General features: G+C 27.5%; 58 protein-coding genes and 2 pseudogenes (1 of these 60 running past the window's edge). 38 read left to right on the top strand and 22 right to left on the bottom strand.

Translation table 11 applies throughout. The features are described from left to right. The 4 genes from C4S77_RS06140 to C4S77_RS06155 form a co-directional block, all read left to right on the top strand. Positions 1–1,195: T9SS type A sorting domain-containing protein (locus C4S77_RS06140; RefSeq protein WP_146106059.1), on the top strand; the 1,195-nt coding region annotated here is incomplete at its 5' end. Between the two features lie 91 nt (positions 1,196–1,286). Further along, complete coding sequence (locus C4S77_RS06145; protein WP_105245974.1) at positions 1,287–2,069, top strand: alpha/beta fold hydrolase; 783 nt, start codon at positions 1,287–1,289, stop codon at positions 2,067–2,069. A gap of 10 nt (positions 2,070–2,079) precedes the next feature. Next, positions 2,080–3,192, top strand: coding sequence for a lipid-A-disaccharide synthase (gene lpxB, locus C4S77_RS06150; protein WP_105246818.1), 1,113 nt, complete (start codon positions 2,080–2,082; stop codon positions 3,190–3,192). A gap of 105 nt (positions 3,193–3,297) precedes the next feature. Further along, positions 3,298–3,627 carry a HesB/IscA family protein gene (locus C4S77_RS06155; protein WP_105246819.1) on the top strand — a complete coding sequence of 110 codons (330 nt, stop codon included), beginning with the start codon at positions 3,298–3,300 and terminating at the stop codon, positions 3,625–3,627. Positions 3,628–3,663: 36 nt separating this feature from the next. Here the strand turns inward: C4S77_RS06155 and C4S77_RS06160 are convergent, their stop codons facing one another. Further along, complete coding sequence (locus tag C4S77_RS06160) at positions 3,664–4,089, bottom strand: hypothetical protein (RefSeq protein WP_146106060.1); 426 nt, start codon at positions 4,087–4,089, stop codon at positions 3,664–3,666. A gap of 415 nt (positions 4,090–4,504) precedes the next feature. On the opposite strand from C4S77_RS06160, the gene sufB reads away from it, so the two are divergent. Next, complete coding sequence (sufB, locus tag C4S77_RS06165) at positions 4,505–5,959, top strand: Fe-S cluster assembly protein SufB (protein WP_105194557.1); 1,455 nt, start codon at positions 4,505–4,507, stop codon at positions 5,957–5,959. A 10-nt stretch (positions 5,960–5,969) separates the two neighbouring features. Here sufB and C4S77_RS06170 read toward each other — a convergent pair whose 3' ends face one another. From C4S77_RS06170 to C4S77_RS06185, 4 genes are all read right to left on the bottom strand, one after another. Beyond that, positions 5,970–6,845, bottom strand: a complete 876-nt coding sequence (locus C4S77_RS06170) for a hypothetical protein (RefSeq protein ID WP_105246821.1) — start codon at positions 6,843–6,845, stop codon at positions 5,970–5,972. A gap of 7 nt (positions 6,846–6,852) precedes the next feature. Beyond that, positions 6,853–7,254: an ExbD/TolR family protein gene (locus C4S77_RS06175; protein ID WP_105246822.1), complete on the bottom strand. Its 402-nt coding sequence runs from the start codon at positions 7,252–7,254 to the stop codon at positions 6,853–6,855. Between the two features lie 10 nt (positions 7,255–7,264). After that, positions 7,265–7,960 (bottom strand): MotA/TolQ/ExbB proton channel family protein, encoded by a 696-nt coding sequence (locus tag C4S77_RS06180; RefSeq protein ID WP_105246823.1) that lies wholly within the window; start codon positions 7,958–7,960, stop codon positions 7,265–7,267. A gap of 172 nt (positions 7,961–8,132) precedes the next feature. Further along, positions 8,133–8,555: a deoxycytidylate deaminase gene (locus C4S77_RS06185; protein ID WP_105246824.1), complete on the bottom strand. Its 423-nt coding sequence runs from the start codon at positions 8,553–8,555 to the stop codon at positions 8,133–8,135. 212 nt (positions 8,556–8,767) lie between these two features. Between C4S77_RS06185 and C4S77_RS06190 the strand changes: the two genes are divergently transcribed. Further along, a complete protein-coding gene (locus tag C4S77_RS06190) occupies positions 8,768–10,072 on the top strand; it encodes an OmpA family protein (protein ID WP_105246825.1) in 1,305 nt (434 codons plus the stop codon). 145 nt (positions 10,073–10,217) lie between these two features. On the opposite strand, the pseudogene C4S77_RS13370 reads toward C4S77_RS06190, so the two are convergent. From C4S77_RS13370 to C4S77_RS13540, 3 genes and pseudogenes are all read right to left on the bottom strand, one after another. Then, positions 10,218–10,786: pseudogene (locus tag C4S77_RS13370) on the bottom strand (aminomethyl-transferring glycine dehydrogenase); the annotation flags it as partial. Continuing rightward, positions 10,755–10,880, bottom strand: coding sequence for a hypothetical protein (locus tag C4S77_RS13535; RefSeq protein ID WP_395856160.1), 126 nt, complete (start codon positions 10,878–10,880; stop codon positions 10,755–10,757). The gene C4S77_RS13535 and the pseudogene C4S77_RS13370, both read right to left, overlap by 32 nt. Further along, positions 10,828–11,106, bottom strand: a pseudogene (locus tag C4S77_RS13540) (hypothetical protein); the annotation flags it as partial. The pseudogene C4S77_RS13540 and the gene C4S77_RS13535, both read right to left, overlap by 53 nt. 553 nt (positions 11,107–11,659) lie before the next feature. On the opposite strand from C4S77_RS13540, the gene trpB reads away from it, so the two are divergent. The 9 genes from trpB to C4S77_RS06245 all read left to right on the top strand — a co-directional run bounded on the left by trpB (position 11,660) and on the right by C4S77_RS06245 (position 21,609). Further along, a complete protein-coding gene (gene trpB, locus C4S77_RS06205; RefSeq protein WP_105246828.1) occupies positions 11,660–12,847 on the top strand; it encodes a tryptophan synthase subunit beta in 1,188 nt (395 codons plus the stop codon). Between the two features lie 10 nt (positions 12,848–12,857). Continuing rightward, a complete protein-coding gene (locus tag C4S77_RS06210) occupies positions 12,858–14,249 on the top strand; it encodes an anthranilate synthase component I family protein (protein ID WP_105246829.1) in 1,392 nt (463 codons plus the stop codon). 13 nt (positions 14,250–14,262) lie between these two features. Beyond that, the gene (locus C4S77_RS06215) at positions 14,263–14,808 is read left to right on the top strand and encodes a cysteine hydrolase family protein (RefSeq protein WP_105246830.1); all 546 of its coding nucleotides are present in this window, start codon (positions 14,263–14,265) and stop codon (positions 14,806–14,808) included. Positions 14,809–14,812: 4 nt separating this feature from the next. Continuing rightward, positions 14,813–15,382, top strand: a complete 570-nt coding sequence (locus tag C4S77_RS06220; protein ID WP_105246831.1) for an anthranilate synthase component II — start codon at positions 14,813–14,815, stop codon at positions 15,380–15,382. A gap of 20 nt (positions 15,383–15,402) precedes the next feature. After that, complete coding sequence (trpD, locus tag C4S77_RS06225; RefSeq protein ID WP_105246832.1) at positions 15,403–16,401, top strand: anthranilate phosphoribosyltransferase; 999 nt, start codon at positions 15,403–15,405, stop codon at positions 16,399–16,401. A 223-nt stretch (positions 16,402–16,624) separates the two neighbouring features. After that, positions 16,625–17,413 carry an indole-3-glycerol phosphate synthase TrpC gene (gene trpC, locus C4S77_RS06230; protein ID WP_105246833.1) on the top strand — a complete coding sequence of 263 codons (789 nt, stop codon included), beginning with the start codon at positions 16,625–16,627 and terminating at the stop codon, positions 17,411–17,413. A gap of 11 nt (positions 17,414–17,424) precedes the next feature. After that, positions 17,425–18,057 (top strand): phosphoribosylanthranilate isomerase, encoded by a 633-nt coding sequence (locus tag C4S77_RS06235; RefSeq protein ID WP_105246834.1) that lies wholly within the window; start codon positions 17,425–17,427, stop codon positions 18,055–18,057. A gap of 140 nt (positions 18,058–18,197) precedes the next feature. Then, positions 18,198–18,971, top strand: a complete 774-nt coding sequence (trpA, locus tag C4S77_RS06240; RefSeq protein WP_105246835.1) for a tryptophan synthase subunit alpha — start codon at positions 18,198–18,200, stop codon at positions 18,969–18,971. A 448-nt stretch (positions 18,972–19,419) separates the two neighbouring features. Further along, positions 19,420–21,609 carry a thiol protease/hemagglutinin PrtT gene (locus tag C4S77_RS06245; RefSeq protein ID WP_181042836.1) on the top strand — a complete coding sequence of 730 codons (2,190 nt, stop codon included), beginning with the start codon at positions 19,420–19,422 and terminating at the stop codon, positions 21,607–21,609. Between the two features lie 143 nt (positions 21,610–21,752). Here the strand turns inward: C4S77_RS06245 and rnr are convergent, their stop codons facing one another. The 8 genes from rnr to C4S77_RS06285 form a co-directional block, all read right to left on the bottom strand. Beyond that, the gene (gene rnr, locus C4S77_RS06250; protein ID WP_105246837.1) at positions 21,753–23,903 is read right to left on the bottom strand and encodes a ribonuclease R; all 2,151 of its coding nucleotides are present in this window, start codon (positions 23,901–23,903) and stop codon (positions 21,753–21,755) included. Between the two features lie 398 nt (positions 23,904–24,301). After that, positions 24,302–25,975 (bottom strand): DUF6909 family protein, encoded by a 1,674-nt coding sequence (locus C4S77_RS06255; RefSeq protein ID WP_105246838.1) that lies wholly within the window; start codon positions 25,973–25,975, stop codon positions 24,302–24,304. 375 nt (positions 25,976–26,350) lie between these two features. Then, the gene (locus C4S77_RS06260) at positions 26,351–28,501 is read right to left on the bottom strand and encodes a S9 family peptidase (RefSeq protein ID WP_105246839.1); all 2,151 of its coding nucleotides are present in this window, start codon (positions 28,499–28,501) and stop codon (positions 26,351–26,353) included. An 88-nt stretch (positions 28,502–28,589) separates the two neighbouring features. Next, a complete protein-coding gene (locus C4S77_RS06265) occupies positions 28,590–29,075 on the bottom strand; it encodes a thioredoxin family protein (RefSeq protein WP_105246897.1) in 486 nt (161 codons plus the stop codon). Between the two features lie 4 nt (positions 29,076–29,079). Continuing rightward, complete coding sequence (locus C4S77_RS06270) at positions 29,080–29,451, bottom strand: DUF4296 domain-containing protein (protein ID WP_105246840.1); 372 nt, start codon at positions 29,449–29,451, stop codon at positions 29,080–29,082. Further along, positions 29,448–30,173, bottom strand: a complete 726-nt coding sequence (locus C4S77_RS06275) for a polyprenol monophosphomannose synthase (protein WP_105246841.1) — start codon at positions 30,171–30,173, stop codon at positions 29,448–29,450. The genes C4S77_RS06270 and C4S77_RS06275 overlap by 4 nt, the downstream gene beginning before the upstream one ends. A 52-nt stretch (positions 30,174–30,225) precedes the next feature. Continuing rightward, a complete protein-coding gene (locus tag C4S77_RS06280) occupies positions 30,226–30,501 on the bottom strand; it encodes a barstar family protein (RefSeq protein ID WP_105246842.1) in 276 nt (91 codons plus the stop codon). Next, on the bottom strand, positions 30,498–30,947 hold the full coding sequence (locus C4S77_RS06285) for a ribonuclease domain-containing protein (protein ID WP_105246843.1): 450 nt from the start codon (positions 30,945–30,947) through the stop codon (positions 30,498–30,500). The genes C4S77_RS06280 and C4S77_RS06285 overlap by 4 nt, the downstream gene beginning before the upstream one ends. A gap of 74 nt (positions 30,948–31,021) precedes the next feature. Between C4S77_RS06285 and C4S77_RS06290 the strand changes: the two genes are divergently transcribed. Next, positions 31,022–31,813 (top strand): TrmH family RNA methyltransferase, encoded by a 792-nt coding sequence (locus C4S77_RS06290; protein WP_105246844.1) that lies wholly within the window; start codon positions 31,022–31,024, stop codon positions 31,811–31,813. A gap of 183 nt (positions 31,814–31,996) precedes the next feature. Continuing rightward, the gene (locus tag C4S77_RS06295; RefSeq protein ID WP_105194582.1) at positions 31,997–32,323 is read left to right on the top strand and encodes a YegP family protein; all 327 of its coding nucleotides are present in this window, start codon (positions 31,997–31,999) and stop codon (positions 32,321–32,323) included. Between the two features lie 98 nt (positions 32,324–32,421). Here C4S77_RS06295 and C4S77_RS06300 read toward each other — a convergent pair whose 3' ends face one another. Continuing rightward, positions 32,422–33,606, bottom strand: a complete 1,185-nt coding sequence (locus C4S77_RS06300) for a pyridoxal phosphate-dependent aminotransferase (RefSeq protein WP_105246845.1) — start codon at positions 33,604–33,606, stop codon at positions 32,422–32,424. A gap of 180 nt (positions 33,607–33,786) precedes the next feature. Between C4S77_RS06300 and rlmD the strand changes: the two genes are divergently transcribed. Genes rlmD through C4S77_RS06390 form a run of 18 tightly spaced genes read left to right on the top strand, consistent with a single transcriptional unit; the run spans position 33,787 to position 49,843 of the window. Then, positions 33,787–35,193, top strand: a complete 1,407-nt coding sequence (gene rlmD, locus C4S77_RS06305; RefSeq protein WP_105246898.1) for a 23S rRNA (uracil(1939)-C(5))-methyltransferase RlmD — start codon at positions 33,787–33,789, stop codon at positions 35,191–35,193. A gap of 7 nt (positions 35,194–35,200) precedes the next feature. Beyond that, a complete protein-coding gene (locus tag C4S77_RS06310; RefSeq protein ID WP_105246846.1) occupies positions 35,201–35,680 on the top strand; it encodes a DUF6452 family protein in 480 nt (159 codons plus the stop codon). Further along, a complete protein-coding gene (locus tag C4S77_RS06315) occupies positions 35,646–36,323 on the top strand; it encodes a DUF6048 family protein (RefSeq protein WP_146106061.1) in 678 nt (225 codons plus the stop codon). The genes C4S77_RS06310 and C4S77_RS06315 overlap by 35 nt, the downstream gene beginning before the upstream one ends. A 49-nt stretch (positions 36,324–36,372) precedes the next feature. Next, complete coding sequence (locus tag C4S77_RS06320) at positions 36,373–37,683, top strand: UDP-glucose dehydrogenase family protein (RefSeq protein WP_105246848.1); 1,311 nt, start codon at positions 36,373–36,375, stop codon at positions 37,681–37,683. A gap of 11 nt (positions 37,684–37,694) precedes the next feature. Beyond that, entirely contained in the window at positions 37,695–38,747 is a 1,053-nt protein-coding gene (rfbB, locus tag C4S77_RS06325; RefSeq protein WP_105194587.1) for a dTDP-glucose 4,6-dehydratase, read from the top strand. A 6-nt stretch (positions 38,748–38,753) separates the two neighbouring features. Then, on the top strand, positions 38,754–39,281 hold the full coding sequence (locus C4S77_RS06330; RefSeq protein WP_105246849.1) for a hypothetical protein: 528 nt from the start codon (positions 38,754–38,756) through the stop codon (positions 39,279–39,281). Then, positions 39,278–40,138 carry a glucose-1-phosphate thymidylyltransferase RfbA gene (rfbA, locus tag C4S77_RS06335; RefSeq protein WP_105246850.1) on the top strand — a complete coding sequence of 287 codons (861 nt, stop codon included), beginning with the start codon at positions 39,278–39,280 and terminating at the stop codon, positions 40,136–40,138. The genes C4S77_RS06330 and rfbA overlap by 4 nt, the downstream gene beginning before the upstream one ends. A 20-nt stretch (positions 40,139–40,158) precedes the next feature. Further along, on the top strand, positions 40,159–41,019 hold the full coding sequence (locus C4S77_RS06340) for an ABC transporter permease (RefSeq protein WP_105194590.1): 861 nt from the start codon (positions 40,159–40,161) through the stop codon (positions 41,017–41,019). Positions 41,020–41,062: 43 nt separating this feature from the next. Further along, on the top strand, positions 41,063–42,337 hold the full coding sequence (locus C4S77_RS06345) for an ABC transporter ATP-binding protein (RefSeq protein WP_105246851.1): 1,275 nt from the start codon (positions 41,063–41,065) through the stop codon (positions 42,335–42,337). After that, entirely contained in the window at positions 42,334–42,732 is a 399-nt protein-coding gene (locus C4S77_RS06350) for a sugar 3,4-ketoisomerase (protein ID WP_105246852.1), read from the top strand. The genes C4S77_RS06345 and C4S77_RS06350 overlap by 4 nt, the downstream gene beginning before the upstream one ends. Beyond that, the gene (locus C4S77_RS06355) at positions 42,719–43,126 is read left to right on the top strand and encodes a sugar 3,4-ketoisomerase (RefSeq protein ID WP_105246853.1); all 408 of its coding nucleotides are present in this window, start codon (positions 42,719–42,721) and stop codon (positions 43,124–43,126) included. The genes C4S77_RS06350 and C4S77_RS06355 overlap by 14 nt, the downstream gene beginning before the upstream one ends. Beyond that, positions 43,119–43,604 carry an acyltransferase gene (locus C4S77_RS06360; RefSeq protein WP_105246854.1) on the top strand — a complete coding sequence of 162 codons (486 nt, stop codon included), beginning with the start codon at positions 43,119–43,121 and terminating at the stop codon, positions 43,602–43,604. Before C4S77_RS06355 ends, C4S77_RS06360 begins: the two co-directional genes overlap by 8 nt. Next, positions 43,601–44,869 carry a hypothetical protein gene (locus C4S77_RS06365; protein ID WP_105246855.1) on the top strand — a complete coding sequence of 423 codons (1,269 nt, stop codon included), beginning with the start codon at positions 43,601–43,603 and terminating at the stop codon, positions 44,867–44,869. Before C4S77_RS06360 ends, C4S77_RS06365 begins: the two co-directional genes overlap by 4 nt. Continuing rightward, entirely contained in the window at positions 44,820–45,926 is a 1,107-nt protein-coding gene (locus tag C4S77_RS06370) for a DegT/DnrJ/EryC1/StrS family aminotransferase (protein WP_105246856.1), read from the top strand. The genes C4S77_RS06365 and C4S77_RS06370 overlap by 50 nt, the downstream gene beginning before the upstream one ends. Positions 45,927–45,932: 6 nt before the next feature. Then, a complete protein-coding gene (locus tag C4S77_RS06375) occupies positions 45,933–46,856 on the top strand; it encodes a glycosyltransferase (RefSeq protein WP_105246857.1) in 924 nt (307 codons plus the stop codon). A gap of 55 nt (positions 46,857–46,911) precedes the next feature. Beyond that, a complete protein-coding gene (locus C4S77_RS06380; protein ID WP_105246858.1) occupies positions 46,912–47,766 on the top strand; it encodes a glycosyltransferase in 855 nt (284 codons plus the stop codon). A 47-nt stretch (positions 47,767–47,813) separates the two neighbouring features. After that, positions 47,814–48,710: a glycosyltransferase gene (locus C4S77_RS06385; protein WP_105246859.1), complete on the top strand. Its 897-nt coding sequence runs from the start codon at positions 47,814–47,816 to the stop codon at positions 48,708–48,710. Beyond that, entirely contained in the window at positions 48,707–49,843 is a 1,137-nt protein-coding gene (locus C4S77_RS06390) for a glycosyltransferase family 4 protein (RefSeq protein ID WP_105246860.1), read from the top strand. The genes C4S77_RS06385 and C4S77_RS06390 overlap by 4 nt, the downstream gene beginning before the upstream one ends. Positions 49,844–49,869: 26 nt before the next feature. On the opposite strand, the gene C4S77_RS06395 is transcribed toward C4S77_RS06390, so the two are convergent. Further along, positions 49,870–50,769 carry a glycosyltransferase family 2 protein gene (locus C4S77_RS06395; protein ID WP_105246861.1) on the bottom strand — a complete coding sequence of 300 codons (900 nt, stop codon included), beginning with the start codon at positions 50,767–50,769 and terminating at the stop codon, positions 49,870–49,872. Between the two features lie 175 nt (positions 50,770–50,944). Between C4S77_RS06395 and C4S77_RS06400 the strand changes: the two genes are divergently transcribed. Genes C4S77_RS06400 through C4S77_RS06410 form a run of 3 tightly spaced genes read left to right on the top strand, consistent with a single transcriptional unit; the run spans position 50,945 to position 53,710 of the window. Beyond that, positions 50,945–51,853: a hypothetical protein gene (locus C4S77_RS06400; RefSeq protein WP_260209529.1), complete on the top strand. Its 909-nt coding sequence runs from the start codon at positions 50,945–50,947 to the stop codon at positions 51,851–51,853. Between the two features lie 15 nt (positions 51,854–51,868). Continuing rightward, positions 51,869–52,993 carry a glycosyltransferase gene (locus C4S77_RS06405; protein WP_105246862.1) on the top strand — a complete coding sequence of 375 codons (1,125 nt, stop codon included), beginning with the start codon at positions 51,869–51,871 and terminating at the stop codon, positions 52,991–52,993. Positions 52,994–53,029: 36 nt separating this feature from the next. Then, the gene (locus C4S77_RS06410) at positions 53,030–53,710 is read left to right on the top strand and encodes an NAD-dependent epimerase/dehydratase family protein (protein ID WP_105246863.1); all 681 of its coding nucleotides are present in this window, start codon (positions 53,030–53,032) and stop codon (positions 53,708–53,710) included. A 796-nt stretch (positions 53,711–54,506) separates the two neighbouring features. Here the strand turns inward: C4S77_RS06410 and C4S77_RS06420 are convergent. The 4 genes in view from C4S77_RS06420 to C4S77_RS06435 are tightly spaced (at most 40 nt apart) and all read right to left on the bottom strand, a layout consistent with a single transcriptional unit that may run on beyond the window. Next, on the bottom strand, positions 54,507–54,953 hold the full coding sequence (locus C4S77_RS06420; protein WP_105246865.1) for a hypothetical protein: 447 nt from the start codon (positions 54,951–54,953) through the stop codon (positions 54,507–54,509). A 40-nt stretch (positions 54,954–54,993) separates the two neighbouring features. Further along, positions 54,994–55,989, bottom strand: coding sequence for a glycosyltransferase family 2 protein (locus C4S77_RS06425; RefSeq protein ID WP_105246866.1), 996 nt, complete (start codon positions 55,987–55,989; stop codon positions 54,994–54,996). 8 nt (positions 55,990–55,997) lie between these two features. Then, entirely contained in the window at positions 55,998–57,305 is a 1,308-nt protein-coding gene (locus tag C4S77_RS06430; RefSeq protein WP_105246867.1) for a nucleotide sugar dehydrogenase, read from the bottom strand. 10 nt (positions 57,306–57,315) lie between these two features. Beyond that, a protein-coding gene (locus C4S77_RS06435; RefSeq protein ID WP_105246868.1) for an NAD-dependent epimerase crosses the window boundary here: on the bottom strand, positions 57,316–57,671 show its 3' portion. Its footprint extends 697 nt past the window's final position; 356 of the gene's 1,053 nt are visible here — the last part of the coding sequence; its start codon lies off the right edge, out of view; the stop codon is at positions 57,316–57,318.

A 57,671-nucleotide genomic window follows, 5' to 3' on the forward strand; every position in this document is an offset into this window, starting at 1 on the left:
AATTCAGGATAAAACGTTACCACAACCCGGCAAACTAACCTTGGATTGTAATAGTATAAATGGATCCACCTTAGAAGTAGGAAGTTCTTTTAATAAAACATTACAATTAAAATACACAGTAATCGGAAATCCTATAAACTTTACAGGTTATAAGAAAACGGAAAAAGGGATGACAATAGAAGTAGGCACAGAAGGGCAACAGATAAGTTTATCCGGAAGTGGAGTAATAGCTGTGACTATAAGTGGAACTCCGACACAAATCGGTATAATACCAATAGAAGTAGAAACAAAAAGTTGTAACATAACAATTCAGGATAAAACGTTACCACAACCCGGCAAACTAACCTTGGATTGTAATAGTATAAATGGATCCACCTTAGAAGTAGGAAGTTCTTTTAATAAAACATTACAATTAAAATACACAGTAATCGGAAATCCTATAAACTTTACAGGTTATAAGAAAACGGAAAAAGGGATGACAATAGAAGTAGGCACAGAAGGGCAACAGATAAGTTTATCCGGAAGTGGAGTAATAGCTGTGACTATAAGTGGAACTCCGACACAAATCGGTATAATACCAATAGAAGTAGAAACAAAAAGTTGTAACATAACAATTCAGGATAAAACGTTACCACAACCCGGCAAACTAACCTTGGATTGTAATAGTATAAATGGATCCACCTTAGAAGTAGGAAGTTCTTCCAATAAAACATTACAATTAAAATACACAGTAATCGGAAATCCTATAAACTTTACAGGCTATAAGAAAACGGAAAAAGGGATAACAATAGAAGTAGGCACAGAAGGGCAACAGATAAGTTTATCCGGAAGTGGAGTAATAGCTGTGACCATAAGTGGAACTCCGACACAATCAGGTTCTTTATCACTAGAAATAAATAATAGATCATGTAATTTATCTATTGAAAATAAACAAATTAAGAAAAATGAGTTAAAATTAGTCCCTAACCCATTGAATACTTCAGTAGGTAGCATATATATTAATTCAGATTTTGAAGATAATCATGCAACAATTACTATTTTTGATGTAAGTGGTAAAATTATATATATAAATAATTATATTGTTAAAAAAGGAGAACAAAAATTAGAATTTAAGTCTCCTGTGTTGAGTGGGATATATATAGTACAATTTAAAAGTAGTAAAATAACCAAAACCCTTAAGTTGATTGTAGAGTAGAAGATAAAAGAACTTTAATCAATAAACCCTATTATTTAAATAATGGGGTTTATTGATTTATAATTAATTTTGTAAAAATAGATTTAAAAATATGGAGAATCAGATATTGCATTCTAAAATATTTGCTAAGCCAGGAACAATTCCAATTTTAATTTTTCACGGATTATTTGGTATGTTAGATAATTGGGGAACTTTAGGGAAAAAATTTTCAGAAAATCAGGAAGTACATCTAATAGACTTGCGAAATCATGGAAAAAGTTTTCATACAGTAAGTATGAATTATACAGAAATGTCAGAAGATATTGTAAACTATATGAAACATTATTCAATTGAAAAAGCAATATTATTAGGGCACTCTTTAGGAGGAAAGGCGGTAATGGAGTGTGCAATAAAACATTCGGATTTAGTGGAAAAGTTATTAGTTGTAGATATAGCCCCAAAAGCTTATCCACCTCATCATCAGGAAATAATAAAAGCTCTTAAAAGTGTAGATTTTTCTAAAATAAAAGAAAGAAAAGAAGTAGAAAATATTTTATCACAATATATTCATGAAACAGAAGTGATTCAGTTTCTTATGAAAAACGTGTATAGGACAGATAAAAATCATTTTGATTTTAGATTTAACTTAAACACGCTTTCCAAAGACTATAATCAGTTAATTAACAAACCTATTTCTTTTGGAAAGTATGAAGGTCCTACTTTATTTATTTCAGGAGAAAAATCAAATTATATTCTTCCCGAAGACGAATTTTATATTCGTCAACAGTTTCCTAAAGAAAAATTAGTTATAGTTTCCAAGGCATCACATTGGGTGCAAGCAGATAATCCAAACGAATTTTTTGATGTTGTAAACGACTTTTTATTAAACTCTTAGCTATTAATTTATGAGATATTACATAATTGCAGGTGAAGCCTCAGGAGATTTACATGCATCCAATTTAATGAAAGAAATAAAAAAAATAGATAGTCAGGCAGAGTTTAGATTTTGGGGAGGAGATTTAATGCAGCATGAAGGAGGACATATGGTAAAACATTATCAAGAATTGGCTTTTATGGGTTTCTCAGAAGTAGTTTCTAATTTAGGAACTATTCTAGGAAATATTAAATACTGTAAACAAGATATAAAAACATATAAGCCGGATTGCGTTATATTTATTGATTATCCCGGATTTAATCTTAGAATTTGTAAATACGTAAAAAAAATTGGAATTAAAACATTTTACTACATATCTCCTCAAGTCTGGGCATGGAAATCCGGAAGAGTAAAAACCATAAAAAAATATGTAGATAAGATGTTTGTTATTCTTCCATTTGAAAAAGATTTTTACTCAAAATATAAATATAATGTTGATTTTGTAGGACATCCTTTATTAGATGCACTCAATAGCTTACCAGAGTTAAATGAAAAAATTTTTAGAGAAAAAAACAATCTTTCTGATAAACCTCTTATTGCTTTATTACCTGGAAGTAGAAAACAGGAAATAAAAAAAATGTTATCGGAAATGTTATCAATAGAAAAAGATTTTCCTGACTATGAATTTGTAATAGCTGGAGCCCCTTCTATAGATATTCAATTTTATCAACAATTTTTAAATTCACATGTAAAAATTGTTTCAAATCAAACCTATAATTTATTAAGAATATCAAAAGCAGCTTTAGTAACTTCAGGAACAGCGACTTTAGAGACAGCTTTATTAAATGTTCCTGAAGTAGTTTGTTATAAAGGGAGCCGGGTTTCTTATGAAATTGCAAGAAGATTAATCAAACATATTAGATATATATCTTTAGTAAATCTGATAATGGATAGTTTAGTAGTGACTGAACTAATACAGAATGATTTAAATTATAAAAATTTAAAGTCAGAGTTGAATAAAATTTTAGAGGAAAAGAATGAACAAAAATTAAAAATAAAATATAAAGAACTCCGTCATAAATTAGGAGATTCTGGAGCTTCAGAAAAAACAGCTCAATTGATTATAAAGCTATTAAACAATTAACAATAATTTGTATTTATATATCTATTACTTTAATAGAATTAATAATTAAATTCATGTAAAAAAACTTAATATATTTGTAAACAAGTAAAATTAAAATAAAAGAATATGATTAAAGTTTCCCCAGAAGCACAAAAAAAAGTTATAGAGCTTATGAAAGAAGAAGGCTTTGATTATTTAACTGATTTTATAAGGGTAGGAGTTGAAAGTGGAGGTTGCTCAGGTTTATCATATAAATTATGTTTTGACCGAAATCATAAACCCGAAGATAAGATATTTGAAGATAATGGAATTAAAATATTAGTTGATAAAAAATCATTTCTTTATTTGGTTGGAACAACACTAGAATATTCAGGCGGATTAAATGGAAAAGGCTTTGTTTTTAATAATCCTAATGCGCAAAGAACATGCGGATGTGGAGAGAGCTTTGCAGTTTAAATATTATTCATATAAATTTTTAAATAAAAATAGATATTATTTTTCATTGATTGCAGCTTCTAAATCGTTAGTTAAACCTAGAATGTAATTATTGTATTTTTTTAGTTCATTTGAATCCGTAACTAATTTTTTTGAGATGAATTGTTCTTTTTTAGTCCATTCCTTAGCTTTTAAACCTAAAGATGTTAGTCTTGGAATATCTTTGGATTTTATAGCTTTTATATATTCTTTGACATAAGCATCATAATCTATTACATATTGTTGAACTTCTTTGTCTTTAAAAATTGGAATTTGAATTAATGTTGATCTTTCATTTGTAAGCCCATTAATGGTTTCTAAAGAGGAAGAATCTTTTTTAATTATATTATTAGTAAGTTCAGAAATCTTTTTGGATTCTTTACAGGAAGTAAAATAGCTTAAACAAATAATAAAAGATAATGTAAAAGATAATAATTTGTTCATGAAAATAATAATTTTTTCTATTTTAGAAAAACAAATAATATTAGTATTATAATTAAAATTTATTGCACAAAATAGAATAATAATTTCGCAAAAATACATTAATTATTTTTACCACATAAAATCAAATATAATTAATAAAAAAAGATAACAATAATAATTATAATATTAAATAGATATAAATATTAATTATTTACATACAATACAAACAAAAAACAACATATAATATAAAATTTATAAGAGTATTTTTAAAATATTTACGAATAAATAAAATAAAAAATGCAGAAGATCAAATATTTTAAAGATAAAATCATATTATTAATAAAATCTATTAGTTACATATTATATAAAAAATAATCTTACTATTTTTGTGTTTAAAACTAATCTAAATTAGATTTTATCAATATAGTTTAGCAAAATGAGTAAAACAAAATATACAGAAGAAGAGTTAAGGATAGATCTTGAAAATCAAGAGTACGAATATGGTTGGGCAAGCAACTTGGAATATGAAGATTTTCCTATGGGATTAAGTGAGGAAATAGTGAGAGAAATTTCTGAAAGAAAAAATGAGCCTGAATGGATGTTAAATTGGAGATTAGAATCATTTCATATTTGGGAAAAGATGATGCCTCCCCATTGGGCTAATGTGTCTTTTAATGAACCAGATTTTCAGGCAATAAAATATTATGCAGTTCCTAAAAAGAAAAAAGAGTTAAGTGGTTTAGATGAGGTAGATCCCGATTTATTAAAAACTTTTGAGAAACTAGGCATATCTTTAGAAGAACAGAAAAGATTAACAGGTGTAGCAGTAGATGCTGTTATAGATAGCGTTTCTGTAAAAACAACTTTTTCAGAAACGCTAGCAGAAAAAGGAATTATATTTTGTTCAATTAGTGAGGCGATACAAAAACATCCTGAAATAGTAAAAAAATATTTAGGGAAAGTGGTGCCTAGAGGAGATAACTTTTATGCCGCATTAAATTCTGCTGTTTTTTCGGATGGATCATTTTGCTATGTTCCCAAAGGAGTAAAATGCCCTATGGAATTGTCTACTTATTTTAGAATAAACCAATCTGGAATTGGGCAATTTGAAAGGACTTTATTAATAGCGGATGAAGGAAGTTATGCTTCTTACTTAGAGGGATGCACAGCGCCACAACGAGATGAAAACCAGCTTCATGCTGCTGTAGTAGAAATAATAGTCTTAAATGATGCAGAAATAAAATACTCTACAGTCCAAAATTGGTATCCCGGAGATAAAAAAGGGAAAGGAGGGGTTTATAACTTTGTAACTAAACGAGCATTATGTGAAAAGAATGCAAAAGTTTCGTGGACTCAAGTAGAAACAGGTTCAGCAGTTACTTGGAAATATCCTTCCTGTATTTTAAAAGGAGATAACTCTATAGGAGAATTTTACTCCATTGCTGTAACCAACAATTTTCAACAAGCCGATACAGGAACAAAAATGATACATATAGGAAAAAATACTCGATCAACAATTATCTCAAAAGGAATTTCGGCAGGAAAATCACAAAACAGTTATAGAGGATTAGTTAAAGTACTTTCTGGAGCAGATAATGCCAGAAATTTTTCTCAATGTGATTCCTTATTAATGGGGAATAATTGTGGAGCACATACCTTTCCCTATATAGAAATAAAAAATAAAACAGCTCAGTTAGAACATGAAGCGACAACATCTAAGATTGGAGAAGACCAGATTTTTTATTGTAATCAGCGAGGAATAGATACTGAAACAGCTATAGCTTTAATAGTCAATGGATTTAGCCGTGAAGTACTAGATAAATTGCCTATGGAGTTTGCTATTGAAGCAAAGAAGCTTTTAGAAATTTCCTTAGAAGGCAGTGTAGGATAGAATTAAAAATTTAATTAAAATTGATTCGATAAGTTCCAGTAGCAGAACTTTTCCCTTTATCGGCTTTAACATATTGTTTTATCCACTTTATACCTGTATTAACCAGACATGTATTACTAATTCCTGATTTTCGGTTTACAGAAGTCACATTTCCTGTTTTATCAACAGTAAAATTGAATATAACAGTTCCTGTGCCTGAGCAATTATAAGGTGGTACACTCCCTCCTCTTCCCATGGTTCCCGGTATAAATCCAATTAAATTACGGCCATTTCCAAATCCTTCTCCACCTCCACTACCACTTCCCATTGGATCTCCTTGATTTTGCCCGGGTTTACCATTACTTCCATGACCAGTAGAGGAATTGCTATTTCCTTTTCCTTTTAATAAAGCACCAATAGCCTCTGTTCCTTTAATATTTCCGCTCTCTTTTCCATTTCCTGTTCCTTTAGAAGATTTAGATTTAGTATTATATTTTTCAGCGGAGTTTTGTTTTGTATTATCTTTTGAGGATTTTTTTGTATTAGAAGTAGAGGTAACCGTCTCTTTAGAAGAAGTATTGGTAAGGTAAGAATTTTCTTCTTTCTCTATTTCATTTGAAGAAGCTAGGGCATCATCCTTTCCTAAAGGATCTCCTCCGTTTCCTTTTTGTAAATCTTGTTCGGCAGGCTCTTCATCTCCTAAACCAAATGCACTTGTTCCATAATCTGAACCTAAATCAGAATCAAAATTTATATCTATATAAGTAGTGGGGGGTGTAGTGAAAAAAGTAGTATGGAAAGTTAGTATTAAAAATAAAATAATTCCTGAAATAAAAAGTGTAATAAGAGCACTGATTATTTTTTCCTTTTTATTATTTTCGTATGATGTTTTATTACAAGTCGGCATTCTAGGCTTATTCTTTTTGGATTTGCGGATTTGTAGCAATTAAAACACGATATTTATTTCTATTAGCAATATCCATAAGGAAAATAACATCCTTATGTAAAGCATCTGCATCTGCTGCTATTACGAAAGAAGGAGCTGGATTTGAAATGAACATTGATTTTAAAGTGGGTTCAATCTGTTCCTTAGCAATTTCTTTTTTATTTAAAAAATATTTTCCATCTATAGATACAGCTATATATAATCTTTCAGCCGGCATTTCCTGACCTTTGGCATTTGGTAATTTTACATTAAGGGCGGATTGACTAGCAGACGCCGTAAGCATAAAAAAGGTTAATAACAAAAAAATTACATCGGTAATAGATGCCATACTAAATTCTGCAGATATTTTATTTCTACTTCTTAGTTTCATGTTTAAATATCTATATTTGGGTAATAGGTTTATTTAATATATCTAGAAAATCTATAGCAGTTACTTGTAGAGAATATACTAATTTGTCAATTTTAATAACTAAAATGTTATAAAAAAGATAAGCCAAAAGTCCTACAATAAGCCCGGCGGCAGTATTAGCCATAGCGGTATAAATACCACCGGCAAGCATTTGAGCACTTGCTTGATCTTCCGAACTAGTAGCAAAAAAAGCGATAATCATTCCTATTACTGTTCCTAAGAAACCCAACATAGGAGCTGCTCCGGATATTGTTCCTAAGACTCCTACATTTTTTTCTAAGTCAAAAATTTCCAGTTGAGCAGTATTTTCTATAGCATCGCTAATATCACGAGTGGGTTTACCAATTCTCATAATTCCCTTATATAAAATACGACTTTCAGGGGTATGTGTTCTTTTGCATAAATCTAATGCTACGTTTATTTTTCCGTCATGAATTAGATCCCGAACATCATTTAATAATGTTGAGTTATTATTTGAAAATTTTTTAATTGTAAAATACCTTTCAAAAAATATATACAGTGTAATCATAAATAACAAGAATAAACATATCATTACAAATATACCTATAGGTCCACCATGTGTAATCATATCAATTAAAGAAAAAGATTTTTCCTTAATTTCTCCTTGTATTGCTACTGCCTGAATCTTTTGCAAAGAATCGTTCATAAATAAATTTTTTTGATTAAAATAAATTAAAAATAGAAATAGAGTTATTTTACCCTAATAAAGTGCACAAAGTTAGGAATTATTATTTTTAATAGGCATAATATAATGAAATAAGTATATGGCTATATAATATAAAAATGAGAAATAAACAGAAAATATATGCAATCATTAATTAATACAATTCTTCAATTGGAATATTTTCTATTTCCACACCCGCATTTTTCAAAAATTCAATTCCGGTGATATCTGAGTATTCATGAATATAAACTATTCTTTTTATACCTGATTGATGTATTAATTTGCTACACTCCCTACATGGAGAAAGGGTTACATATAAAGTGGCACCTTTACATGATTGAGTAGATGCGGCTACTTTTAAAATGGCATTGGCTTCAGCATGAAGAACATACCACTTTGTGTAGCCTTCATTATCTTCACAAATATTTTCAAATCCGGTGGGTGTCCCATTGTAACCATCAGAAATAATCATTCGGTCTTTCACAATTAGAGCTCCTACTTTTTTCCTTTCACAATAAGATAGATTTCCCCATTCTAAAGCCATTTTTAAGTAAGCTATATCATATTTTGTTTTCATAAAATAAAAATACTGTTTTTTTAATAAATATATCTTTTTCGTTAGTTAATAAATTAAAAACTGGTTAAATATGATATATTGTTATATTTTATATTAAAACAATATTTATTTGTTTAAATTTTAATAAATAAAATATATGGAATAATATTTGTTATAAAATAATTTGATTTTACATTAATATAAAAAACAAATATTATATAAAAAACATTATAATGGAAAAACAATTATTTAGTTCGTTAAATAAATTAATCACTCCGGAAATTATTTCTAAAGTTTCTTCAGATTTGGGAGAAAATTCTGGAAAAGTGACTTCTGCAATTGGAGCAATCATTCCCAGTATTTTTGGGTCTTTGGTAAATAGAGGTGAAGATAGTAATGTAGAAAATGTTTTAAAACAAGCAGGCAACTCATCTATTTTGTCAAATATTACAGAATTATTTTCAGGAAAAACAAATCCTGAAATACAAAATATAGGTTCAAGCTTTTTAAATACTCTTTTTGGGGATAAAATAAATTCTTTTTCTGGTATTATATCATCCTTTTCAGGTTTAACCAGTGATAGTGCCAACAAAATTATAGGAATGGTTTCTCCTTTAGTAGCAGGTTTTTTAGGTAAAAAAATGCTTTCTGGAGTAAGTCTTAAAAGTATATTAGAACAAATTTCATCAGAAAAAGATAATTTTTTATCCTCAATACCCTCTGGATTAACCAGTGTATTAGGAATATCATCTCTAGCGGGTTTAGGGAGTTCTTTTTTAAATAAAACAGAATCCCAAACAAAAGAAGCAGTAGATCATATGAAAAATAAAGTTGAAGACACTTATGAGGATTACAAAGCTAAGTTAAACAAAAAATCTGGAAGTGGTTGGATTAAGTGGTTAATAGGTATATTAGTACTTCTTCTTTTGCTATTTTGGTTATTTTCTAAAAACAGCTGTTCTAAAAAAGAAATGAATCCCGGAGCAAATTCAAATAAAATTTCAGATAGTACATCTGTTAAAGATTCAATATCATTACAAGAACAAAAACTTAAGCAACAAAAGCAATTAACACAGATTTCATTACCTAGTGGTTTAAAAATTAACGCATATCCCGGAGGAATTGAAGACCAGATAGTAAAATTTTTACAATCTGATGAATATAAAAATAGTACTAATGATGACTTAAAAAATAAATGGTTTGATTTTGATGCGATCAACTTTGAATTTGGAAGCGGAACTCAACTGACTCCTGACTCAGAAAACCAAATTAAAAACATTGTAAGTATAATTAAGGAATTTCCTAATACTAAAATTAAAATTGGAGCATATACAGATAAAAAAGGAAACAGTAGTGCAAATCTTAAACTTTCTCAACAAAGGGCAGATGTTATAAAAGATATCTTAATTAAAAATGGATTAGATAAACAAGTTGTAGGAGCAGAAGGGTATGGAGATCAATTTGCTAAAGTCGATATTAATGCTTCAGATGATGAAAGAGCTAAAGATAGAAGGATTTCTTTAAGGTTTGATAAATAAATATTTACATTATACAGACCTTTTTGAAATATTTATTTTTGAGAAATTAATCGATACAAAATTAATAATTGTTTAAAAAGTGGGGGTTCAAGCTTAAATATATTTCTTATAAAAATAAAAAAGCCTGATTTTAAATCAGGCTTTTTTATTTCCAATTTTTATAATCTTCAATAGATTTACATGTACAAATTAAATTTCTGTCTCCATAGGCATTATTAATTTTTCCAACAGAATGTCAAAACTTATTTTCTAAAATCCAATTTAAAGGATAAGCAGCTTTTTGCCTACTATAAGAATGATTCCAATGATTAGAAGTAACTTCAGCAAGTGTATGAGGAGCATTTTTGATTAAACAATCTTCTATTGGGTACTTTCCAGTTTCAATTTTATCTATTTCTTTTCTAATTGAGATTAAAGCTTTTGTAAAACGATCTAGTTGAGCAATACTTTCACTTTCTGTAGGTTCAATCATTAATGTTTCTGGAGCCGGGAAAGAAACAGTAGGGGCATGAAAGCCATAATCCATTAAACGTTTAGCAATGTCCCCAACTTCTATTCCCAAAGATTTAAAAGGTCTGAAATCAATAATCAGTTCATGACCTACTCTACCAAATTTATTAGTGTAAAGAATTTGGTAATATAGAACTAATTTACTTTTCAGGTAATTAATATTTAATGTATATCAATTGTAGTAGCTTTTTTTAATCCTTCTGCTTTTTGTTTTAATTACTGTAAAGGTTTGAGTATACATTACTTTAAAAAATAAAAAATTTATTAGATTGTATTTGATCTTTCGGTTTGGATTCATATAGCATATGAATAACTTTAGCTGCAGCAGTTGCCTCTTCCAAAAGAAATGCATTAGAAATAAAAAACCGGTTAAATCGGAAATTAATGTTTGAAAATTTAGCAAGGCTTCTAATCTTCCCTGAGACACTTCTGCTTGGTTTGTACCAACTCGGATTTTCAAAAATATTCCTTTGGATAGGTGCCGGAAGGATCGTTCCAAAGTACCCAAAATCTATAAATGAACTGAAAACTTTATTCTAAGAAGCTAGATATTTGGATAATAAAATCATATCATATTCAGATATAGCTTTTGGCAGTTCTAAATCTTCTTGTTCTAAAATATTTTTAGGCATAGTCTGGGAAATTAATTTATCAACAGAAGAAGCATTAATTTATTTTAGAATTTTATGTATATCATTTTCACTGATTCATATGTTGTAAAGAAAAATCAGAAGTGTTCATCTAAATTAATTTAAATAAGGGTTATATAATTTCAAAAATAAACAATTGTAATATTACGATAAAATTTATTTGAGTTTTAAAATATAAAATAATATCTTCTATCTTATTTTTCACATGATATATTTCAGAGAATAAATTTTGTTTATAAAAAAAATAATATATATTTTTGTTTCATCTAAATAAAATGGGAAAAATTATAAATATAACAAGTTGGTGGCGTTTTCAACTTCAAAAGTTGTGAGTCAGCAGTTATGTCTATAATATTGAATAATATTAAGTAAAAAATAAAGGCCTATCGTACTCACGATAGGTTTTTTTATATATAAATAAAGACCTATGCAAAAATATCATGTAGATCAAAATGGATTTTATGGAGAATTTGGAGGAGCGTATATTCCGGAAATACTTTATGATAATGTAGAAAACCTAAAAAATAATTATTTGAAAATACTGGAAGATCCAAAATTTAAAAAAGAGTATTATTCATTATTAAAAGATTATGTAGGACGTCCCTCTCCCTTATATCTTACTCGAAGACTATCCGAAAAATATGGTTGTAAAATTTATTTAAAAAGAGAAGATCTTAATCACACAGGTGCACATAAAATTAATAATACTATAGGTCAAATATTGATAGCCCAAAGAATGGGAAAAACAAGGATAATTGCTGAAACAGGTGCAGGGCAACATGGGGTAGCCACAGCGACAGTTTGTGCTCTAATGGGAATGGAATGTATTGTATATATGGGAAAAGTAGATGTTGAAAGACAAAAATTAAATGTAGAAAAAATGCATATGTTAGGAGCTACAGTGGTTTCTGTCACCAGTGGCAATATGACATTGAAAGATGCTACTAATGAAGCTATTCGTGATTGGTGCTCCAATCCTTCAAATACATATTACATCATAGGATCTACAGTGGGACCACATCCATATCCGGATATGGTAGCTAGATTACAGGCAATTATTAGTGAAGAAACTCGTAAGCAATTATTGGAAAAAGAAAAAAGAGAAACTCCGGATTATGTTATAGCTTGTGTAGGAGGAGGTAGTAATGCAGCAGGGATGATTTACCATTTTTTAGATGAACCTTCTGTGAAAATAATTTTAGCAGAGGCTGCCGGTAAGGGGATAAATTCAGGAGAATCAGCAGCTACTATCCATTTAGGAAAACTAGGAATTATTCATGGAAGTAAAACACTTATTATGCAGTCTGAAGATGGTCAAATAGAAGAACCTTATTCTATTTCAGCAGGATTAGATTATCCTGGGATAGGACCTATGCATGCAAATTTATCCAAAATTGGACGTTCAGAAGTTTTAGCTATTACAGATGATGAAGCGATGAATTCTGCCTTTGAGTTAACTCGTTTGGAAGGAATAATTCCTGCAATTGAGTCTGCTCATGCCTTAGGAGTATTAAATAAAAAGAAATTTAAAAAAGAAGATATAATAGTTATTTGTTTATCCGGTAGAGGAGATAAAGATATGGAAACCTTTATAAAAGAACAAGAGAAAAGATAATTAGAATAAAATGAAAATACAGGTAAAGACAAAAAAATTATTGGCAGACTTACAAACTCCTGTAGGTATATATTTGAAAATAAGAGATGTGTTTCCAAAATCTGCCTTATTAGAAAGTTCTGATTTCCATGCTGGAGAAGATAGTTTTTCATTTATTGGATTAGATCCTATAGCTTCTTTTAAAGTACAAGATTATCAAATTACCACAGATATTCAGAATAAGAGACAAGTACAAAAGATAAATACTCAATTAACTATTGAATTAGCCAATTTTATAAAAAGATTTAAAATAGAGGGAGAAAATCCCACAGGGTTTAATGGCTTTTTTGGATATACATCCTATGATAGTATACGTTATTTTGAATCCGTAGATCCAATAAATAAAAAATTGGAAAATGCAGATGTTCCTGAGCTCTATTATATTTTTTACCATTTTATATTAGTTATTAATCATTTAAAAAACGATTTAACCATCGTCGAAAATATTCCGGAAGGAGAAAATAGTAAAATGGAAGAATTAGAAGCATTATTACAAAATAATAATTTTGCTTCCTATAATTTTAAAACTCAAGGAAAAGAAAGCAGCTTCATTTCTGATAATGAATATAAAGAATATGTAAAAAAATCAATACAACATTGTAAAAGAGGAGATGTTTTTCAAATAGTGCCTTCTCGTTGTTATTCCCAGTCATTTATAGGAGATGATTTTAAAGTATATAGAGCATTACGATCAATAAACCCATCTCCATATTTGTTTTATTTTGATTTTGGTTCGTTTCGTATTTTTGGTTCTTCACCAGAAACCCATTGCAAAATATCTAAAGGAAAAGCTTATATAGATCCTATAGCAGGCACATATAAAAGAACAGGAAACGATGAAAAAGATCGAATTCTTTCTGAAAAATTATTACAGGATGAAAAAGAAAATGCAGAACATGTAATGTTAGTAGATTTAGCAAGAAATGATTTAAGTCGTAATTGTCATGATGTAAAAGTAAATTTTTATAAAAGTGTACAATACTTTTCTCACGTTATACATTTAGTATCTAGAGTAAGTGGAACTATAGAAGATGGAAAAAATAATATTTCTGTTTTTGCAGATACTTTTCCTGCGGGAACATTATCTGGAGCCCCTAAAGTGAGAGCTATGCAATTAATACGAGATATTGAAAAACATATGAGAGGAATATATGGAGGTTGTATCGGGTATATAGGATTAAACGGAGATTTAAACCAAGCGATAACCATTCGATCTTTTCTAAGTAAAAATAATATTTTGTATTACCAGGCTGGGGCCGGAATAGTTTCCAAGTCCAACCCCGAAGATGAACTTCAAGAAGTAAATAACAAATTAGGAGCATTAAAAAAAGCCGTTGATTTAGCAGAAACATTAAAAAATTAAAAAAATAAAACATATGAAAGCATTAATTGTTGTAGACATTCAAAATGATTACTTTGAAGGAGGGACTATGGTTTTGGATGGAGCTTTAGAAGCTAGTGAAAAAGCAAAACAAATAATAGATAAATTTAGAAATGATCGTTTACCGGTTATTCACATACAACATATTGCCCTTAGTCCAGATGCAACTTTTTTTCTACCTTATACTAAAGGGGCAGAATTTCATCCAAATGTAAAACCCGAAGGAGGAGAAATTGTAATTACCAAGTATTATCCAAATAGTTTTTTAAAAACAGATCTTCAAAAATATTTACAAAAATTAGAAGTAAAAGAATTAGTAATTTGCGGAATGATGACTCATATGTGTATAGATGCTACTACAAGGGCCGCAAAAGATCTTGGATATGAATGTACACTAATAGGAGATGCATGTGCAACACGAGAATTGGAAATTTCAGGAATAAAAGTTGTTTCCCAGGAGGTTCATGCAGCATTTTTATCAGCTTTGGATTACTATTATGCAAATGTTACTACAGCTAACGATTATTTAACAGCTAATTAGTAAAATGAAAAAAATATTACTCTTCGATAATTATGATTCTTTCACGTATAATCTGCTTCATCTAGTTAAGGAGCAGGGATATACAGAAGTAGATGTTTTGAGAAATGATCAAATAACGCTTCCGGATATCAAAAAATATGATAAAATTATTCTGTCACCAGGTCCCGGAATTCCTTCAGAATCAGGGTTATTGTTACCCTTACTTAAAGAATATGCCCCTAAAAAGTCAATTTTAGGGGTCTGTTTGGGGGAACAAGCGATAGGTGAAGCATTTGGAGCAAAGCTTGTAAACCTTCAAGATGTATATCATGGCATAGCTACAGAAATTAAAATTATAGAAGATGATTATATTTTTAAAGGATTATCGTTACCTATGGTAGTAGGAAGATATCATTCTTGGATTGTGAGTCATGATAATTTTCCAGAAAGTCTTACTATAACAGCGGTGGATGAAAAAGATCAAATCATGGCTTTAAAACATAAAAAATATGATATTCATGGAGTGCAGTTTCACCCAGAATCTATATTAACTCCACAAGGAAACACAATAATCAGGAATTTTTTAGAAGCATAAGAAAAATAAGAAATAAACTTATGAAACAGATATTAAATCGATTATTCGAGCACCAATACCTAAACAGGGATGAGGCTAAAGAAATACTTACCAAAATGGCTGCCGGAGAATATAATGAATCACAAATTGCTGCATTTATAAGTGTGTTCTTAATGCGGAGTATTAACATAGAAGAATTTTTCGGTTTTCGAGATGCTTTGATGAATTTATGTACAGATGTAACACCATTACAAAAATATGATCCGGTAGACATTGTAGGAACCGGTGGTGATAATAAAAATACATTTAATATATCTACTCTCTCTTGTTTTGTTGTTGCAAGTGCCGGATATAAAGTAGCGAAACATGGAAATTACGGAGCCACTTCTGTTAGTGGAGCGTCTAATGTAATGGAAAAACATGGCGTAAAATTTACCTCTGATGTAAGTCTACTTGAAAAATCTCTCGATCAAACTAATATTGCGTATTTACATGCACCTTTGTTCAATGAAGCTATGAAAGTAGTAGCTCCGGTTAGAAAAGCTTTAGGAGTGAGAACATTTTTTAATATGTTGGGACCTGTAGTAAATCCCATAAAACCTAAAAGAAATATTTTAGGAGTTTTTAACCTTAAAATGTCTCGTTTATACTATTATATATATCAAAATACCGAATGCGATTATACAGTAGTACATAGTTTGGACGGATATGATGAAATATCACTTACAGATAATTTTAAAGTAGTAAGCAAGCTAGGTGAAAATATATATTCTCCCGAAGATATAGGTTTAGAAAGATGTAAGCCTATAGAGCTTGATGGAGGAAAAACACAAGATGAAGCTTCCAAAATTTTCGATGATGTATTAAATAACGAAGCGACTATAGCCCAGAAAAATGTAGTATTGGCAAACTCTGCTTTTGCTATACAAAATATAAATCCGTTTTTGTCTATAGAACAATGCATTCAGCAAGCTAGAGAAGCATTGGAAAGCGGGAAAACAAAAGAAACGTTTGTTAAATTTTTAAATTTAAACAGTTAAGGATTATATTTCTATATTTTAGGAATGTGTGTTTTTAAATACTTTCTAAGAGCAGAAAAATTCACATATAAAAATAATATTTAGTTCTTTTTGACAATGATATTTTTTAAAGAGCTTTATTAGAGATAAATCCGAAGTAAAAATTAATAATTATAATTCTGTTAGGTTAAATATTAATTTTAGAATCATATCATAGAATAAAAGTTATAAATTATAAACCATAATGGAAAACATATTAGATAAAATTATTGCAAATAAGAAAATAGAAATCGGGCAACAGAAGGAACATTTTTCTTTAAAAGAACTCGAAAATAAATTTCAATATAGCAAAAAAGTACTTTCATTTAAGGAATCTCTAAAACAATCATCTACCGGAATTATTTCAGAATTTAAGAGACGTTCTCCATCCAGAGATTGGATTTTTAAAAAAGCTAAAATAGAGGATGTGATTCCTTTTTATTCAGAAAACGGAGCCAGCGCCATATCTATCCTTACAGATTTAAATTTTTTCGGAGGAACTTTACAAGATTTAGAAAAAGCTAAAAACATTACCGAAACGCCGCTTCTTAGAAAAGATTTTATGATAGATGAATATCAATTATATCAAGCAAAAGTATATGGAGCCAGTGCTATTTTATTAATAGCAGCAGCACTGACAATAAATGAAACCAAAAAATTAGCAAAAAAATCTAAAGAATTAGGATTAGACGTTTTATTAGAAATACATAATGAAAAAGAATTAAACCATATAAACGAATGGATAGATGTAGTTGGAGTGAATAATAGGAATTTAAAAACTTTTATTACTGATGTACAGGTTTCTTTTGATTTGGCAGAAAAGATACCTGATGAATTTGTTAAAATTTCTGAAAGTGGAATATCTTCTACACAAACAGTTAAAAATTTACAACGAGTTGGTTATAAAGGGTTTTTGATGGGAGAAAATTTTATGAAGACAAAAGACCCTGGAAAATCATTAAAGGTATTTATAGAAGAATTAGAATCTAAATAAGTTTTTCATTTATGAAGATCAAAGTATGTGGAATGAAAAATCCAAATAATATTGAAGAGCTTTCTTCTTTATCTATTAATTATATGGGATTTATTTTCTATCCAAAATCACCAAGGTATATAGCAGGTTTGAAACCTGAAATATTAAATATTTTGTCAGATAGTACTAAGCGTGTAGGAGTTTTTGTAAATGAAAAAGTTGCCTCATTATTTAAAACAATTGAAAAGTATGGACTTGATGCAGTTCAATTGCATGGCAATGAAACCCCGCAATACTGTGAAGATTTAATAGAAACTTTTCCCGAAATTACAATAATAAAAGCATTGAGTATTTCGGATATCAAGGATATAGAAAAAACAAATGAATATGAAGAACTTTGTGACTACTTTTTGTTTGATACGAAAACCTCTCAATATGGAGGTTCCGGACAGAAGTTTAACTGGGAAATATTAAATTCATATAAAGGGAATAAACCTTTTTTTTTAAGTGGAGGTATTTCAATGGAAGATATAGAAGAAATAAAAAATATACAGCATCCTAATTTATACGGACTTGATTTAAATAGTAAATTTGAATCAGAACCAGGTTTAAAAGACCTTTATTTAGTAAAAAAATTTATTAAAAAAATTAAAAATACTCAATAGTATGAAACATTTTTTTATCATTTATAAATAAATCTAGCCAGATTCCAATAAAATCTCTGCACAAAAAATATATAAAATCTCTAAGTTTTAGAAAAAAATTATTTAGTATTTAATAATAAATTCAAAGAAAAAATAAGACCATGAATAGAATTAAACAACTTTTCGAAAGAAAACCAAAAAACATATTTTCCGTTTATTTTACTGCCGGTTATCCTAAATTAGAAGATACTGGGGAAATAATTAAAGAATTAGAAAATAATGGAATAGATTTAATAGAAGTAGGAATCCCTTTTTCAGATCCTATAGCAGATGGGGCCACTATTCAAGAAAGTGGAACTCAAGCTTTAAAAAACGGTATGTCTTTAAAAGTTTTGTTTGAACAAATTAAAGAAATCAGAAAAGAAGTAAATCTTCCTTTAATTATGATGGGCTATTTAAATTCTATTATGCAATTTGGGTTTGAACAATTTTGTAAAAAATGTAATGAAGTAGGAGCTGATGGAGCTATTATTCCAGATTTGCCATTTAATGATTATATTAAAGAATATAAACCTATTGCAGAAAAATATGATATTAAAATCATCATGTTGATTACCCCTGAAACATCTGAAGAGAGAATTAGGCTAATTGATGAAAATACTGACGGGTTTATTTATATGGTATCTTCTGCTTCTACAACAGGGGCACAAAAGAGCTTTGATGAAAAAAAACAAGAATATTTTAAAAGAATTAATTCAATGGAATTGAAAAACCCAAGACTGATAGGTTTTGGAATTTCTAATAAAAAAACATGGGATGCAGCACAAAATAACGCTAATGGGGCAATTATAGGAAGTAGATTTATTACTTTATTAAAAGTATCATCTACTATCAAAGAGGCAATTATTCAGTTAAAAGATAATTTGAATAATTAATATATTTAGAAAAATAATAAACTTCTATAAATTCATATTATTTCTTTTAATTTATAAATTAGTTTGTTTTAACTATAATATTTATTATGATAAATATTTCAACTTTTGTTAAATCTTTATCATTAAGAAAACTTTTAAAAAAGAATTTTTAGATATTAAGTTAGATTATTTAAATACGTTAAGATGTAATCAGGCTTCTTATGTGTTCTTTATATATTCAAGTATAAGAAATTTTTATAATTCAGATCTATAATTCAAAAGTCATTACTTTAATATTTAAATAACTTAAATATTAAACATAATTGTTTTAAAATTAGCATAAAAAACGCATTAATAATAATTTAATATTATTCAAATAAAATATATTTATACTTTTATAGTTATTTTATCTTATATTTGTTAGAAGATTACAAATCAAATATTTTAATAACTAAAAAAAATGTATTTTATGAAGTATTTTTTACGCTTTTTTATTTTCGTATTTTGTTTAAGCGTTTCAGCTAAACAAATAGATGTAGCAACAGCAACTTCAGTTGCAGAGTCTTTTATAAATGAGAGTTCTTCTTTAAATAAAAAGAATGCAATCATTTTAAATTTGGTATATACCTCAACCTCTAGTAGTAATGCAAAAACAATTAAAAAACCATATGTATATTATTATATTTTTAATATTAATAATGATCAGGGTTTCATCATTGTTTCTGCAGATGATGTGAATACACCAATTTTAGGGTATTCTACAACAGGTAGTTATAATCCTAAAAATGTTCCTGATAATTTTAAATCTTGGATGGAAATGGTTTCTTTAGGTATGGAAAAAGCAATAATAAACGGAACAACCCCTACAAAAGAGATTCAAAAAGAATGGGATAATTTCCGTCAAGGAAAGAAGATTTATACTAAAGCATCTAAAACAATAGTGGTTGAGCCATTAATCAAAACAAAATGGAATCAATCATATCCTTACAACAGTTTATTGCCTTATTCCGGATTGTATACAGGTTGTGTGGCTACGGCTACAGCACAAATTATGAACTATTATAAATATCCGAAATCAGGAGTTGGTATTATACAATCTTATTCTATTTCCAATGATAATACCATATATTATATTCCTGCTATAGATTTATCAAAATATACTTATGATTGGTCTAATATGCTAAATACTTATGATTATACACCCTCAGGAAATGATGTACAGAAAAAAGCAGTAGCTTTATTGATGTATCATATTGGTGCCAGTGTTAAAATGAGTTATTCAAAATCAGGTAGTGGTGCATATTCAATGGATGCAGCAAAGGCATTAGTTACTTATTTTGGTTATGATAAAAGTTTAGAATTAAGATCGCGAGACGATTATGGTTATTCAAATGATTTAAATAATGCTTGGGACGAAATGTTAAGAAAAGAATTAAAAAATAAACGTCCAATATATTATGATGGACGAGGAACCGGTGGGCATGCTTTTATTTGTGATGGCTATGATGACCAAGGTTTTTTTCATTTTAATTGGGGATGGGGAGGATATCAAGATGGTTATTTTAAAACAACAGCAACTTTAGATTATACCAAAAATCAGTCTGCTATGTTTAATATCAAACCTAGTACTGGAAATATTAGTATTCCTAAATTAGAATTGAACAAGGATTATACATCTATTTCTTCAGAAGTTACATCTGGTAAAGGCGGAGCTAAGTTTTCAACTAAATTTAGTTTTAAAAATGTTTCTTTATTTCCTTTTCAAGGCTATTATGGAGTAGCATTGACAGATGAGAAAGATAATATTCAATATATTCTAGCTCAATCAAATCTTTCAGAATTAAATTCAGGATATTATTATAAAGAATACAATTTTTATGAATGCGTTATTCCTTTAGGGGCTAAACCTGGAAAATATAGATTAAGAATGGTCTCTAAAGTTTTAGGACAGAATGATTGGGTTATAGTAACCAGTCCATTGTCAACAGTTATTAAATATATACCATTTGAAATTTTAGTTGGAGAGGAAAAAGCTAAACTTCAAATTTTAAATAATACACCACTTTCTGCCTCTAAAAGTTCAGCTAAACCTAATGAGTCTTTTTTAGTTAAGCTAAGTTTTAAAAATTATTCAAGAATACCATTTAGAGGATATTATGGTATAGCTCTAACAGATAATACAAATACTATAAAATATATTTTAGCACAGTCAGGTCTTTCAGAATTAAATCCTGGATATTATTATAGATTATATAATTTTAATTGTTTTATTCCATCAAATGCAATGCCAGGCTATTATAAATTGAGAATGGTTTCTAAAGCTCAAGGAGAGCAAAACTGGTCTTTAATTAATGCGGAATCTTCTTCTGTTATAGACCAGATTCCGTTTGAAATTTCTAATAATAAGACTTATATGAATTCAATATCTGATAAAATTAATATATATCCTAATCCTGTGCTAGATAAAATGTATATACAATCAACCGTAAATATTACAAAAATAGTTTTATATAATATGTATGGTAATTTGGTTTTACAAGCAAGTGAAAGCGAATTGAAAAATAAAATGATTGATTTAGGAAATCTTAATAGTGGAATTTATATTGCACATATATATACCAGTCAAGGAAAAACTATATATAATGTAATTAAAAAATAAATATTAATTTGTATAATGATTAAGAACCTTTGGAATTATTCCAAAGGTTTTTTTATGTTAAAAAAAAATTTAATTTTAAAAGATAAATAAATTAAAAATAGGTAAGAAATAAATAATTAATGATGATGTTATTATATATTAATTTAACCTATAAGTTCAAAATCCAGTTGTTTTTTTTCTAAATTAGCCTTTGTTACCTTAACGTTAATATTATCACCCAGTTGTAGCTGATTTCCTGTTCTTTGTCCGATAACAGAATAAGTTTTTTCATCATATCGGTAATCATCATCCCGGATGTCTCTAAGTCTTATTAAACCTTCGGCTCCAAATTCCCGAATTTCAACATAAATACCAAAATCAGTAACACCTGAAATAACTCCATCAAAAGTTTCTCCTACATGCTGCTCCATGAATTTTACTTGCATATATTTAATACTGTCTCTTTCTGCATCAGCTGCCAGTTTTTCCATTTCACTGGAATGCTTTGCCATTTCTTCAATAGTTTCTTTATTTGCAGAAGGTTTATTTTCTATAAATTCTTGTAATAAGCGGTGAGCAATAATATCCGGATATCTACGGATAGGAGAAGTGAAATGGCTATAATAATCGAAAGCTAATCCGTAATGGCCTATATTTTCTGTCGAATATTTAGCTTTAGACATAGTACGTACAGCAAGAGTTTCAATCATATTTTCCTCTCCTTTTCCTTTAACATCTTTCAAAAGTTTATTAATAGACAGATAGGTGTCTTTTTTATTAGTAATATTTATATCGTACCCTAGTGTATTTACAAATTGTTTTAATGATAATAATTTGGTCGGATCCGGATCATCATGAATTCTATAAATAAAAGTTCTTCCTGTAGGATTTCCTTTTTTATTTGTACTTACATATTTAGAAACCTTTTGATTGGCCAGAAGCATGAATTCTTCAATTAAATGATTACTGTCTTTGCCTATTTTAAAGTAAACTCCGATCGGATTTTTGTGTTTATCCAATTTAAATTTAACTTCAATTTTGTCAAAAGAAATAGCTCCGTTTTTTAATCTTTTTTCACGCATTATTTGAGCTAATTCATTTAACTTTTTTACTTCTTCTTCAAAATCTCCTTTTTTCCCTTCAATAATTTCCTGAGCTTCTTCATAAGTAAATCTTTTGTCAGAATGTATTACTGTTCTTCCAAACCATTGTTTTTTTACTTCAGCTTTATTATTAAGTTCAAAAACTGCAGAAAAAGTGTATTTATCTTCATTAGGACGTAAGGAACAGACGTTATTACTTAAAATTTCCGGTAACATGGGAACCACTCTATCTACTAAATATATTGAAGTTGCTCTTGAGTATGCTTCATTATCTAATAATGTTCCAGGTTTTACATAATGAGATACATCAGCAATATGGATACCTATTTCCCAATTTCCATTCTGAAGTTTTTGAATGGAAAGAGCATCGTCAAAATCTTTAGCATCAGCCGGGTCTATAGTGAAAGTTGTAACACCTCGCATATCCCTTCTTTTTAAGATTTCTTCTAATTTAATAGAAGTATCTAACTGTTCTGCTTCATATTCAACTTCTTTTGGAAATTCACTTGGCAAGCCATAATCTGCTAAAATAGCATGAATTTCCGTATCGTTTTCTCCAGGATCGCCTAATACTTTAATAATTTTCCCGTTTGGACTGTCTTCTTTATCATGCCAGTTAACTAATTCAACTGATACAATTTGTCCATTTTTAGCGCCTTTGAATTTTTCTTTAGGTACAAAAATATCCGTATGTAATGAGTTTTTGTTTACTATAACAAATCCAAAATTTTTAGTATTTGTATACTCAAATTTTCCTACAAATTGTGTTTTAAAACGTTCTATAACTTCTAAAACTTCAGCTTCTGGTTTTCTGTTTTTAAATTGATGAACAATTACTTTAACTACATCATTTTGAAGGGCATGTCCGGTTTTTCCTTTTGGGATGAAAATATCTTTTTCGAGCCCGTCTACCATTAAATAAGCATTTCCATTTTGATTAAAGTCTATTTTTCCAATTACATATTCTTTTTGTAGGTTGATTTGATATTTTCCTTGTTTAATTTCTAAAAGTTGTTTTTCTACAACTAACTTTTGAATTGCTTGAATTACCAGTTCACGTTGTCTTGGATTTTTTTTATCTAATATACTGGAAATTTGTTTGTAATTATAATGTTTACTGGGATGTTTAATAAATATTGATAGAATATTTCGTTTTAATTCCCTTAATTTTATAATATGTTTGGAGGGTATTTTATTCTTTTTTTTTGTCATAATTTTTATTATTACATATACTTATTTTTAAATAAAAAAAAATTATTAAAAATTATAATTTTTATAAAAAAATAAGTAATTATATATATCAAAAAGAGTTCCATTTATTTTAAATAATTTTTAGATCATAAAGTTTATTTACAATAAAAAGATTAATATAAACATATTTGGATATTATAAACTCGAATATATATTACAATTATAAGTTTTCAGAATAAATTTTTTTAAATTAATTTAGACATTTCTAAATTTAAAAATAAAATTTAAGATTTTATGAATGGTTATAGGATTATTAAATAGAACTTAAATTTTAAGATGATCAAAATAAATTGAAAAATAAAAAAAGAAAAGATAGGATTACTACCTTTCTTTTTAAATTTTTTGTTTTTATATAAGATTTAAACTTGAGAAATACTCAGAATTTGTTCTAAAATTTTTTGTGTTATTAAATACGTTGGTTTTACTCCTGTTAATCCTAATCCGCCAGAGGCTAGTGTGCTTCCTGTTTCTAGTGGATTATCGGATGCATAGTATGCGTACCTTAATTTAACATTTTCTGATATGTGATGCCGTATTTTGGAAGCAACTTGTATAGCTTTTTGGTAATGAGCTCCTTCCATTTCCAGCCCTATAGCTTTCCATGAAGTTTCCATAAAATAAGTTAAAACATTTTTATTTTGTAATGAAGTTCCTAATACGGTAATCATAGCACCTTTAAACGCTTTAACATTATATCCGCTAAAATCTTCTAAGGTAAGCTCATTGTGAAAAGGATAATTATCAGCAGTTCCCTCAAATATATGTGAATCCGGAATCATGATATCTCCTTTATTTCCAACTAAAATTCCAGCTTTTCCTAAAATGGAAATGGAATCTACATTTAAGTTTATTTTCTGTTTTAAAGTTTTGTAAGGTCTTAACAGCTCATCCATAATTTCAAAAGCTTGTTCTCCAAAAGCATAATCAAATACAATTAAAACATCATCTTTGTTTATATTTTTTATGTCTTTAAATGCCGTATTTTTAAGGTTTACTTTTGAAAGATCAAAGATTTGTACATCAATATTGGATCCGCTATTATCTTTTATAAAAAACATTCCGTTTTTTAATGCATAATCTTTAACAGTTTCTACTAAATCAAGATTTTTACTAAGTTCTTCATAAAGTTTTAATTCTTCATCTTTATTGCTATATTTTTTATTAAGTGCATTAAATGCATATAACATATTATTCACACTATGCATGTTAGAACTAATAATATGCAGTTTTTTATCTAAAAGTTTAAGTTTTGAAAGATTTTTTTTAACATTTTCAGCCCATTTTTCACCAAAGAGGTGATGCCCAACTCTTTCTTTTAAAATGGAACTAAAAAAAATCTCTCTTCTTCGAGTGCCCAAAAAATCTTCTTTGCTGACACGTCCTAAGTTATAAATAATTTTTATAAACCGATCAGGATCATTTGTTTCCTGTAAGCTTTTGTAAGCTGTTACTACTTCATCAAAACTTCTTCCTAAAATAGTTGATATATGAGCCAAAATTATTTCACGTTCCTTCCTTTTTAAAGGTTCGGTATTAAGGGTAGCTTTTTCTATGGATAACCAAATTCTTCTTGCTTTTCCATTAAAATCATGAGTCCTTTTGTAAATCTTATCAGCTTCATTATACAAAAAGGTTAGGTGGGTAAGTATATCATAAATTTCGGACCTACCCAACAAAACTTCAATATTCATTTGATTATCATCTATTCTGTAACAGGTTCTTCTTCTTTTTTTAGGAAATATGGGAGGAAAAGAGGATTTATGTAATCCTTCATTTGAAGTTAAGAAAATAAAAGAACATTCTTCAATTCCCTGAGGCAGACGATCTAAAACATAAATAAGTCCATTAAGCTCTACTTTGTCAGAATCTGCCATAGAGCCATAAATTTCAGGGTTTAGTTTTAATAAATAGTTTCTTAATTCTATACCGGATGTTCCGGTAGGTTTAAATCCGCCTCTGTTAAAAAGATGGCGCATGGTTATATATAGACGTTCAATAGTATCGGTGGATTCTCTTGCTTTATATAATATCATCTTAAAAAAATTTTAACAAAGATAAGATTTTACTTTTGTTTATATGTGTAGTTGGTGTATTGGTATAAATTTATAACAATATTAATTGAATAATTTTAACTATTTTCAATTATATATTTGACAGATTGTGATAGAATTTGTTTAATAACAATTAATTGAAATTTTAATTACAAATTTTATTTTTTTAAATTTGAATATAATCTAAAAAAAATATAAAAAAGGCTTGTATGTAATATTTATAATTAATTTTAATCTCTGCTATTACTAAAGTCTATATTATATGTAGAAAAAATATTTAAGAAGTTTTCTTTAGTTTTATAATACTTAAAAAAGAAAAATCACTATAAAAACAATATTTTATAGTGATTTTTATGATTATAAATGAGTTTTTATGTAGTCGGTCATTTTTTGGTATAACTGAAAACGAGTTTTTCCTCCATAAATTCCATGGTTTCTGTCCGGATAAATAGCCATATCAAACTGTTTTCCATATTGTATAAGTGAATTAATCATTTCAACTGAATTTTGAAAATGTACATTATCATCAGCTGTGCCATGTATGATTAGATAGTTACCTTGTAAATTTTGAGAAAAGTTAATAGGAGAATTGTTATCATATCCGGATGAGTTTTCTTGAGGTGTTCGTAAAAAACGTTCAGTATAAATAGTATCATAAAATCGCCAGTTTGTTACAGGAGCAACAGCTATTCCTGTTTTAAAAATATCCCCCCCTTTTGTCATACATAGTGAGGTTAAATATCCCCCAAAGCTCCAACCCCATATTCCTATTCTGTTTTCGTCTATATAGGGTTGAGATTTTAGCCATTTAGCCACAGCAATCTGATCCTCAAGTTCATAATTACCTAAGTTTTTATAGGTAATTTTCTTAAAATTTTCACCTCTTCCTCCGGTACCTCTTCCATCTGCTGAAACTATAATGTAACCTTGTTGCGCCAACATTTGATGCCACCAATAGTTAAATGGATCCCAGGAATTGTTTACAGTTTGTATTCCAGGTCCGCCATATACGTACATTAAAACAGGGTATTTCTTATTAGGATCAAAATTTTTAGGTTTAATGATATAAGCATATAGATTTTCTCCTTTTTCGTTGGGAATATTTATAAATTCTAAAAGTCGAATTTCTTTTTTACTGGCAAAAGAGAGTAAATTTGAATTATCTTCAAGAGTTTTTAGAATATTTCCTGAATTATCTCTTAATGTATATACCGGTGGAGTGTTTGCTGTACTGAATTTATCTACAAAAAAAGAAAAATCTGAACTGAATTTAGCTTCATGAGTACCCTTTTCTTGAGTAAGAATTTTTTGTTTAGCAGTTTTAATTTCAGCAACTCCTATAGCTCTATTATTGGGTCCACGTTCTGTAGATTGGAAAAAGATAGACTGATTTTTTTTATCAATGCCCAGCACTTCAGTAATTTCCCAATTTCCTTTTGTAATAGGTTTAATAAGTTTTCCGTTTGAATCATATAAATATAAATGATTAAAGCCATTTCTTCCGGAATTAATAATAAAATCACCACTATCTAGAAAACCTAAAAATATATTATCCGTGTCAATCCATGTTTTAGAAGATTCGGAGAATAATTTTTTTAATTCACCGTTTTCAGGATTTATAGAAGATATATCCATCTTATTTTGTAAACGGTTAGAGGTAATTAACATTAGATTTCCAATTGGCGAAAACCTAATTTTTATAATATAGTAGTTTTCAATAGTATTTAAAGTTATTGGTAAAGTAAAATTTTTCTCTAAATTATATATATGTAAACTAACTTTTGAATTTTCTTCTCCCGCTTTAGGATATTTAAAGATAAAGTGTTCCGGATATAGGTTTTTGTCATAAATAGGAATATCAACTTCTTTTACTTTAGATTCATCAAAACGGACAAATGCAATATATTTTCCATCAGGAGACCATTGAAAATTTCTTACAAATCCTAATTCTTCTTCATATACCCAATCGGAAATTCCATTTATAATTTTATTTTTTATTCCATCTGTAGTTACCTGGGTAACTTTACCTGAAGCTATCTCTTGGTAGTAAATATTATTTTCGAAAACAAAAGCAATTTTACTTCCATCTGGTGAAAATGTAGGTTCTTGTATAGGGTTGCGATCGAAAATTTTGCTATAGGTTTGAGTTTTTACATTATAGAGTTCATAGATACCTAATTTTGAACGTCTATATATGGGAATAGCTTTTTTTTCTAATAATAAAAATTGTTCATCCGGGCTATATAGATAATCTGAAAATTTTCCTTGCAGTACGGTTTCGGTTTTTTGAAAAGTTTTATAAGAATATTTGTTTATTCCATCATCTGATAGAATCGTATAATGTTTTCCATCTTTCATGGAAATATAATTATCAATGGTCTTAGGATAGAATTTTCCACTCCATATTTCTTCTAATGAAATTTGTTGGGAAAAATAATTAGGCAGAACAAATTGAAAACAAAGAGCTGTAAATATAAACTTAACAGAGTTATTTAAATTCTGGAACATTTTAAGATTTTTTTAGGCTTATAGTTAGTAAATTCAATTAATTAAAAAAATATGTAAAATAGGTGTATATAATTACTTTATTAACGATTTAATGTAAGGTTTTATTTTCTATTATTTTAGGAGACCATTCTTCTAAAAATTTTGTTACTTTATTAATATCATATCCAGAAGTTCCTTCATGCTCTAATAAATCAGATTGTTGTGTGTGGATTCGTTCTCCTTTTTCGTTTAATATTACAAAAACCGGAAACCCATACTGTTCGGGATTATCTAAGGCGGTTAAAATTTCTTCATTTTTGTTTTCTTTAGAATAGTTTACATGATATACAAGGTAATTTTCATTAATAATATTTTTTAAATTTTTGTTTTCTTCAGTTAATTTATTAAATCTTTGACACCAAATACACCAATTTCCGCCAATTTGCAATAAAACATATTTATGTTCTTTTTGTGCAGCAATAACAATAGAATCTATTTTTTCTTTTGCATTATCTTGTGGATTATAAATTTTTTTATTTTGTGAACATGAAAATAAATGGACACATAATATAAAACTGATAAATAAAGGTTTCATAAAATTATTTTTTTTGAGCATTATCTTTTTCTTCGTCTTTTAATTGTAGTAATTGTTCCTTTGTTAATTTCTTTTCAAGATTTTTAATAACATTATCAAATATATGTTGCATACTATTACCATCGGTATAATAATACGTATAACTATCCTGGAATATTTCTTTTGTTGTATTATGTTTTTTAAAAATAGTAATATAAGTATCAAAAGCAATTTCTTTACTCATTGGAATATTATCAGGAGTTTGTTTATATAAATAAATATCAGTTAAAATATCAGTCATCTCAGATTTAGAAAGTAAATTTTTAGGTTTATCTAAAGCATGTTGACAAGAGAAAACAACAAAAAAGAAAGAGAATAAAAAAAATACAGATTTCATAATTTCCCGATTAAAGACATAATTTTCATTTTTATTACTCCAAAAACAGCTTCACTAATAATAGCTCCGTTCATTTTAGAATGTCCTTTAGTTCTGTCTGTGAATATAATAGGAATTTCTACAATTTTAAATTTTTTACAAAAAGCTCTGAATTTCATTTCAATTTGAAATCCATATCCAACTAATTTCACCTGATTAAGAGGAATATTTTCTAAAACTTTTCTTGTAAAGCAAACAAATCCGGCAGTAGAATCATGAATAGGTAAACCTGTAATAAATTGAACATACTTAGAAGCAAAAAAAGAAAGTAATACTCTATTCATAGGCCAATTTACTACATTTACTCCTTGTGAATATCGAGATCCGATAGCCATATCAGCTCCATTTTTGCAGGCTTCATATAATCTAATTAAGTCATTAGGATTATGTGAAAAATCGGCATCCATTTCAAAAATATAGTCATATTTGTGATTTATAGCCCATGTAAAACCATGAATATATGCACGCCCCAAACCCTCTTTATTAGTTCTTTCTTCTAAGAATATTTGTTCAGGATATTGAACTTTCATATCTTTAACAATCTTTCCGGTATCATCAGGAGAAGAGTCATCTACTACCAATATATTAAAACCCTCATTTAAGTTTAATACTGCATAAATTATATCTTTAATATTTTCCTTTTCGTTATAAGTTGGTATTATAACTAGTTTTTTATCGGGCATTTTTGAAATTTCTAAAGTGTAAACAAAATTAATTAAATTTAGTATTTAAGAGTTATTTATATAAAAAATAAGAAAATAATAACATGTGATTAGTTTCATTTTCGGATTCTTCAAAAAGAGAAATTAAATTTTGAAATTTATCTAATTTTTTCGGAGATAAATGATGAAATTCAATTTTTACCGGTAACTCTATCATTCCGGTTAAAACATCCCAAAGACCATCTAAATTATCAGGAATATCTGGAGGTAAAATAAATTTTTTTTGAAAAGTTTTATAAAATCCGGAGAATGTTTGAATATTGCTAAAGTCAAAAATTATTGTTTTCATTTTAGAATAAAGCTTTTATAATGATCATAAGTAACAAAAATTAGTCCATCATTAGAAAAGATTACTCTATCAGTTCCCCTGTTTCCACAAGTGTAGTTTAAATCGGCTTCAAACCATTTTCTTCCTTTTTTATTCGGGAGTTTCTGTTGTCTGTTATTGAAATAATCTCCACCTATTATTTTATTAGGAATAACCTCACATAAATTACCTTTTTCAGGTTTCCAACCTAATTTTCTAGCCTCATTTTTAGTAATGTAATAATTAGGTAAATGATTGTTTTTTTTGAGATATGGGATTATATATTTTTCAGCACTTAGTGCTTTTACATTAAATTGATTTTTATTTATAACTTTATGAGTTATAGTTTTTGTATTATAAAAAACAATCAATATTCCTAGTAATCCAATAAATAAAAAATAAAAAAAAGTATTTTTTTTGTATTTCATATTTAAATATATAAAAGTAAAATTATCAAAAAAAATATAAGTTTATTATTTTTGAATAAATATATTTATAAAGAATGGATATTGAAAGTGATAAAAACTCCAAGATTAAGGATTTAGTAAAACTACTAGATAAAAGTAGAAATCGTAAGACTCAAAGAAAATTTATAGTAGAAGGTATACAAGAAAACTTTTTTGCTCTACAAGAAAAATTTCAACCTTTAGAATTTTTTATTCAACCTCAAATATTTCTAAATTCTTTAAAATTGCCAAATAATATAAAAGTTTATGAAGTATCACAATTAGTATACAATAAAATTGCTTATAGGAAAAATACAGAAGGAATAGTAGGTGTTTATAAATATAAAAATCAATTAGTGGAGAATATAAATCTTCCAAAAAACTCATTTATATTAATTATAGAATCTGTTGAAAAGCCAGGAAATTTAGGAGCTATATGTAGAACAGCAGATGCTTTTGGAGTTGATGTTTTATTTATTTGTGATGAAAAAACTGATATTTATAATCCAAATGTTATAAGATCTTCAGTAGGCAGTTTTTTTAATATACCTATTATTTCTGAAAAAAAAGAAAGAGTTTTTGAATATCTGTCAAAAAATAATATCTCTGTTTATGCTACTTATATGAATGAAAAGGCTATTTATATACAAGAAGCAGAATTATCAAAATCTTGCGCGATTCTTTTTGGTACCGAACATTCAGGAATTTCAGATTTTTGGAAAGATAAAATTAAACAAAATATTTTAATACCCATGAGGGGGAAAATAGACTCTTTAAATGTTAGCAATGCAGTTTCTATAGCATGCTATGAAGTAGAACGGCAAAGAATTACTTTAAAAAATCGTTAAAAAAAATAATTTTTGTTGTATTTTTTTATATTATGTCATAAATATATATTATTTTTGCCTCATAATTTATTAGTATGTTTTAATAGTTATGCTTTTATAAGGCTAACTAAAAGAAGTTATTGACGCTAACTTCCAAAAACAGAAAGTAGTTATAATTAAATAAGTAACACTAACTGTACATTTATGTTTGAAATTTTTAAAGACAAATCAGGTGCTTTTCGTTTTAGATTAAAAGCAAAGAATGGGCAAACTATCCTTGAAAGTGAAGGTTATACCCAAAAGACAAATTGTCAAAAAGGAGTAAGTTCTGTAAAAAGAAACTCAAAAAATGAAGATCGTTTTGAATTAAAGCAATCTTCAGACAAAAAATGGCTATTTAACCTAAAAGCAGGCAATGGTCAAGTTGTAGGAACAAGTGAGCTTTATGACAATGAAACAAATGCTAAGAATGGTGTAAAATCGGTAATGACTAATGCGCCTTTAGCAGAAACCATTGATTTATCTAAGTAATTGAGAGATAAGTCTAATAAATATGCTTTTAAACATTTGTTAAATTAAAAATAAAACTGTGAAGGGGAAAAATAAAATTCTTCACAGTTTTATAATTTTTATACTAAGATATTTTTTATTCTTTTAATAGCTTCAGTAAGGTTTTCTTCAGATGCTGCATAGGAAAGTCGAATACAGTTGTTATCACCAAAAGATACACCACCCACTGTTGCTACATGAGCTTTTTCTAATAATAATAAGGCAAAATCGTCTGAATTATTAATTTTAACTCCTTGAATAGTTTTACCAAAATAAGCTGATATATCCGGAAAAAAGTAAAAAGCACCTGCCGGATTATTTATTTTAAAACCTGGAATTTCTTGTAGTAATTCAAATACTAAATCTCGTCTGTGTTTAAAAGCTTCTGTCATGTAATTTATAACTGAAGGGTTTGCTTCTACAGCTGTTATAGCCGCTTTTTGAGCAATACAATTAGGTCCAGAAGTCATTTGTCCTTGAATTTTATCGCACGCATCGGTTAACCATTTAGGAGCACCCATATACCCAATTCTCCAACCTGTCATTGAAAATGACTTTGAAACGCCATTTATAGTAGCTGTTTGTCCAAAGACTTCAGGAAACTGCGCAATACTTTCATGCTTTCCTTCATAATTAATATATTCATAAATTTCATCTGAAATAATAATAATATTTGGATGTTTAGCGAGTACTTTAGCTAAAGCATGTAATTCTTCTTTGGTATATACAGTTCCGGATGGATTACATGGCGAGCTGAATAAAAAGGCTTTGGTTTTAGGCGTAATTGCTTTTTCTAACTGCTCAGGAGTAATTTTAAAATCTGTATCAATAGTTGTTTTAACGACTACATTTTCTCCTCCGGCTAATTTTACCATTTCAAAATAACTTACCCAGTAAGGGGCAGGAACAATTACCTCATCTTTATCATTTATAATAGAGAGTAAAACATTAATTATAGATTGTTTTCCCCCATTGGAAACTATTATCTCTTCAGGCTTATAATCTAAATTATTATCACGTTTAAACTTTTGAGCAATAGCCTTTCTCAGTTCAAGATAACCAGGCACAGGCGTATAAGATTTAATACCATCTTGGATTGCCTTTATTGCAGACTCTCTCACAAAATCAGGAATACTAAAATCGGGCTCACCCAAAGTTAAACTAATTACATCTATTCCCTGAGCTTTTAACTCTCTTGCTTTGTTAGACATTACAAAAGTTTGGGAATAACTGAGACGGCTAATTCTGTCTGATAATAAATTCATGTTAGAAATTAAATTATTTTAGATTTTTTTGATACTCAAAAATACAGTATTTTATTTTAAATATAATTTTTTTTAACATAATTTTTAGTTTATTATAATAGTTTCATTTTCAAAGGGTATTTGATATTTTATGGGAAATATTTTTTGTGTATTTTTGTATTCTTAAATTTAAAATTTGGTTTGGGGAGAAAAAATAATATTTTAATAGAAAACTTAGAACTAACTACAGCAGGAGCTAAAGGTATGTCAATAGGAAGGACAGAAGAAGGAAAAACCGTTATAGTTGCTAATGCGGTGCCTGGTGATGTAGTTGATGTTCAGCCTTTCAAATCTAAAAAAAAATATATTGAAGCTAAAATTATAAAAGTTCGGAAATATTCCAAAGATAGAGCAGAGCCTGTATGTGTACATTTTGGGATTTGTGGCGGATGTAAATGGCAAAATCTTTCCTATGATAAACAATTGGAATATAAAGAAAAAGAAGTTTTCGATAATATAAAAATAATTGGAAAAATAGATAATTTTGAATTACTTCCTATCTATCCATCGGAATACCAATATAACTATAGGAATAAGATGGAATTTTCTTTTTCAAATTCAAGATGGTTAACTTTAGAAGAAATACAATCAGATCTACAAATAGAAGATAAAAATGCTTTAGGCTTTCATATACCTCAGCAATGGAGCAAAGTTTTAGATCTAAAAGAATGTTATTTACAGGCAGAACCATCGAATCAAATTAGAGAGGCAGTAAAAAAATTTGCTATAGAGCAAAATATGGATTTCTTCGATTTTAAAGAGCGAAAAGGTTTTTTGAGAACCTTAATGATACGTTCAAATTCGAAGAATGAAATAATGATTCTAATACAATTTTTTCAAAATATTTCAGAAAAAATTGAATTGTTATTAAAGTTTTTAGAAAAAGAATTCCCACAAATAAAAACGATACTTTACACAATAAATTCTAAAGGTAATGATAGCATTTATGATCTGGATATTGAAGTTTTTTCCGGGAATGGTTTTTTAGAAGAGGAAATAGAAGGATTAAAATTTAAAATAAGTGCAAAATCTTTTTTTCAGACAAATTATAAGCAGGCAATTAAACTATATGAAATTGCTCGAGATTTTGCAGATCTAAAAGGAGAAGAAATAGTTTATGATTTATATACAGGAACCGGTACTATTGCCCAGTTTATATCAAGAAAAGCAAAAAAAGTTATTGGAGTAGAATCTGTTTATGAGGCTATTGTTTCAGCAAAAGAAAATGCAAAATATAATAATATTCATAACTGCAAATTTTATTGTGGAGATATGAAGGATATTTTCACCGATGAATTTATTTTGCAAAATGGTCATCCGGATGTTATAATAACTGACCCACCCAGAGATGGGATGCATAAAAATGTAGTTGAAACTATAATTAGGATATCTCCTCAGAAAGTAGTTTATGTAAGTTGCAATTCTGCTACTCAGGCAAGAGATTTAGAGTTGATGAAAGAAAAATATGATGTAATTAAAATACAGGCAGTAGATATGTTTCCGCAAACACATCATGTAGAAAGTGTAGCTTTATTAAAATTAAAATAATTAAAAAATGTTTTCCAAAAAGATAAATTTGATAATTATATATATTTTAACATTTTCATTTATTTATTCATGTGTTGATGATGATGTATGTGATAAGATATCCACACCACGACTAACCATAGCATTTGTCGATTCCTTAAATCAAAAATTAAAGAAAGATTCAATATTTATAGATGAAGTGAATTTGGACAATACCAAGTCAAGACATGTTTTTTCAGGAATTGATAGTATAAAAATTCCATTGAATGCGCTTTCAGATAAAACCATATTATATTTGTATGATAAAAAATCTACCCCAGATTCTATAAAAAATATTATAACTGTTACTTACCAAACAGAGCAAGAATATGTTTCAAAAGCTTGTGGTTTTAAAATTTTATATAAAAATGTAAACTTTGATCCAACAAGATTAACAAACATAAAAAAAATTACTTCAAATACAACACAAATCCGTGAAGAGTCTAAGAATCTATATATTACTTATTAGTTTTTTTATAGGAGTTTTGGTTTTTGCACAAACAAAACCAACAGACACAATAAAAAATGAAAACCCTAAGCAGCTTTTTATTGGAATAGATTTATTAAATCCTGTAGTAAGTTTTTTTTCTGATAAAAAGAACTTTAACGGATATATTTCTTACAAAATTAAAAATAGATGGGTGACTTTTTTAGGATTGGGATATGAAAAAAATATATATAAGAAAAACGACTGGGATGTTGAAGGAAAAGGAATTTTTGGAGAATTAGGATTTAATTATATATTAACTAATAATTATGAAAAAAATGGAGAAGGTTTTTATGTAGGTGCTCGTTTAGGTTTTTCTCCTTTTAAACAAAATATAAAAAAATATCCAATAAAAGGAATGAACTCCAATAATCAAATTCAGCCAATAGGTAATGGTTCTCTTTCAGAATCAAATGTAAGTTCTGGTTGGTTGGGATTAATTGCGGGGGCAAAAGTACAATTGGGAAATTCTCCTTTTTACATAGATTTTATGGCAGAGCCTAAATTTATACTTTATTCCAAAAAACAAGATGATATTGATAATTTAGTGGTTCCCGGATATGGAAAAGATAAAGGAAATATGAATATTTCTCTTTTTTGGGGAATTAGTTGTAAATTGTTTTAAATATAATAATACTAACTTAATAATATAGATTACACACTATTTAATAATAATGAATATTACAATTGTAGGTACCGGTTACGTAGGACTAGTTTCCGGAACTTGTTTAGCAGATTTAGGACATAGCGTACATTGTGTAGATATAAATAGAGAAAAAGTAGAAATGATGCAAAAAGGCAAGGTTCCTATTTATGAACCTCAATTGGAAGAAGTTTTTCTACGTAATATAAAAGGAGGCAGATTATTTTTTACTACAGAACTAAAAGAAGCGATGAAAGTTTCTAATGTTATATTTCTTGCATTACCAACTCCTCCGGGAGAAGATGGTTCAGCAGATTTGTCTTATGTTTTAAATGTCGCTGAACAAATAGGAGATTTAATGACGGAATATACTTTAATAGTAAATAAAAGTACCGTACCGGTAGGAACTTCTGAAAAAGTAAAAAATTTAATTCAAACAAAAACAAAATTTCCTTTTGATGTAGTCTCAAATCCAGAATTTTTAAGAGAAGGTTATGCTGTAGAAGATTTCATGAAGCCGGAAAGGGTTATAGTAGGTGGTAGCTCTCAAAGAGCATTTGAAATCATGGATCGTATATATTTACCATTAACTAATGCTGGCATAAAGATGATTAAAATGGATGAAAAATCATCTGAATTAACTAAATATGCGTCAAATTCTTTTTTGGCAACGAAAATAACCTTTATGAATGAAGTAGCAAATTATTGTGAAAAAGTAGGTGCAGATGTAGACAAGGTTAGATTTGGTATGGGATCAGATGAAAGAATAGGAAATCGGTTTTTATTTCCGGGATTAGGTTATGGAGGCAGTTGTTTTCCTAAAGATGTAAAGGCCCTTATTAAAAGTGGAAAAGAAGTCGGACATAATTTTCAGATTTTAGAATCTGTTGAAAAAATTAATCAAAAACAAAAAACTATATTAATACCTGAAGTAGAAAAATACTTAGGAGGGTTAGAAGGAAAAAATATTGCTATATGGGGGCTTGCATTTAAAGAAAATACTGATGATATTAGAGAAGCTCCATCTTTGGAAATCATAGAACAACTGTTAGAAAAAGGAGCAAAAGTAACAGCATATGATTCAATAGCCTCAGATAATGTGAAAAAAATATGGAAAAATAAAATCACTTATGCTGATAATATGTATGATTGTATTGAAGGAGCAGATGCTTTAATCATTGCGACAGAATGGGGAGAATTTAGGAATCCGCATTTTAATATTTTAAAAGAAAAAATGAAAAATAGAGCCATTTTTGACGGTAGGAATTTATATGATTTAAATGAATTGGCATTTCATGGTTTTTATTATAAAAGCATAGGAAGAAAGTTGATAAAAAAGTAGATAAAAGGATTATGAAAAAAATTATTATAACAGGAGGGGCAGGTTTTATAGGTTCTCATGTAGTAAGAAGGTTTGTAAATAAATATCCAGAATATAAAATACTTAATCTAGATGCATTAACCTATGCAGGTAATTTGGAAAATCTTAAAGATGTGGAGGGAAAATCTAATTATCAATTTGTAAAGGCAGATATTATCGATCAAAATTATATAAATCAAATATTTAATGAATTTCAACCAGATGGAGTTATTCATTTAGCAGCAGAATCTCATGTAGATCGATCCATCACTTCACCTATGGAATTTGTTAAGACCAATGTACTAGGTACCGTTAATCTTTTAAATGCAGCGAATAATATTTGGAAAGGAAATTTTAAAGGTAAAAAGTTTCATCATGTATCAACTGATGAGGTATATGGGGCTTTAGGTGAAACCGGATATTTTACAGAAAAAACAAAATATGATCCACATTCGCCATATTCTGCATCTAAAGCTTCATCAGATCATTTTGTTAGAGCCTATTCAGATACTTATGGACTGCCTATATTAATTACAAATTGTTCTAATAATTATGGGCCTAATCATTTTCCTGAGAAGCTTATACCCTTGATGATTCACAATATTATTCATCAAAATCCTTTGCCTGTTTATGGTGATGGGAAATATACACGTGATTGGTTATTTGTCATTGATCATGCCATAGCTATAGATTTGGTTTTTCATGAAGGAGTAATAAATGAAAATTATAATATAGGAGGCTTTAATGAATGGAAAAACATAGATTTAGTTAAATTACTATGTAACCTAATGGACACTAAATTAAACAGACAAAAAGGAGAAAGTGAAAAATTGATTACTTTTGTAAAAGATCGTCCTGGACATGATCTTCGTTATGCAATTGATGCATCTAAAATAAATATAGAGTTGGGATGGAAACCATCTGTTACTTTTGAAGAAGGATTAGAAAAAACTATAGATTGGTATTTAGAAAATGAAGAATGGCTAAATCATGTAACCAGCGGTGAATATCAAAAATATTATCAAGAACAATATAATTATAAATAATACATTATGATAAGATCTTATATAATATTACTTTTAATTACATGTTTTACTGTTTCCTGCTCAAAAAAAGAAGAAAATAATACTAAATTGAGTATTACTCAATATCAAAAAGATAGCTTATCATTCGATTTACCCGTAGGGTGGAAAGTCAAACAAGATTATACAAATAAAACAGGTAGGTATTTAGAATTAGATAAATATTCAGATTATAAAGTCAAAAGTACTTTAGCTATAGGTATATTACATGATAATGTAATTTCAGATTCAGTTATAGCAAGTCAGATTAGACAATTACAATTTTATTATCAAAAAGTGAATTTTAAATTATTAGAACAAAATAAAAAAATTCAATTAGGTAAATATCCTGCAATAATGACATCCTATGAGGCAGATGATACTAAAAATAAAGTTTATGGTAAAATTTGTGTAATACAAAATAATAACAAAACTATATCAGTTCAGATTGTTGATAGTGAAACAAAAGAAGGTTTATCTGAATATAATACTATTTTTAATACATTTACAATACGATGAAAGGAATCATACTTGCAGGAGGGTCAGGAACAAGGCTATATCCATTAACTATTGCAGTGAGTAAACAATTAATGCCTGTTTATGATAAACCGATGATTTATTATCCGCTATCTGTACTTATGGAAGCAGATATAAAAGACATACTTATCATTACAACTCCACATGATCAAGAGAGTTTTAAAAAATTATTAGGAGATGGATCTGATTTCGGATGTAATTTATCTTTTAAAATGCAACCAGAACCTAATGGTCTAGCACAAGCATTTATAATAGGTGAAAAATTTATTGGGAATGATTCTGTAGCATTAATACTAGGAGATAATATATTTTATGGAGCTGGCTTAGGAAATTTATTAAGAGAAAAGACAGAGCCTAAAGGAGCCATAGTATTTGCATACCATGTAAATGACCCGGAAAGATATGGTGTTGTTGAATTTAATGAAGATATGAAAGCAGTTTCCATAGAAGAAAAGCCAAAAAAACCAAAATCTAATTATGCTGTTCCAGGATTATATTTTTATGATAATCAGGTGGTTAATATGTCTAAAGATTTAATTCCTTCAGAAAGGGGAGAATATGAAATTACAGATATAAATAAAAAATATTTAGAAAGACAGGAATTAGAAGTCGGAATTATGGATAGAGGAACTGCATGGTTAGATACAGGAACCTTTGATTCTTTACATGATGCTACAGAATACATTCGTGTGATAGAAAAACGGCAAGGAATTAAAATAGGATGTATAGAAGAAACAGCCTATAAAAGAGGTTTTATTACTAAAGAAAAACTGTATAAAATTGCAGATAAATATGGTAAAAGTGGCTATGGTGAATATTTAAAAGGAATCACTTATTAAAACATTAACCTTATATAGTAATGAATAATGCGCAAAATTGGACAGAAGAAATAAGCCCCAAGCATTCCTTATTTGATTTTAAATTAAAAGAAACTTGGCAATATAGGGATTTAATAATCCTTATGGTTAGAAGGAATTTTGTAGCAAATTATAAACAAACCATTTTAGGACCTTTATGGTTTTTTATAAATCCTATTTTAACCTCTTTAATTTTTACTGTAATTTTTGGAGGTATAGCTGGAATAAAAACTGATGGAATTCCTGGAATATTATTTTATTTATCAGGCTTAACCCTTTGGAATTACTTTCAAGATTGTTTAATAGGAACCTCAAATGTTTTTAGAGACAATGCCAGCATTTTTGGTAAAGTATATTTTCCAAGATTAATAATGCCTTTATCCATAGTTATAGGTAATTTATTAAAATTTGGAATTCAGTTTCTTTTATTTATAATCTTTTTGATTTATTATTTACTAAAAGGCGTAGAAATACACTGTAATATATATATGCTCTTACTTCCTTTTTTATTAATTCTTATGGCGGGAATTGGGTTGGGGCTAGGAATGATTATAAGCTCTATGACAACTAAGTATAGGGATTTATCCTATTTGTTGTCATTTGGGGTATCGTTGCTAATGTATGCAACTCCCATTATTTATCCAATGTCTATGATTTTTAAAAGAATTCCCGAAAAATTTCATTGGATAGCTATGGTAAATCCATTATCTCCTATTATAGAGGCTTTTAAATATGGGTTTTTAGGACAAGGAATTTTAAGTTGGGGAGGGTTGTTATACAGTACAATATTTACCTTTTTAAGTTTATTTTTTGGTATTTTAATTTTTAACAAAGTAGAAAGAAGTTTTATGGATACCGTATAACTTATATTTAGATAAGAAACCAAAAAGTATTTAAAAATTAATTATGTCAAATTTAGCAATAAGAGTTGAAAATTTATCCAAATTATATAGGTTAGGCCAGGTAGGCACTGGAACCTTACAACAAGATCTTAAAAGATGGTGGTGGAAAACAAGCGGAAAAGGAGATCCCTTTGCTAAGGTAGGAGAGGTTAATGACAGGACTACTAAAGGTGTTTCAGATTATGTATGGGCATTGAAAGATGTAAATTTTGAAGTAGAAAAAGGAGAGGTTTTAGGAATTATAGGAAGAAACGGAGCTGGAAAATCTACCTTATTAAAAATATTATCTAAAACTACCTCTCCTACATCTGGAAGTATAAAAATTAATGGGAGAATAGCCTCTTTGTTAGAAGTAGGAACAGGATTTCATCCTGAACTAACAGGAAGAGAAAATATATATCTTAATGGAGCTATTTTAGGAATGACTAAGAGAGAAATACGCTCTAAGTTTGATGAAATAGTAGATTTTTCCGGAGTAGAAAGATATATAGATACTCCCGTAAAAAGATATTCTTCCGGGATGTATGTTCGTTTAGCCTTTGCTGTAGCCGCACACTTAGAACCTGAAATTCTAATAGTAGATGAAGTATTGGCTGTAGGAGACGCTGAGTTTCAAAAAAAATGTTTGGGAAAAATGAAGGATGTGAGTGTAAATGATGGAAGAACCGTATTATTTGTAAGTCATAATATGGCAGCTGTTAGGGCTCTTTGTACCCAAGGTCTCGTTATGCAATATGGAACAATTGTATATAAAGGAGGAGCTATAGATTCTGTTGATTATTATCAAAAATCTTCTAACATTTCATCTTTCTTTGAACATAAAGGAGAAGTTGAAAGTGCGCCTGGTAATAATAATATAAAAATATTAAAATTTACTACTCAACCTATTAAAGGAGATTATTTGACTATTTCTTCGGGTGTTGAATTTGAATTGATATTTTATAATTCTAAACCCAATATTAATTTAGATACAACTTTTGAATTAAAAAATTCAGATGAGATAACTATCTTCCATTCAGGTGATTTAATTTCTAATAATAAAGATTCTAAAAAAGGGATATATACAGTAAAAGGAAAGATAGCGCCTAATTTATTAAATGCAGGGATATATAAATTTAATTTGATCTTTGGAGAAGATCAGAAATATCCTCTTTATATCCAAAATGAAGTTATTCAATTTGAAATATTGAATGAATCTTTAGGAAGTAATAATAATACGCTTCCGGGAGTTGTAAGACCCAATCTTAATTTTTCAAATGATTTTATGTTGCTAAAATGAAAAAAATAGAATTACCTAAAATTCAGGATTCTAGAGGGAATTTATCTTTTTTTGAATATCCTAATCAAATTCCTTTTGAAATAGAAAGGACATACTGGATATATGATGTTCCTAATGGAGAAATTAGAGGAGGACATGCATTTAAAGAACAACAAGAATTTATTTTAGCCTTATCCGGTAGCTTTGATTTAGTTTTACATGATGGTAAAAAGGAAACTATAATTTCTCTTAATAGATCACATGTTGGAATTTTTATTTCTAAGTTGGTGTGGAGAGAGATAAGAAATTTTTCTACTAATTCATTAGCTTTAGTTGTTTCTGATAAGAAATACGATGAAAATGATTATATTAGAGATTATAATAAGTTTTTAAAATTATCTAATGAAAGTATTTAATTGTGATATTATAGAATTTAAAAAAATTCATTTTGAACAAGGAAACCTTAGCGTTGTAGAGAATAAAGTGGATATACCATTTGATGTAAAAAGGATTTTTTATCTATATGATATTCCGGGTGGGGAGTCAAGAGGAGCACATGCACATAAAAGTTGTCATCAGTTATTGATAGCCGCAAGTGGGAGTTTTGAAATACTTTTAGATGATGGAAGGAATAAAAGAATAGTTCAGTTAAATAGACCATTTATTGGTTTACATATACCTCCAGGAATTTGGGCTGCTGAAATTAATTTTTCTTCTGGCTCTATTTGTTTAGTTTTAGCTTCTCATAAATTTGATGAAAATGATTATATAAGAGATTATACCGAATTTTTGAAATTAAAATATGATTAGAATACATCCTACATCAGATGTACAATCTCAAAATATAGGAGATAATACTTTAATCTGGCAGTTTTGTGTAATTTTAAAAAATGCTGTAATAGGGGAAAATTGTAATATTAATTTTAATGTATTTATAGAAAATGAGGTTATAATAGGGAATGATGTTACTATAAAGCCCGGAGTTCAAATTTGGGATGGTATAACTATTGAAGATAATGTTTTTATTGGGCCCAATGTGACTTTTACGAATGATTTAATTCCCCGGTCTAAACAATATCCGGAAAAATTTGAGAAAACTATTATAAAAAAAGGAGCATCTATTGGAGCCAATGCTACTATTATAGCAGGTCATATTATAGGGGAATATGCACTTGTTGGAGCAGGGAGTGTTGTTACCAAAGATATTCCGCCCTATACTGTTTGGTATGGTAATCCAGCTGAATTAAAAGGATATATTACTGAAGAGGGACAAATTGTTAAAGAATGAGAATAAATTATTTTTTTAAAAAACATATTATTTTCACTTTATTAGTGATTATCTTATATGCTATATTTATATTTTTTCATCAACAGAGAATACAAAAAAACGCAGGATTAGGATGGGATGGGGTATTTTATAATTCTATTTATGAAGTATTTAAAGGGGAAGGAGGTCAAACAGATAAAATATTACAAGATTTTAATTATAATACATATGATGAAATGTTTAATAAGGGAGAGCCTTTTAACCAAAGAATTGGAGTTCCTTATCTTGCATCTATTTTAAAAATGGATAAATTTTTAGCTTTTTCAGTAATTAATTTATCCGCTTTCTTTATAGGTATATTTTTATTTATCAATAAATGGAAATCTAAAATTTTTTTAGTCATAATTTTTACTTTCTATTTAATGCTAACACCTCAAATTCCTTTTCGCTTTTCGCTTTTTTATCCTATTAGTGTAGAGGGGGTCTTATTTCTCTTCCTTTTCCTTGTAATAGTGTTTTATGATAAGCCTAATGTAATATTATTTTTAACTATTTTATTTCTTCCTTTTAAGGAGGGGTGTGTATTGATAGGGATTGTCTATTTTATTTCTTTATTAATTAATAATATAGCAAAAAGAAAATTTAATATAATTTTGCTTTTATTTAAAATAACTTTTTTAGTTATTATCTACTTCTTTTATAAGAAAATATTACAATATTATTTTAATGTAGAATTAGAAAGTCATGGTATAAAAACTATCTTTTTCTGGATTAATCAAAATATTTATAATCCTATTTTTTATATTAGATTAATAGCTTGTTTTTTTGTTGTTTTTTCTGGATTTTCAATTTTTTATTTAAAAAAAATAGCAGAAAATAGAATTATAACACAAAAATTTTTGTTTATTTTTATTTTAACACCAATATTAGTTTTTTCTGGTTCAGATATTACAAGAATTCTTTGTATAATATTACCCTTTTTATTTGATGATATATTGGATTTAAATTTATCTAATCAAGATTATTTATGGCTCTTATTTTGCTTTTTATTATTTTTACCATTAAAGTTCCCATTTTTAAACTTAGAATTTAGTGATAATCAAAATATAGGAGAGGGTTTTTTTTTAACACAACCAGAATATTTAAAGGTAAGGTATAACTTGTATTATATTATTTATTCTATGATAATGATTTTAATTTTGTACTCTTCTGTATTTAATAAATATATTATTAATAATGATAAAATTCTTAGACTTACAAAAAATAAATCTTCAATGCCAGAATGAAATTGAAGATAAATTAATACAGGTTTTCCGTTCCGGGTGGTATTTATTGGGAGAAGAAGTTTCAAATTTTGAAAAAAAATTAGGCGAATATATAGAAGTGAAAAATATTATAGGGGTCTCAAATGGTTTAGATGCTTTACGTCTAATAATTAGGGGGTATAAGGAGCTAGGAGTAATGAATGAAGGTGATGAAATAATAGTGCCTGCAAATACTTATATAGCTTCTGCATTAGCTATTTCGGATAATAATTTAGTTCCGGTATTTGTAGAACCTAATGAACATACATTTAATATAGACATCTCAAAAATAGAAGAAAAGATCACACCCAAAACTAAAGCAATTATGATTGTTCATTTATATGGGCAAGTAGTGTTTTCAGAAGAACTAAAATTCTTAGCACAAAAATATAAATTAAAAATAATAGAAGATAATGCACAGGCTATAGGAGCAGAATGGCAAGGTATTAAGACAGGGAATTTAGGAAATGCTGCTGGATTTAGTTTTTATCCGGGAAAAAATTTAGGTGCATTAGGTGATGCAGGAGCAGTAAGTACAAATGATGAGGATTTAGCAGAAGTTATAAGGGCTTTGGCAAATTATGGATCACAAAAAAAATATATAAATAAGTATTGTGGATTAAACAGTCGATTAGATGAAATTCAGGCAGCAGTATTAAATATTAAACTTAAGTATATTGATAAAGAAAACCAGAAAAGAAGAAAAGTTGCGTACTATTATCTACAAAACATTAAAAATCCGAAGATACTTCTTCCTACAATAGATAATTGTAATACCAATAAAAGTCATGTTTGGCATTTATTTGTAATCCGTTCTCAAAAAAGAGATAACTTACAAAAATATTTAGACAAAAAACAAATTCAAACATTAATTCACTATCCGATACCTCCACATAAACAAGATGCTTACAAAGAATATAGAAATTTATCTTTACCGATAACAGAATGCTTAAGCAGAGAAATTCTAAGTTTGCCTATAAGTTCAGTTATAACATTACAAGAAATTGAAAAGATTGTAAATGCTTTAAATCAATTTTAATCATTTGTGATAAAAGAATTACCATTAGTTAGTATTGTTGCTATTAATTATAATAATAGTAAATATATTATAGAAACATTAGATAGCATAGCTAATCAGACCTATGAAAATATAGAATTAATTATTGTTGATGATTGTTCCACAGATAATAGTGTTGAAAAAATAGATCATTGGTTATTAAATTTTTATAAATCTTATCAATTTATAAAACATTCTATTAATCAAGGGGTTTGTAAAACTATCAATGATGGATATAAGAAAGCTAAGGGCAAATATATTACATCAATAGCTACAGATGATATAATGCTTTTAGATAAAATTCAGAAACAAGTTGAATTGTTAGAAAAAACTGGGGAAGAAGTAGGAATGCTTTATTCAGACGCATATCTTATAGGAGAAAACAATGAACCGATGGAAGGAATGTTTATTAAAAAGTATGGTTATATAAAAGATATTCCTCCATCCGGAGATTTATATAAAATACTTTTAAAGGGAAATTTTATTCCTGCTATGTCAATATTAATAAAAAAAACTGTATTTAAAGATATTGGTTATTTTGATGAAAATCTATATTATGAAGATTATGATATGTGGTTAAGAATTGCAAAAAAATATCAAATTATTTATTCAGAATTTCCATCAGTTAAATATAGGATAAGAGAAAAAGGATTAGCACTATCAACGGAAAAAGAAATTTGGAATTATAATAATTTATTAATTTATTTTAAACATAAAGATATGGAATTAGGATTTTGTAAAATAAAAGAAATTACTTATAGTTCATTTTTAGATAATCAAAAAAGTATAAAAAAATTAATAAAAAAACATATGCCAAATTTTAAATTAATAAATACAATTTGGGGAATCTATTTTTTACCACATAAAATTAAAATAAAGCTATATACAATACTAGATAATCTGAAAAAATAAAAATCACCTAATTATTTAAAATGTATATCATTAAAAAATCTCAAAATTTTTAAATATGCTTTCAATAATTATTTCTTCATATCAAGAATATTATTTTAGTTCATTATATAAAAATATAGAAGAAACTATAGGGAATATACCTTATGAAATAATAAAAATAAATAATCCAGGATTAATGGGCCTATGTCAAGCCTATAACCAAGGAGCGAAGAAAGCTCATTATAATTATTTACTTTTTATTCATGAAGATATATTATTTGTAACAATTAATTGGGGCGAAATATTAGTAAATTTGCTTAAAAATAAAGAAATTGGAGTGATAGGAATTGCTGGTTCTTCATATGTATCTAATTCACCGTCATTTTGGTGGTCATTAAAAGAAACGCGTTTTTCTAATTTAATACAATCATTTCGTGAAAATAAAAAAATTATAACTTACAAATTAGAGCCCAAGTATGGTAATAGTAAAAATGTATATTCATTAGATGGTGTTTTATTAGCTTGTAGAAAAGAGGTGTATTTAGATTTCCCATTTAACGAAAAATTAAAAGGATATCATGGATATGATTTAGATTTTTCTGTTAGAGTAGCTTCTCAATATAAAAATATTGTTACTTCAGAAATATTAATTCATCATTTTTCTGGTGGAAATTCATCACAATCTTGGTTTAGAGATCTTATTAAAGCTAGAGATAATTTTACTATACCCCAAGATCAAATTAATAATAAAAATTATGAACTCAGAAATTATTATACTTTTGTTCATCATTTATACGATTTTAAATTTCCCTTTTTTTGGTCTATAAAGAAACAATTAAAATATTTAAGTTTTAATAAATTAGGATTTAAAGGGTTTTTATTAGCTAGTCTAAAAATTATTAGATATATAATAAAATATATAAGTAATTAGTTTTTTTAATGAATAAATTAAATGCATTCCTATCTTAGACTTTGTGTATGAATTTTGTATCAATAGTGGTTCTTACCTATAATCAAGAAAATTTTATAGCAAGAAATCTTCGAGGAATTTTCAAGCAAAAAGTTAATTTTCCTATACAATTGATTTTATCAAATGATCACTCTACAGATGCTACAGATCAAGTTATTAAAGAATTAATAAAAGAGGCTCCATCCCATATACAAATATTATATACAAATCATTCAAAAAATTTAGGTTCAACTCCCAATTTTTATGATGCTTTAAAAAAAGTTACTGGTCAATATATAGCTTTTTGTGAAGGAGATGATTATTGGGTAGATGAAAATAAATTACAACAACAATATGATTTTTTAGAAAATAATGCTGAATATGCAATGTGTTTTCATCAAGTAAAAAATGAATCATCTGATCCCAATCTAAATAATACCAACTTTTCTGTTATAGAAGAAAAAGATTATACGGCATTAGAGATTTATAAACATTGGATTGTACACACCACATCTGTTTTAATTAAAACTGAAGTTTTAGAAAATAAAATAGTCAAATCCATGTATAAACATCCTGAATTACTTTATTTTGATACGGTTCTATATATGTCAGCAAGTTTACATGGGAAAATAAGAGGTTTTTCTAAAATTATGAGTGTATACACAAGACATGAAGCAGGGTTATCAAATGGAATAAATTATTCAAGAGATTTGATGCATAATATGTTAGATGAATTTATAGCGAATTTATATGGCGGAAAAATTAAAGAAACAAGTAATTGGTTAATTTTCTCAAGAAGTAGAATTGCTTTTGTTAAATTACTTCGAAAAGGTAATATGTTTTTAGCATTTAAACATTTAAAATGGATATTAAAAAAAAGAGTTAATCTTAAAATTTATATCTTAAAAAAGTTAAAATCAAAATGAAAATAGGTTTTTATAGCTCGCGACCATTAGAAGATAAAAGGAATTGGTCTGGAACTATGTTTAAAATTTACGAGCAACTTATAAAAAAGGGATACGAAATTACTTGGATTCCATTAATTGAATATACAGAAAAAGAAAATAAAATATTTAACAAAATAGAAAAAACTTATAATAAAATTTTTAATAGAGGATACAATAAACACTTATTTATTTATAAAGCTAAAATAGCGGCTAAAAGATTAAAAGAAAAAATATCTCAATTAGATATTGATATATTATTTGTGCCTACTAAATTAAATGATATTGCATACTTATCTATTAAAAAGCCTATTATATATTTAAATGATGCTAATGCAGGGCAATTATTGAACTATAATCCGTATTATTGTGGTTTTGGATTATTATCAAAAATAGAAACTAAATATATTGAGAAGTTAGCGCTAAAAAATGCAGATTTTTTAGTTTTTTCATCAGATTGGGCCTCAAATTATGCTATAGAAAAATATGGTATAAATAAAGAAAAAGTGAAAACTATAAAATTTGGAGCGAATATTGACGAACCTTCTCATATTATATATAATAAAAATTTTACGACGTTTACTTTTTTGTTTTTAGCTGTTGAATGGGAAAAAAAAGGAGGTCAACTAGCCTATGAATGTCTAAAAATTTTAAGAGATAAAAATTACCCAGTTCAAATGCTAGTGGTAGGATGCTCTCCTCCCATAGAAGAAAATTGGGTGAAAATAGTTCCGTTTTTAAATAAAAATAATCCTGAAGAATTAATAGAAATTCAAAATTACTTACAACAATCACATTTTTTATTTGTTCCAACAAGATCAGAAGCTTATGGGATTGTATTTTGTGAAGCTGCAGCCTATGGTTTGCCAATTATATCTACTAATACGGGAGGAGTTTCAGCTCCTGTAAAACATGGATACAATGGTTTTCTTTTGCCAGAAAATTCTGGTTCCAAAGATTATGCAAATCAGATAGAAATTCTACTTAAAGAACCGAGTAAAATAATTCAAATGTCAAAAAATTCAAGGTTACTTTATGAAAAAGAATTAAATTGGAAAAAATGGGGAGATGAATTTGAAAAAATCATAGAAAAAGTATCAAGTAAAAGTATTTAGCCCATTAATAGTGCATATAAAGTAATTTATGATTTATTATTTTTAACTTTATTTGAAAAAGATTTAAAGTAAAAACGTATAATTACATAAATAGAAAGGAAAAAAGGAACTTTTTTTAATTTTTCAAAAAATGATAATGAAGTATTTACATTAGAAAATTTCCAATAATTTTCTAATGTAAATAATCTTGTTTTTAAAGGAATTTTTTTATAATTTGACATTTCAGTAAAATATAAAATTGCAGTTTGAGGGCTTTTTTTCATATTTTCCCAATAATTTGATGAAATGCCATGCTCTAAATATTCACCTATGTAAAGAGGATTATTTATAAAATAGAGTTTATAAGATAGTGCAATTCTTTTCCATATTAATGATTCTGGACAAAATTTTTCATTTGTAAATTGAGGGAAAGGAAAATTTCTCATAATTTCTAATTTCATTACTTTAGCCATTTCTCCAGAAACTTTAAATTTATAGCTTAAATCAAAAGAATTGCATATGAGTTCTTTTTGAATGAAATTTTTAGTTAAAAATTCACCCGATTTTGTAACAATAGGAAAAGATAACCCAGCAATTGTGGAGTCTTTTTTAATCTTAGTATAATAATAGATAAAAAGTTCTAAAGCATTTGATATAATATAATCATCGCTATCTACAATAGAGAATAGTTCACCAGAGGCCAAAGAAGTACCTTTATTTATAGCAACATGTTTACCTTGGTTTTTTTGCCAATAGTATATTATGTCAAAATCTGCATTTTTTTTATATTCTTTTATTAATGTCTCTGTATTATCTGTAGATCCGTCATCTACAACTATCCATTCAAAGTTCCTATAAGTTTGTTTTTGTAAACTTTCAAAAACTCTATGTATACTAAAAGCTCTATTATAAGTTGGGGTGAAAATAGATATTTTTATAGAAGACATAAGTTAAATTTAGGAACAACAAAAATAGTGAAATAAATAGGATTTATTAAATTTGTAAAACAGCTTAAGCTCTGATTATTAGTCTGAAAAATTAAATAAGAATAATTTATTATATTTGTCCGCCTTCATTCAGAGAAGATAAAATAACTTTTTTTATAGTTCAAAAGTTAAAGAAATGAAATTTTTTGATTTGAATGAAATTGTTATAAATATGAAATATATAATAAGTGCTATAAAAAAGCGGGTTATAAATTCTTTCTTAGTTTTTATAGGGGAAAAAAAAGTTGTAGAGGATGCGCCTAAAAAAGTTGGAATAGTTGATCGAAAACAATTTTTCACTCACAATGAACAATCTTTTATTGATACTATTTCTATGGAATTTATATTTACTGAATTTGGGAAAAATAGAGTAAATGCAGGAGGAACAGAATTCAATAATGAGGAAAGGATAGATCCAACATTTACTTCTCTGAAAAAATATTTTCCTAAAGCAAAATATACAGTATTTACAGATTTTGATTTAAAAATAAAAGGGGTTAATATTATGAAAGTAGATTCCCCTGTTGTAGATCCTGAGAATCCAAGATTTGGATATAGAACTGGGAATTATTTTAAATTCAAAGGATTGCTAGAGTCTGAAGCAGATTTTAAATGTGCATTAGATTCTGATATGCAAATTTTGTCTTCAAAAATAATAGCGTTAATTTACATGACACAAAAATTTGGTTTTTGTGTACCTCATAATGTCAGGCAATTATTAAAAAGGGATATGGAAATTTCATTAGACTCGCAACTAATAACTGATGAAAGTCAAGGTTTAGGATATTCTTATAATCAAAGCCCTATGACTCTATGGAAAGGTGATAAAAGGGGGGGGATATATTACAAAGCATGTAAAGAAATCATGAAAAATGAACCATCTCGTGGGTCTTTAGTTATGTGGAAAGCAGCGTGGAAAACCGGGGTATATCCGTATGTATTACCAAAACAATGGTGTGTTTGTAGTGGAGATGAAGGAGTAGGGGATGAAGTGATATTGCATATAGGGCATAACTCAGTTGCAAATTATTATAATATTAAATAGAAATATTAAATTATTATGGTTTTAAAACCAAAAATTCTTTTTATTGTAGATAGACCTCTTTGGGCTTATCATTATATGGTAATGACTTGGGAAGAATTAATAAGAAAAGAATATGATTGTTACGTATGCTATCAGGAAGATTATTTATTAAGGAAATTAGATAACTATAAACCGTATTCTATAAAAAATAAATATATTTATAATTTAATTAGTATAATAAGGTTATATACTTCAAAATTAATAAGAAAACGAAAGCCTATCTACTTTATACATAATTCATGTAGATATTCATATCCTGTATATCCGATAAATGAAGTGTTTGATATGAAAAATAATGAGAAAGTTTTAATGAAAAACTTTGATTATATAGTAAATATGGCGTTTTATTTTCCATATACTGCAAAAATTCCTTTTATAGGGGAAAAAAATCTTATTGGAATTTTTACAGATTCTTTTCCTCATGAGGGTCCTACCATGGATATTAAAAATAATATTGATAGAACAAAACTGAACATTGAAGAATTTTATACCCAATATTTAAAAAAGTATAATAGTATTATAGTAGGAGGAGGTAGTTTGTACAATAGGTATAAAAAATTCACCAATAAAATTCACTTTGTTTATGGAATTTATGGGCAGGCAAATTTTATAGAAAATAATGCTGTAGGAGAAAAAGAAGAATTAATTATTGGATGGACAGGTTCTCCTAAAAGAGAAATGAAAGGTTTTGAAAATATTATTATGCCGGCAATTGATAATGTATGTAAAACCGGAAGAAAAGTTAAATTAAAAACCAAATTTTCTGGGGAATATAGTGAATTGTATGATTTTTATAAAAATATAGATTTAATTGTCATAGCATCAAGTGCAGATTCAGGTCCCTCACTTTTCGCAGAAGCAGCACTTTCTAATGTGCCATGCATTTCAACTAAAGTAGGGTTACCATTAACTGTAATTAAAGATGGTATAAATGGTATGTTTATTTCCCGAGATATCAAAAGTTTAGAAGTGGCAATTATTAAATTATATGATAATAGAGAATTATTAAAAAAATTTTCAGTGAATATAAAGAAAGATTATTTACAAATCATGGATAATAGTATAACTGTTAATTATTTTTTACAAGCATTAGAAGATTAATTTTTATTTATAAAAGTAGTATAATTTTAATAGAAAATGATAATAGGTCGGGGGCTAATAGCTAATATCTTTAAAGATATAAATAAAGAAGATATTATTTTTTTTGCTTCAGGAGTATCCAATTCTTTGGAAACAGATGCCAATCAGTTTAGAAGAGAAAGAGATCTAATAGAAAAAACAATAGAAGAAAATCCTACTAAAAAATTTGTTTATTTTAGTACTTGTAGCATTTATGACTCTTCAAAATATGCTAGCGCTTATGTATTACATAAATTAGATATGGAAAATCTGATAGAAAAAATCGCACAAAATTTTTTGATCTGTAGGGTAAGTAATGCAGTAGGCAATGGAGGAAATTCTAATTTATTAATAAATTATCTAGTAAATAATATCAAAGAAAATAATCCTATTTTAGTTCACCAAAAAGCAACAAGAAATTTAATAGATGTAGAAGATGTAGGCAACATTACATTAAGATTATTAGATGAAAAAATAAATACGATTCAAAACATAGCATACATTGATAATTTTTCTGTATTGGAAATTGTATTTGCTTTAGAAAAATATCTATCAAAATCAGCAATCATTAAATTATTAAATAAAGGAGAGAGTTATACTATTGATACAAGTTATATTGTAGATTATTTTAAAAAGAATAATAAAATGATCAAAATGGAATATTTGAATACCCTTTTAAAAAGATACTATAAAATTTAAATTATTTACTTTCTAAATTTATGTTAATTAAAATTTTATTTCATTATTTTCAAATAAGTAATAGTATTTTAATTACTTTAAGGTAATTAAATTTTATTTATCAAAAATTGAATAAAAAATCTCAAAATTTTGTTTATTTAAAAAACCGAACAATAAAAAATAAATACCAATTAAAATAAGTATTTTATCTTTATATAGTTTATATGTTTTTAAATTATTAATGGTATAAATTATGGTAATATAAAATGAAATAATACTTGGAAAAAGTAATCTAGGACGAAGAGTATCTAATTTGGTATTAAAGTAAGAAATTACCATAAAAATAAAAAATATGCTGCTAATAAATAATATTTGAATAATTTCAATTTTTTTTAAACTTTTTGCTTTAAAAAATAGATATAACCAAAAAATAAAAAATATGATTGAAAATATCGCTGCTAAATTATAGTTAATTTTTATATTAAATAGATCTCTTCCAAAAAATGGATTTAAACTATACAAGGATTGATAGAAACTTAAAATAATATTCATTTTATTTCTAATAGGAGCAACTCTTTCAGCACCTGTTAAATATCCGGTTGATAAAAAATTGATAAATAGGTATATAGAAATAAATATGGAAGAAAATAATAAGCAATAAAATAAATCAGTAGCAATTTTACTTTTCTTTTTATAAAGTAAATATAAAATGAACATAGAATTTGCAAACATAAATGAAATGCAGGAATATTTTGTAAGAAGTAAAAGAAATAACAGAATAGAATTATAAATGATAAATTTACAGGGAATTATTTTTTTATTTATGAATAATATAATTTAAATAAAAATACACTATTAAAATGGGTAATAGTATTGTCTCAGACCAGCTCATAGGCATTATCATTAAACAAATAGGAGAAAGTAAAAGTATCCAAATTTCTTTCCAGAAAAAATTTACTTTTTTAGTGAAATATAAAATAAATAAAATTGATATTATTGATAGAATTTTAGAAGAAATAAAATAATCATTGGTAAATAGATTTGTAACTCTTAATAAAAATGGATATAAAATAGGGAAATAGCTACTTTTGATTTTTGGTAGTGATGCTGCTAATTTAAAATATGAAAAAGAATCTGTGGTTGCAGTACCTTCATAATAGAAATAACGGAATATTATATTGGATATTAAAAATATAGGGATAGACCAATAAAAATATTTAGGAAATAAATTCTTATTTTCATCTGAAATTTTATGAATTTTCATTATTTATGTAGTTAGTTAAAAATTGATTTTAAATTAATTATTATCTTTCAAACCTCCACTTAAACAATTTATAGCCTATAGAAACAGGGAGATTTTGAAATAAGTTTTTCTTTTTATGATTTATAGAATAAAAAAAGGAAAAATAATCGAGTATGGATAAAGAAGGAGCTTTTTGTAAACGTTTGTAATTTTGTTTCCAGTAAATAGAATCATCTTTCATGAATTTCCATTGCATAGTAAGCGTAGTTTCTTTAAATATAATGAGGTGTTTGAGAATATGCTTTTTTTTAATTGAAGAAACCTCATTATAAGCTTTTGAGAAGTACTCTACTATTGCTTGATGATTTTCAAAATTTCTTTTGGTTTTATTAAAAATAATAGATTCACCATGTAAGTAATATAAATAAGTGGGTTTATGCAGAAAAGCAATACTATCTAACTTTAAAGCAGTTTGAAATGACCATAACTCATCTTGCGAATATAAACCTTTAACAAAATATATCTTATTATGCCTAAAAAAATTAACTCTTAAAAGCTTATTACAAGCACTTACGGGCCAGGTTCCATTACAAAAATGTTCAAAAACAATATCATTTTCTTTTAGAGATTTAAGTGAATGATTAAAAGGAAAAATTTTATATTCAATATTTTTAAATGTGTTTTTAGCTATCATTTCCCCTACAGCAATACTAGAATGAGTTTCTGAAATTAATCGATATAATTCCTCAATACAATCAGGAACAATTTCATCATCTCCATCAAGGAAAAATAGATATTCTCCTTTAGCATGATCTATACCTGTATTTCTTACTATAGAAAGACCTTGATTAGATTTATGTTCAATAATACGTATTTTTTCTGGGTACTCAGATTGAATCCTTTTAATAACATCAGAACTATGATCATTCCCTTTATCATCAACTAATAATATTTCAATATTAGGATACGTTTGCTTTAATACGGAATTAATGCTACGTTCAATATATTTTTCACAATTATAAACGGGGATAGAAACAGTAACTAAAGGATAGACCATGGTAATAGTTATAATCGGGAATCTACTAGATTTCGATCAAGATAAGATTTACAATCATAAATTACAGAATTTTCCTTACAATATTTCTTAATATCTAAATTTTTGAATTCCTGATGAGGCACTGCAAGAATTATAGTGTCAAATTTTTCAGAAGAAGGAAGTTCATTAAATATATCCAATCCATATTCATGTTTAACCTCTTTTGGATTAGCTAGAGGATCACATATTGATATGTTTAGATCGTATTCTTTTAAACATTTTACAATATCAACCACTTTGGTATTTCTTACATCCGGACAATTCTCTTTAAAGGTAATACCTAAAATTAAGATAGAAGAATGATTGATAATAATATTTTTTTTAATCATTAATTTAATGACTTCTGAAGCGATATAAGCAGGCATCGAATCATTTAAACGTCTTCCTGCAAGTATAATTTCAGAATGATAACCTATTTCCATAGCCTTTTGAGCTAAATAGTATGGATCAACACCAATACAATGACCACCTACAAGTCCGGGTTTAAAAGGTAAGAAATTCCATTTTGTACTGGCAGCTTCAAGAACTTCAGTTGTATCTACTCCTAATAAATTAAATATTTTTGCCAATTCATTTACAAAAGCAATATTTATATCTCTTTGGGAATTTTCAATAACCTTAGCAGATTCTGCTACCTTGATACTACTTGTTTTATAAGTTCCTGCTGTAATAATAGAAGCATATAAGTTATTTACAAAATCTGCAACTTCGGCATTAGAACCTGAAGTTACTTTTTTTATATGTGTTAGCGTATTAACTTTATCACCAGGATTAATTCTTTCAGGAGAATACCCTGCAAAAAAATCCAAATTATATTTTAATCCCGATACTTTTTCAATAATAGGAACACATTCTTCTTCCGTACATCCTGGATAAGTTGTAGATTCATAAATAACAATATCTCCTTTTTTAATAACTTTTCCTACAGTAGTACTGGCAGAAATTAAAGGAGTTAGATCTGGCCTATTAGATGAATCTACAGGAGTAGGCACTGTTACAATATAAACAGTAGAATTTTTAATATTTTCTATATCCTGAGTGGGATAAAAACCTTTTTTATTATCTAAACAATTTGCAGAATCAACTATGACATTTGATATTTCTTCCTCAGAAACTTCTAATGTAATATCTTTAGAACTTCTTAATTGAGAAATTCTTTCAGATGAAATATCAAAACCAACCACTCTATATTTTTTAGCAAATTCTAAAGCTAGAGGTAGACCTACATACCCTAGTCCTATAATACTAATTTTTAGATTTTCAGTAAAAAAATTCATAGCTTATAAGTTAAATGGAATAGAATTCTTTATACCAGTCAATAAAATTTTTGATGCCTTCTCTCACAGATGTTTGAGGTTGATAATTTAAGTTTTCAATAAGATCTGTAACATCTGCATAAGTAGCCGGAACATCACCCGGTTGAATAGGAAGTAAATTTATTTTAGCTTTTTTTCCTAATTCTTCTTCTATGGTTTCAACAAAAGACATAAGTTCAACGGGTTTACTATTTCCTATATTGTATATTTTATAAGGTGCAGATGAAGAGGAAGGATCAGGATTTTTAGGATCCCAATTTTTATTTCCTTCCGGAGGGTTATCATGAACTTTTACGATTCCCTGAATAATATCGGAAATGTAAGTAA

Origin of the sequence: Apibacter adventoris (assembly GCF_002964975.1) — a bacterium.
Classification (GTDB): Bacteria; Bacteroidota; Bacteroidia; order Flavobacteriales; family Weeksellaceae; genus Apibacter; species Apibacter adventoris.

Excerpts from the sequence above, each read along its gene's own strand:
- C4S77_RS06175 (WP_105246822.1), bottom strand. The coding sequence starts at position 7,254 with ATGAAACTAAGAAGTAGAAATAAAATATCTGCAGAATTTAGTATGGCA.
- rfbB (WP_105194587.1), top strand. The coding sequence starts at position 37,695 with ATGAAAAAAATTATTATAACAGGAGGGGCAGGTTTTATAGGTTCTCAT.
- C4S77_RS06265 (WP_105246897.1), bottom strand. The coding sequence starts at position 29,075 with ATGAAACCTTTATTTATCAGTTTTATATTATGTGTCCATTTATTTTCA.
- C4S77_RS06295 (WP_105194582.1), top strand. The coding sequence starts at position 31,997 with ATGTTTGAAATTTTTAAAGACAAATCAGGTGCTTTTCGTTTTAGATTA.
- C4S77_RS06170 (WP_105246821.1), bottom strand. The coding sequence starts at position 6,845 with ATGCCGACTTGTAATAAAACATCATACGAAAATAATAAAAAGGAAAAA.
- C4S77_RS06330 (WP_105246849.1), top strand. The coding sequence starts at position 38,754 with ATGATAAGATCTTATATAATATTACTTTTAATTACATGTTTTACTGTT.
- C4S77_RS06420 (WP_105246865.1), bottom strand. The coding sequence starts at position 54,953 with ATGAAAATTCATAAAATTTCAGATGAAAATAAGAATTTATTTCCTAAA.
- C4S77_RS06360 (WP_105246854.1), top strand. The coding sequence starts at position 43,119 with ATGATTAGAATACATCCTACATCAGATGTACAATCTCAAAATATAGGA.
- C4S77_RS06355 (WP_105246853.1), top strand. The coding sequence starts at position 42,719 with ATGAAAGTATTTAATTGTGATATTATAGAATTTAAAAAAATTCATTTT.
- C4S77_RS06190 (WP_105246825.1), top strand. The coding sequence starts at position 8,768 with ATGGAAAAACAATTATTTAGTTCGTTAAATAAATTAATCACTCCGGAA.
- trpA (WP_105246835.1), top strand. The coding sequence starts at position 18,198 with ATGAATAGAATTAAACAACTTTTCGAAAGAAAACCAAAAAACATATTT.
- C4S77_RS06275 (WP_105246841.1), bottom strand. The coding sequence starts at position 30,173 with ATGCCCGATAAAAAACTAGTTATAATACCAACTTATAACGAAAAGGAA.
- C4S77_RS06285 (WP_105246843.1), bottom strand. The coding sequence starts at position 30,947 with ATGAAATACAAAAAAAATACTTTTTTTTATTTTTTATTTATTGGATTA.
- C4S77_RS06350 (WP_105246852.1), top strand. The coding sequence starts at position 42,334 with ATGAAAAAAATAGAATTACCTAAAATTCAGGATTCTAGAGGGAATTTA.
- C4S77_RS06245 (WP_181042836.1), top strand. The coding sequence starts at position 19,420 with ATGAAGTATTTTTTACGCTTTTTTATTTTCGTATTTTGTTTAAGCGTT.
- C4S77_RS06410 (WP_105246863.1), top strand. The coding sequence starts at position 53,030 with ATGATAATAGGTCGGGGGCTAATAGCTAATATCTTTAAAGATATAAAT.
- C4S77_RS06385 (WP_105246859.1), top strand. The coding sequence starts at position 47,814 with ATGAATTTTGTATCAATAGTGGTTCTTACCTATAATCAAGAAAATTTT.
- C4S77_RS06280 (WP_105246842.1), bottom strand. The coding sequence starts at position 30,501 with ATGAAAACAATAATTTTTGACTTTAGCAATATTCAAACATTCTCCGGA.
- C4S77_RS06235 (WP_105246834.1), top strand. The coding sequence starts at position 17,425 with ATGAAGATCAAAGTATGTGGAATGAAAAATCCAAATAATATTGAAGAG.
- C4S77_RS06300 (WP_105246845.1), bottom strand. The coding sequence starts at position 33,606 with ATGAATTTATTATCAGACAGAATTAGCCGTCTCAGTTATTCCCAAACT.
- C4S77_RS06260 (WP_105246839.1), bottom strand. The coding sequence starts at position 28,501 with ATGTTCCAGAATTTAAATAACTCTGTTAAGTTTATATTTACAGCTCTT.
- C4S77_RS06365 (WP_105246855.1), top strand. The coding sequence starts at position 43,601 with ATGAGAATAAATTATTTTTTTAAAAAACATATTATTTTCACTTTATTA.
- C4S77_RS06400 (WP_260209529.1), top strand. The coding sequence starts at position 50,945 with ATGAAATTTTTTGATTTGAATGAAATTGTTATAAATATGAAATATATA.
- C4S77_RS06370 (WP_105246856.1), top strand. The coding sequence starts at position 44,820 with ATGATAAAATTCTTAGACTTACAAAAAATAAATCTTCAATGCCAGAAT.
- C4S77_RS06215 (WP_105246830.1), top strand. The coding sequence starts at position 14,263 with ATGAAAGCATTAATTGTTGTAGACATTCAAAATGATTACTTTGAAGGA.
- C4S77_RS06390 (WP_105246860.1), top strand. The coding sequence starts at position 48,707 with ATGAAAATAGGTTTTTATAGCTCGCGACCATTAGAAGATAAAAGGAAT.
- C4S77_RS06380 (WP_105246858.1), top strand. The coding sequence starts at position 46,912 with ATGCTTTCAATAATTATTTCTTCATATCAAGAATATTATTTTAGTTCA.
- C4S77_RS06395 (WP_105246861.1), bottom strand. The coding sequence starts at position 50,769 with ATGTCTTCTATAAAAATATCTATTTTCACCCCAACTTATAATAGAGCT.
- C4S77_RS13535 (WP_395856160.1), bottom strand. The coding sequence starts at position 10,880 with ATGAATCCAAACCGAAAGATCAAATACAATCTAATAAATTTTTTATTT.
- C4S77_RS06290 (WP_105246844.1), top strand. The coding sequence starts at position 31,022 with ATGGATATTGAAAGTGATAAAAACTCCAAGATTAAGGATTTAGTAAAA.
- C4S77_RS06160 (WP_146106060.1), bottom strand. The coding sequence starts at position 4,089 with ATGAACAAATTATTATCTTTTACATTATCTTTTATTATTTGTTTAAGC.
- rnr (WP_105246837.1), bottom strand. The coding sequence starts at position 23,903 with ATGACAAAAAAAAAGAATAAAATACCCTCCAAACATATTATAAAATTA.
- rfbA (WP_105246850.1), top strand. The coding sequence starts at position 39,278 with ATGAAAGGAATCATACTTGCAGGAGGGTCAGGAACAAGGCTATATCCA.
- lpxB (WP_105246818.1), top strand. The coding sequence starts at position 2,080 with ATGAGATATTACATAATTGCAGGTGAAGCCTCAGGAGATTTACATGCA.
- C4S77_RS06210 (WP_105246829.1), top strand. The coding sequence starts at position 12,858 with ATGAAAATACAGGTAAAGACAAAAAAATTATTGGCAGACTTACAAACT.
- C4S77_RS06430 (WP_105246867.1), bottom strand. The coding sequence starts at position 57,305 with ATGAATTTTTTTACTGAAAATCTAAAAATTAGTATTATAGGACTAGGG.
- trpB (WP_105246828.1), top strand. The coding sequence starts at position 11,660 with ATGCAAAAATATCATGTAGATCAAAATGGATTTTATGGAGAATTTGGA.
- C4S77_RS06255 (WP_105246838.1), bottom strand. The coding sequence starts at position 25,975 with ATGATATTATATAAAGCAAGAGAATCCACCGATACTATTGAACGTCTA.
- C4S77_RS06405 (WP_105246862.1), top strand. The coding sequence starts at position 51,869 with ATGGTTTTAAAACCAAAAATTCTTTTTATTGTAGATAGACCTCTTTGG.
- C4S77_RS06340 (WP_105194590.1), top strand. The coding sequence starts at position 40,159 with ATGAATAATGCGCAAAATTGGACAGAAGAAATAAGCCCCAAGCATTCC.
- C4S77_RS06220 (WP_105246831.1), top strand. The coding sequence starts at position 14,813 with ATGAAAAAAATATTACTCTTCGATAATTATGATTCTTTCACGTATAAT.
- C4S77_RS06345 (WP_105246851.1), top strand. The coding sequence starts at position 41,063 with ATGTCAAATTTAGCAATAAGAGTTGAAAATTTATCCAAATTATATAGG.
- C4S77_RS06425 (WP_105246866.1), bottom strand. The coding sequence starts at position 55,989 with ATGGTCTATCCTTTAGTTACTGTTTCTATCCCCGTTTATAATTGTGAA.
- C4S77_RS06180 (WP_105246823.1), bottom strand. The coding sequence starts at position 7,960 with ATGAACGATTCTTTGCAAAAGATTCAGGCAGTAGCAATACAAGGAGAA.
- C4S77_RS06145 (WP_105245974.1), top strand. The coding sequence starts at position 1,287 with ATGGAGAATCAGATATTGCATTCTAAAATATTTGCTAAGCCAGGAACA.
- trpC (WP_105246833.1), top strand. The coding sequence starts at position 16,625 with ATGGAAAACATATTAGATAAAATTATTGCAAATAAGAAAATAGAAATC.
- C4S77_RS06185 (WP_105246824.1), bottom strand. The coding sequence starts at position 8,555 with ATGAAAACAAAATATGATATAGCTTACTTAAAAATGGCTTTAGAATGG.
- C4S77_RS06320 (WP_105246848.1), top strand. The coding sequence starts at position 36,373 with ATGAATATTACAATTGTAGGTACCGGTTACGTAGGACTAGTTTCCGGA.
- C4S77_RS06155 (WP_105246819.1), top strand. The coding sequence starts at position 3,298 with ATGATTAAAGTTTCCCCAGAAGCACAAAAAAAAGTTATAGAGCTTATG.
- sufB (WP_105194557.1), top strand. The coding sequence starts at position 4,505 with ATGAGTAAAACAAAATATACAGAAGAAGAGTTAAGGATAGATCTTGAA.
- trpD (WP_105246832.1), top strand. The coding sequence starts at position 15,403 with ATGAAACAGATATTAAATCGATTATTCGAGCACCAATACCTAAACAGG.
- C4S77_RS06310 (WP_105246846.1), top strand. The coding sequence starts at position 35,201 with ATGTTTTCCAAAAAGATAAATTTGATAATTATATATATTTTAACATTT.
- C4S77_RS06270 (WP_105246840.1), bottom strand. The coding sequence starts at position 29,451 with ATGAAATCTGTATTTTTTTTATTCTCTTTCTTTTTTGTTGTTTTCTCT.